The following is a 57,298-nucleotide window of genomic DNA, read 5'->3' as shown; positions in this document are numbered from 1 at the left end:
AAGTGCGTACTTACACTCCGCAACTATGGTTAAGGCGGGTATTTTCTTGCTGGCTCGCTTCCACCCGGTTATGGGCGGCACCGAGCTATGGCTGACCATTGTTACCATTGTCGGCCTGATTACAATGTTAGTCGGCGCTTACTTTGCACTGCTCAAAAATGACCTGAAAGGACTACTGGCGTTCTCGACAGTCAGTCATTTGGGATTGATTTGTATGCTCCTCGGTATCGGCAGCGAGGGCGCCGTTATCGCGGCTCTGTTTCACATCATCAACCACGCCTGCTTTAAAGCCGGGTTGTTCATGACCGCCGGTATTATCGACCACGAAAGCGGCACGCGCGATATGCGTAAGTTACAAGGACTTATGGGGCTGATGCCGGTCACCGCAACACTCGCCATGATCGTTGCCGCGTCTATGGCAGGCATTCCGCCGTTCAATGGCTTTATGTCCAAGGAGCTGTTCCTCGATCAGGCTGTACAACAGCATTTGTTCGGAGGCCTATCCTGGTTTGTCCCAATTTTAGCGACGGTGGGCGCTGCACTATCGGTAGCCTACTCAATTCGTTTTATTCACGATGTGTTCTTTAACGGAGAATACAAGCCGTTACCCAAGAAGCCTCATGATCCGCCGCGCATGATGTCGGCACCGGTTGCCCTGCTAGCGGTGTTCTGTATCGCCATTGGCTTAGCGCCAATGACTATGGTATCCGGCATCCTCGACAGTGCGTCAAGTGCCGTGCTTGCGCAAAGTGTGGCGGTTAAGCTATCGCTGTGGCATGGCTTTAATCTGCCATTGTTGATGAGTTTTGTTGCCGTTGTAGCGGGGATTCTTATCTACGCCGCCCGTGATCAGTTGTTTACGTTCAATCGCCAATTTGACGGCCAGGATGCGAAACATAACTTTGAACGCATTGTGCAACGTGTCAGTGATGCGGCCAGCCGTTTATTTGATCGTCTCGACACCGGGTCGTTGCAGCGTTACATCGCCTTTGTGCTGATTAGTGTCATTGTTGTGATGCTGCCGTCGCTGGTCGATATCAGTATGTTGACCGGCAGCAAAGCTCAACAACCCATCGACATGGTTTCTATGGTGGGCGCGATGGTGCTGATCATTGCCGCTTTTGCAACCGCAACGATGCACCGCAACCGCTTTGTTATGCTGATGATGCTGTCGGTGGTCGGGTTGATGGTATCGCTTTCGTTTGCGCACTTCTCAGCACCGGATCTGGCCATGACACAGCTGGTGGTGGAAGTGGTTAGCATCATCCTGATGATTCTGGCGCTGTTCTTTATGCCTCAGAAAACCGCGCGAGCCTCCAGTGGACACCGGGTATTTCGCGATATTATCATCGCCAGCTTCATCGGTGGCATCGTCGCCACGCTGAATTTTGCCATCTTAACGTCGCCGGCAGAAACCATCTCTGACTTCTTTATTGCTAACGCCAAAACCGGCGGTGGCGGCACGAACGTCGTCAACGTCATTCTGGTCGACTTCCGGGGTTTTGATACGTTAGGAGAAATCACGGTATTGGCGATTGCAGCAGCGGGTATCCATAAGCTGCTGAACAAACTGAAACCCTTTATGCCGTCCAGTGATGTTGATGGGCGTCCATGGCACCGCATTAAGCATCCGCTGATGCTCACGAATGTCGCCAATTTGGTGTTGCCAATGGCAATGATGGTTGCGGTGTATATTTTCCTGCGTGGCCATAACCTGCCGGGTGGCGGCTTTATTGCCGGGCTTATCGCTGCGTCAGCAATGATCCTGCAATACATCGCAAACGGTGTCGACTGGGTTAAGGATCGCTTCAACGTGAATTATCAGTCACTGATGTCAATTGGTGTGATGATCGCGGCATTGACCGGGGTCGGCAGTTGGCTATTCAGTAAACCGTTCCTGACCAGTTGGTTCACCTATCTTAAATGGCCGTTGGTGGGTAAATGGGAGTTTGCTACCGCCTTATTGTTCGACCTGGGGGTATTCCTCACCGTGATTGGTGCGACCATGATGATTTTAAGTAACTTTGGCAAGATGACCACTCGCCACCGTCCAACGTACGAGGGCAATTAATGGAAACTTTATATTCGGTAACTGTTGGCATTTTAACTGCCTGTAGTGTGTTTTTAATTTTACGCGGCCGTTCTTTCCCGGTCGTGGTAGGTATTACGATGCTATCTTATGCCGTCAACCTGTTCCTGTTCTCCACCGGGCGGCTCACCATTGACGGTGCGCCCATCCTTGGTACAAACGACAGTTATGCCGATCCACTGCCACAGGCATTGGTATTGACCGCTATTGTCATCGGTTTTGCCATGACCGCTTACTCGATCATTCTGGCGGTCCGTACACGTGGCGAAGTCGGTACGGATGAGGTCAGCGACACGGACAGCGATGCGGAGGGTAAACGCTGATGTTACAGCAACACTTAGCCATTTTACCGATATTGATTCCGCTGTTTACGGCATTACTGCAGCTTTTGCCCTGGGGTAGTCGACCACAGCCTAAGCGCCGTGCTATCGGTTTAATAGCCAGCATACTCACCCTGGTCAGCACCGTATTTTTACTGATCGATGTTAATCAGCAGGAAATGCTGGTTTATCTGCTCGGCAACTGGGAAGCGCCCTTTGGTATCGTCCTTATGGTCGATCGCCTCAGTGCGTTAATGATGTTGCTGACGGCGGTTCTCGCGTTACCGGTATTGGTCTACGGCTGCTATGCAGAAGACAACCTGGGTTCGCACTTCCAGGCCCTGTTCCAGTTTCAAATTATGGGCATTATGGGCGCCTTTGCGACCGGCGATATTTTTAACCTGTTCGTCTTCTTCGAAGTCTTGCTGATTTCATCCTATGCACTGATGATGCATGGTGGCGGTAAGTTCCGCGTGCGCGCAACCTTGCACTATGTATTACTTAACCTGCTGGGTTCCGCCCTATTCCTGATCAGTATCGGCACGCTTTATGGGGTCACCGGCACCCTCAACATGGCCGATATGGCCGTTAAAATACAGTCGTTAAGCGGTGATGAAGCCATTCTCGCGAAGGCCGGCTCATTGATGTTACTGATTGTTTTTGGCCTGAAAGCCGCCATTCTGCCGTTGCATTTTTGGTTACCACAGGCTTACTCAACCACCACCGGTGTGGTTGCTGCGTTGTTTGCCATTATGACCAAAGTCGGCGTCTATTCCATCATTCGGGTTTACTCACTGATTTTTGGCGCCGATGCCAATGAACTTGCGCTGGTAGCGCACGATTGGCTGTGGGTCATGGGGCTGCTGACGTTATTGGCGGGTGCCATCGGTATTCTCGCCGCCCGTGATTTACGCTTGATGGTGGCGTATTTGGTGGTGATTTCAGTGGGTACGCTGGTCGCTGCCTACAGCCTGTCTTCGACCGCCACTACGGGTGCAACGCTGTTCTACCTGGTGCACTCAACCTTCATCACTGCGGCGCTGTTCCTGCTTGCCGACCTGATGGCTTACGAACGCGGTAAAACAGCGTCACGAATTGTGTCCGGTAAAAAGATGGCGAACCATTCAACCTACGCCACTTTCTTTTTAATCGGAGCCATTGCAATTATAGGCTTACCCCCGTTATCCGGGTTTGTCAGTAAACTGATGATTCTGGAGTCTGCAGCGGCCAACGGCCATAACTTCTGGCTCTGGGCCGCCATCATCGGCGCAACCTTTATTATGTTGGTCGCCGTGACTCGTGCCGGTAGCAAAATGATCTGGCACACGTTATCAGGCAAACCCTCAGAGCATTCAGCGCCGCTCGGTAAACGGCTGGCGTTAGCAAGCCTGCTATCGTTGTCACTGCTGATCACGCTGTTTGCCCAGCCGATTCGCGATTACACCGATGCCACGGCTGAGCAGCTACGTGATGTCGACAGTTATCCTTACCATGTTTTGCCTAAAGCGGGAGGCAACAATGAGTAAACTCTTTCCGGCGCCCTATTTAAGTTTATTTTTGTTACTGATTTGGTTGTTGTTGTTTAACTCAATCGCGGCCGGTGTGGTATTGCTTGGGATCATCTTTTCGCTGTTGATTCCCATCGTTTTTCGTAACGCCTGGCCTGCCTTTGCGCGGGTTAAAAAACCGCATTTGGCGGCTGTTTATTTTTGTATTTTGCTGTTCGATATCATCGTCGCTAACTTTAAAGTCGCGGCGCTGATACTGGGCAGACGGAAGTCAATTAAACCGGCGTTGCTGGTTTACCCGCTGAATATGACGGAAGAGCTTCCGGTAACCATCCTGGCCAGTACCATTACCTTAACGCCCGGCACGGTTTCCTGTGAAATCACTCGTGGCCGCAAAGGAATATTAATCCATGCGTTTTCTGAAGATGATCCGGAACAGGTAATCAACACCATCAGAAATCGCTATGAGCGCCGCTTAAAGGAGATTTTTGAATGTTAGGCATCATCTTACAGGTCGCTTTTTTATTATTCAGCCTGTCGATTCTGATGAACTTCTGGCGACTGATTAAGGGGCCGGATCTACCTGACCGGATCCTGGCACTGGACACCGTCTACATTAACTCATTGGCTCTGCTGCTGTTACTTGGTATGTATCAAAATACCCAAACGTATTTCGAAGCAGCCTTATTGATCGCCATGTTTGGCTTTGTTGGCACCATTGCAGCAGGTAAATTTCTGTTGCGCGGTGACCTTATCGAATAGGGGTATAATAATGGACGTACTTAATGAACTTCCGCTCTGGAGCCAGTACCTTATCGGATTCTTTATCTTACTGGGTTCTATCTTTGCGTTTATCGGATCGTTGGGTCTGGCGGTTCTACCGGACTTTTTTACTCGTCTGCACGCGCCCACCAAAAATACCACCCTGGGTATTGGCGGCATTGTCATCGCTTCGATTATTGCGACATCAGTACAAGGCAGTGTTACGTTGAGTGAGTTGTTGATTGCCATCTTTTTGTTTTTAACAGCGCCTATTAGCGCCCACATTATGGCAAAAGCAGCACTGCATACAGAACTGAAGATGTTTCATCGCACCCGGGATTATCGACAAGAAGGTGACGCTTACGAGCACAAAAAAGCCGACTCTTGAGGTCGGCTTTTTTAATGCTGCTATTAACCGGGTGGTTAGAAGTAGTAACCAAAGTTAATGTTAAAGCGGTCATTAACCTCACCACCGTCGGTGGCAATATTACCGCCGATGAATGGCTGGTTTTTAGCGCGTACGTAATCGACGTAGGTGTAGAAACCGCCACCGGCCGCTACCGCAACACCCAGTACGTTCATCCAGGTATCGTCTTGATAACCCGCTTTATCGGTAATGATGCTATGGTCATTATAGAAGGTTAAGCTGGTGATAGGGCCAATCTCTACAGGCAATGTATAGGCGACGTTACCGGTGTAGATTTTCGCTTCCGTAGGAATCGCATCGTAATAGGCATAAGCGCCCATATAAACGCCGCGGTTTTCTACCTCAAGATCATACTCATAATCAGCATACTGTAACTGCACGTTCCACGGACCGTTGTTATAGTTAGCATGAGCGCCCCAAGCAAAACGGTTACCAACGTTTTGGTCATTGTACTGAGCGTACTGCTCAAAACCTTCCGCGACCGTGCCTGAGTAGTAGTTATTACCCTGCGCAGACAAGCCGACTTCCAGGTTGTGGTCATCCGCGAACGTGAACACTCGTGCACCACGGACAGCATAGCTGTTGCTCTCGCCCACAGCTAACCCTGGGGTATCGTAAGCGCCCTGTCCAGGCAAACGAATACCCACGGTGTCGTAGTTGTAACGAGCCGTGCGATCGCTGGTAGAGCCGTCTACACCACCCTGTTCATCGGATTTGTGATAGGCAATATCAAACTGCCATTGATCGTCGCGATACAATAACCGGATGCCGTTGTCGTGCTCGTCCTCTAAACCGACATAGAAGGTCGAGTTAAAGAAGTAACTGTGCGAGTTATAAGGCATGTTACCGAATGGAACTTTGACGACACCTACCTGACCTTGCCAGTTATCGGTGAAGTTATACCCAAACCAAGCGTGTTTAACGGTGTCCATGTAATGGAACCAACGGTATTCCGCCGACAAGATGACATCGCCAATTTCGCCGTCGAAGTTAAGACGGAAAATATCAAAGTCTAGGTCACCGGTGCGGTTTTCATTGCCCGAGTTGTAATTATTGTATTCATACTGAAAACGTACGGCACCATGGACTTTAATGGGCCAATTTTCGTTTTCTTCGGTTTTTTCTTCGAGTTTCGCTAAGCGAGCCTGAACGCCTGAGTCTGCTGCCGCTTCATCAGTTGCGCGGGTTCGCTTTTTAGCACCTTTTTTGTAGTCTTTACGCGTCATCATTTCTTCATGACGCTGCTGCATTTGTTCCTTTTTCTGTTCCTGCTCTGCTAATCGCTGCTCAAGTTCAGCCAGTTTCTGCTTCAGCATCTCGATTTCGGATTGCACACTCTGCTCGTCCTGTGGTGCCGCATGCGCGAGCACCGGAGAAGCTGCCAATACCGAGGCTGCTAGTATCCATCCTTTTGCCATAAAGAACTCCTTTGTTGGGCGCTAGTTTTAAACCTGTCAGTATAACGAAAGATTTGATTTATATTTTAGTATAACTTCCTGACTATTACCGACATTTTTAACGTTTAGATCAAAAAAGGCCTCCACAAGGGAGGCCTTTTGTCGTTCAAACGTTATCTGCTATTAGACAACGGTAGCACGCTCAACAACTTCAAGCAGTGTCCAAGATTTGTTCTTAGACAATGGGCGTGATTCGCGAACGATCACGACGTCACCCATTTTGCACTGATTGTCTTCATCGTGTGCATGTACCTTAGTTGTACGCGAGATGTATTTGCCGTAGACCGGGTGCTTAACACGACGCTCAACAGCTACAGTGATGGTCTTATCCATCTTATCGCTGACAACTTTGCCTTGCAGAGTACGAATACGTTTTTCTTCAGCCATTACGCACCTGCCTTCTCGTTTAAGATGGTTTTGATACGTGCGATATCGCGACGTACTTGCTTCATCATGTGAGTCTGATTCAGCTGACCGGTTGCCGCTTGCATGCGCAGGTTAAACTGCTCACGACGCAAGTTCAGCAATTCTTCTTGCAGCTGCTCAACGGTTTTTTCTTTCAATTCACTTGCTTTCATCACATTACCGTCCGAGTCACAAAAGTGGTTTTGAATGGCAGTTTACGAGCCGCAAGACGGAACGCTTCACGTGCCAGTTCTTCAGAAACACCGTCCATTTCGTACAGTACGCGACCTGGCTGAATCTGAGCAACCCAGTATTCGACGTTACCTTTACCTTTACCCATACGAACTTCTAATGGCTTCTTGGTAATTGGCTTGTCTGGGAATACACGGATCCAGATTTTACCTTGACGCTTAACGTGACGAGTCATAGCACGACGGCCAGCTTCAATTTGACGCGCGGTCATACGACCACGGTCAGTCGCCTTCAAACCGAAGGTTCCGAAGCTGACTTTGTTACCAGACTGCGCCAGACCACGGTTGCGGCCTGTGTGAACCTTACGGAATTTTGTACGCTTAGGTTGTAACATTATCGTCTCTCCTTACTTACGGTTTTTGCCGCGCTTAGGAGCTGGCTTTTCTTCTGTTGGCAAGCCACCTAAGACTTCGCCACGGAAAATCCAGACCTTCACACCAATGATACCGTAAGTGGTGTTCGCTTCTGACGTCGAGTAGTCGATGTCCGCACGCAACGTGTGCAGAGGTACACGACCTTCACGGTACCACTCAGTACGTGCGATTTCAGCACCGCCCAAACGGCCACTAACTTCAACCTTGATGCCTTTGGCACCCAGGCGAATGGCGTTTTGAACAGCACGCTTCATCGCGCGACGGAACATAACACGACGTTCCAACTGACCGGCAATGTTGTCAGCAACAAGCTGAGAGTCCAGCTCAGGCTTACGTACTTCAGAAATGTTGATTTGCGACGGAGCGCCAGTCAACTTCTGAACCTGCTTGCGCAGTTTTTCTACGTCTTCGCCTTTTTTACCGATAACAACGCCTGGACGTGCAGTGTGAATGGTCACACGAACACTTTTAGCAGGGCGCTCGATAACGATACGCGACACTGATGCATTGCGCAGTTCCTTTGTCAGGAACTTACGTACCTGATGGTCACTGTGCAGGTTATCAGCGAATTCGTTTGTATTCGCATACCAGGTTGCATTCCATGGTCTGGAGATACCTAGGCGAATACCATTAGGATGTACTTTCTGACCCATAATTTATCTCCTAGCTATCCGACACGACCACAGTAATGTGGCTGGTGCGCTTAAAGATACGATCGGCACGGCCTTTCGCACGTGGCTTGATGCGCTTCATCGTAGGACCTTCGTCTAAGAAGATCTTAGCGACTTTCAGCTCATCAATGTCCGCACCTTCGTTGTGTTCCGCGTTAGCGATAGCTGATTCAAGAACTTTCTTGATCAAGCCAGCTGCTGCTTTCGGGCTGTACGCAAGGATGTCCAGTGCTTTCTCTACTGGCAAACCGCGAATTTGGTCTGCGACCAAACGGCCCTTCTGAGCAGAAACGCGGGCAAATTGGTGTTTAGCAATTGCTTCCATCACTCTCTACCTCTTACCGTTTCTTCGCTTTCTTATCAGCAGCGTGGCCGCGATAAGTACGGGTTGGTGCGAATTCACCCAGTTTATGACCGATCATTTCGTCAGAAACGAAAACTGGAACGTGTTGACGGCCGTTGTGAACAGCGATCGTCAAACCGATCATATCTGGAATAATCATTGAACGACGGGACCAAGTTTTAATTGGCTTCTTATCCCCGGCTTCCAACGCTTTCTCCACCTTATTTAGCAGGTGAAGGTCAATAAATGGACCTTTTTTAAGAGAACGTGGCATGTTTAATCCTCAACTCTTATTTGTTGCGACGGCGTACGATGAACTTATCAGTACGCTTGTTTTTACGGGTTTTGTAGCCCTTGGTCGGCGTGCCCCAAGGTGTCACTGGGTGACGACCACCAGAGGTACGGCCTTCACCACCACCGTGCGGGTGATCAACTGGGTTCATCGCCACACCACGAACGGTAGGACGAACACCGCGCCAACGTTTGGCACCAGCTTTACCCAATTGACGAAGCATATGCTCTGCATTGCCCACTTCGCCGATAGTTGCACGACCTTCAGACTGCACACGGCGCATCTCGCCAGAACGCAAACGGATGGTGACATAAGCACCGTCACGGGCAACGATCTGTGCGTAAGCACCTGCTGAACGAGCCAGCTGTGCGCCTTTACCTGGTTGCATTTCCAAAGCGTGAACAACAGTACCCACTGGGATGTTGCGCATCGGTAATGCATTACCTGGTTTGATAGGTGCATCAGAGCCTGACTGAATGCGGTCGCCCACGTTCAGGTTCTTAGGCGCAAGAATGTAACGACGTTCGCCGTCTGCATACAGTACCAAAGCGATGTTCGCTGAACGGTTTGGATCGTATTCGATACGCTCAACCTTACCAGGGATACCATCTTTGTTACGTTTAAAGTCGATAATACGGTAATGGTGCTTATGACCACCGCCGATGTGGCGAACCGTAATACGACCGTTGTTGTTACGACCACCAGACTTGCTGTTTTTCTCTAGCAAGGGGGCGTAAGGCTTGCCTTTGTACAGGTCCTGACCGACGACTTTAACGACGTGGCGTTGACCCGGAGACGTAGGCTTACTTTTAACTACAGCCATGATTATTCCTCCTGTTACTCAGCGCCGCCAACGAAGTCGATGTCAGCACCCTCTTTCAGGGCTACGTACGCTTTTTTCCAATCGTTGCGTTTACCGAAACGGAAACCGGTACGCTTGGTTTTACCCTTCACGTTCACGGTGCGTACGTTCTTAACTTCAACTTCAAAAAGTTTTTCGACAGCTGCTTTAATTTCGGATTTGGTCGCATCTTTAGCTACTTTGAAAACAACCGTGTTGTTGCCTTCAGCAGTCATGGTGCTTTTTTCCGAAACGTGAGGTGCTAGGATCACATTAAGCAAACGTTCTTCGCGCATCATGATAACACCTCCTCAAGCTGCTTGACTGCGTCGGCAGTCATCAGGACGTTTTCGAAAGCGATTAAGCTAACAGGGTCGATACCTTGAACGTCGCGTACGTCAACTTTGTGCAAGTTGCGAGAGGCTAAGAACAGGTTCTCGTCCACATCTTTAGTCACGATCAAAACGTCGTTCAGGTTCAAACCTTTCAGTTTTTCAACCAATTGCTTAGTCTTCGGTGCGTCAACACTGAAGTTTTCAACAACGGTTAAACGATCCTGACGAATCAGTTCTGACACGATGCTTTTGATCGCACCGCGGTACATCTTTTTATTTACTTTTTGGGCATGACTTTGCGGTTTAGCCGCAAATGTCGTACCACCTGAGCGCCAGATCGGACTGCGGATAGTACCCGCACGTGCACGACCGGTGCCTTTTTGACGCCATGGCTTCTTGCCGCCGCCTGCAACTTCAGAACGAGTCTTCTGTGCTTTAGTACCCTGACGGGCACCGGCTGCGTAAGCAACGACTACCTGGTGGACAAGTGCTTCGTTAAACTCACGTCCAAAGGTAGCTTCGGAAACCTCAAGAGCGCCTTTTGCGTCTTTCAATGTTAATTCCATCACCATTCTCCTCAGACGTTACGCCTTGACCGCAGGTTTAACGATAACATCACCACCGGTAGCTCCAGGGACCGCACCTTTGATCAACAACAGGTTGCGTTCTGCATCTACACGGACCAACTCAAGTGATTGAGTAGTGACGCGTTCGTTACCCATTTGACCAGCCATTTTCTTGCCTTTAAATACTTTACCAGGCGACTGGTTTTGACCGATTGAACCCGGTGCACGGTGTGACAATGAGTTACCGTGGGTAGCGTCCTGAGTGCGGAAGTTCCAGCGCTTCACGGTACCGGCAAAGCCTTTACCTTTAGAAGTTCCGGTAACATCCACTTTCTTTACTTCTGCAAATACTTCAACAGTCAGTTCAGAACCAACTGTGTAGTCTTCGCCTTCGCCATCTGCAAGGCGGAATTCCCAAAGACCGCGACCAGCCTCTGTACCAGCTTTAGCAAAGTGACCTGCTAAAGGCTTGGTGACACGGCTTGCTTTCTTCTCGCCTGTGGTCACTTGAAGCGCGCGATATCCGTCAGTGTCGTCAGATTTAACCTGAGTCACACGGTTCGCCAACACTTCGATCACAGTAACAGGAACAGAAGCGCCGTCTTCCTGGAAGACACGCGTCATTCCTACTTTACGACCGACTAGACCTATAGCCATTGTTAAAACCTCTCGTGTGTAATCCTATTACTGCCCACTTAACCCAAGCTGATCTGTACATCAACACCAGCTGCCAAATCTAAACGCATCAGAGCGTCTACGGTTTTGTCAGTTGGGTCCATGATATCGATCAGACGCTTGTGGGTGCGGATTTCGTACTGGTCACGCGCATCTTTGTTTACGTGTGGAGAAATCAGCACGGTGAAGCGTTCTTTCCGTGTTGGCAGTGGAATTGGACCACGTACCTGAGCACCAGTGCGCTTAGCAGTATCTACGATCTCTGCCGTTGACTGGTCGATCAGACGGTGATCGAACGCTTTCAAACGAATCCGAATTCTTTGATTAGCCATAAAAAATCAAAGCCTCAATTAAAGAGCATTTAAAAAAGAGCACAGACAAACGCAAACCTCCCTGGCACATACCGGGGGTGCGATCATCTACGTCAACCATTCAGTCCCCTATCGGGACTGTTGTGGAACATCAATTATGTAAGTCAGTCGACTTAGGGAAAATTGACGTGGTCGCGAATTATACAGCTTCGCGACCGTATGTCAACATTTAGCAGTAAGTAGGTCGCGCCTATGGCGCGACTTCATGGTATGACTTGCGCCACAGGCGCAAGTTACTTCGCGAGGTCTTCCACCTGCTGCCAGACACGCATAAAGTTGCCCCCCAGAATCATTTCGATTTCTTTCTCTGAATAGCCGCGGTCTAACAACCCTTGTACCAGGTTTGGATAGGTCGATACATCTTTCAAACCAACCGGCAAAGAGTCACCCACGCCGTCGTAGTCTGAACCAATACCGATGTGTTCAACACCGATCAATTCTTTAACGTAGTCGATATGGTCGAGTACCTGATCGAGTGTTGCGTAGGGATATGGGTTATTGGCTTCGATCTCCGCTACGCGGCGTTTTGCTTCATCACTTTCCTTGCCAAACTGCTCATACACCGCTGCAATGCGCTTTTTCATCATATCGCGATAACGGTTGGCTTGCTGAGCAACAAAGGAGGAGCCAAAGTTGATTTGAACGACACCGCCGTTTTCCGCCAGTTTCTTCAGCATATCGTCGCTCATGTTACGCTCAAAGCCGGGCGTAAACTGACGTAAAGACGAATGCGAGGCGATAACCGGCGCTTTGGTTGTTTCGATAACATCATAAAAGGCGTCGTCAGAGATATGTGATACGTCGATCATCATGCCAATGTCATTACAGGCTTTGACTAAATCGAACCCGAACTCACTCAGACCGTTCCACTGTTTACGGATGTCATAAGAAGAGTCGGAAATGTGGTTGGTTTGCGAATGGGCAAACGAAATGTAACGGACACCGCGCTCATAGAACATCTCAAGATTCGCCAGGTCGCCTTCCATCGGCGTACCGTTCTCCATCCCCATGGCTATCGACATCAGTCCATTGTTCATATTTTCGCGAGCTTCGGCCGGCGAGTAAGCCAACGCAAATTTATCCGGAGCGCGACCGACCAGTGCTTCCATACTGTCGATCAAATCATGCGCTAACTCGATACTGCCGCCGGTTTGCTCATACTCCGCAGGAATATAAATTGCCATAAAGGGCACATTAAGACCGCCGGCAACGGCGCGCGGATAATCGAAATCGCCATCGGCTGTTGCCACCGAGACATCTTCCCAGCGGTTATGAATGCGATACGGAACATCAATATGTGTATCGGCAATTAAATACTTCTTCGCCAGTTGTTGTGCTTTTTCACTCGCTTGATATTCGCCGTTGGCGCTATTGTCCTGGGCGACCGCGTAAAATGTGGCACAGGCTCCCATTACCGCCAGCAATGACGCTTTTATCGTTGTTTTTAACATGCTCAGTCCTCGGTAATACAACAGTTGTTCTTGTGACCAAGCAGGTTAGCAAATCTTTAACTGTGGCGCATCATTGATGCGCCAAACATGATAAAAGCGCCGATGACTAACGTTCCGATAACTAAGGTTCCTAGCACCGGCGCAATAAGCCAGGCAAGCCACCATTCATTGATAAACATGGTTAACCTCCACTTACTACAGAATTAGTGAGATTGAGGTTGGCTGGCTTTTTCGTCGACCGTTTCATTAGCCGCGACGGTTTGCTCGCTCTCAGACATCAGCAACTCATCGCCCCAGGCTGATAAAGTTTCAATAACAGTCGCTTTTGTGACGTTAAACAGTTCTACCGACACGTTGGCAACCTGCTCACTGATGAAGGATGTGGATTCTTCTTCTGCCTGTTGAGCGGAAGCGGTACTTGACAGCATAAGGGCTGTTACAGCTACGGAAGTTAATACAAGCTTTTTCATGATGTTCTCCTTTGTATTCGCCATTTTGTTCGACTTATCAGTTAAGTCGTAGGTACTAATACAAAGGTTGTGCCAACTTCCAAATATGTCTTAACTCATTGATTTTTATTGTTTTATTTTTTAGCAACACAGCGAGTGGATGACAGCCCTTAGAGTGGGCAATAACTTTTTAGCAAATTTGACCAACTAGCTGGTCAAATCCGCTAATTTGGTCTCGCGACTTTCCCGAAAAGCCAATGCTCCCTCGATCAGTGCGCGCGCGTCATCCGCTTTAGGACCTTTAATGCTCAGGTACTGACGCCATTTCTTGCCACCCGGCTGACCCTGGAAAAGCCCCAGCATATGGCGTACCACATGCCACGCACGTCCACCGCCACGGATATGTTGATCGATATAGTCGATCATCTGCACGGCAACGGCTTCACGGTGTGATGGTATGGTTGACGCTTCGTCGATGGTCGCAAGCTCGGTCAGCAACCAAGGGTTCTGGTAGGCCTCTCGACCAATCATAACCGACTCTACATAGGTGAGGTGATGATAAACCTCGGTCAACGTTGTTATTCCCCCATTGATACTCATTGGCACACTCGGGTAGCGCTGTTTGGCACGATAAACACGGTCGTATTGCAACGGCGGGATCTCTCGGTTTTGCTTTGGACTCAAGCCACTTAACCAGGCTTTACGAGCGTGTAACGTCAGTTGATCCACGCCCGCAGCAACCACTGCATCCAGAAACCGATACAGAAATTCATCAGAGTCCTGTTCGTCAATGCCGAGGCGGGTTTTCACGGTTACCGGAATATCCGTCACTTGCTTCATCGCCGCGACGCATTCAGCAACGGTTTCGGGCTGAGCCATCAAGCAGGCACCAAAACTGCCGTTCTGAACCCGGTCGGACGGACACCCCACATTAATGTTGACTTCATCGTAACCTCGTTGTTGAGCCAATGCCGCGCAACGCGCCATCGCCTCAGGGTCACTCCCGCCTAATTGCAACGCGACCGGATGTTCAGCCTCGTTATAGGCAAGAAAGTCCTGTTGCCCGAACAGTATTGCGCCGGTTGTCACCATTTCCGTATAAAGTAGTGTCTGCGGTGACAATAGCCGATGAAAATACCGGCAATGGCGATCCGTCCAATCCAGCATCGGGGCGACTGAGGTTTTGTAAGGGTAAGACGACATAAGGCTGCAAAAACCCGGGAAACGTTTGATGATTGTGGCGATTATACCCAATAATTGGCTAACTCTCATCCGCCATTGTCAGAAAAGCGGTTGCCTGCCCCTTAAAAGGGATTACAATAGGACTTCAATATTGAGAAATGAAACGCTATGACGAAGTCAGAAACCGAACGTCTTGTTCGCAAGGCAGAAAAACTGTGCCAGAAACGAGGCGCCCGTATGACGCCAACACGTAAGGAAGTGTTCACTATCCTTGCGATGCAATCTGGCTCGATTGGCGCTTACGATCTTCTGGAACAGTTAAAAGCAGCGGTTCCTAATGCCAAGCCGCCAACCATTTACCGCGCTCTGGATTTCTTACAAGAGCAGGGGTTCGTGCACAAAATCACTTCATCGAACAGTTTCGTGCTTTGCTCTCATTTCGATCATCACCACCCGGTGCAAATGTTAATCTGCGAATCCTGCGGCAATGTCCAGGAAATACAATCCGAAGGTGTGTACGAAGAGCTTCAGCATCAGGCTGAAGATCAAGGCTTCCTGGTCCAAGAGCAGACCATTGAGGCGCATGGTTTATGCGCTAACTGCCACTAACTAAAAATAACGAAAAACAACAAGTAGGATGTCCCATGAAACTACCTTACCTGCTGGGAATTACCGTTGCCAGCATTGGCTTTACAACCCTTGCCAACGGGCAAGCCTTTGACGACAAATTCCGCCAGTTAAATGACGATAAATTCAGAACCCCTAATGTTTATCGCACCGCATCCGGCGCACCGGGTCACGAATACTGGCAACAGGAAGTCGACTACGACATTCGCGTTACACTGAACGATGACAACCAGAGTGTCAGTGCACGCAGCACCATCACCTACACCAACAACTCACCGGACACCTTGCGTTATTTGTGGGTTCAACTGGATCAAAACCGTTTTAAGAAAGACTCTATCGGGCCACAATCCAGAGCAACTTCAGCAGACAGCCTAGAGCGTGTCAGTTTCTCACGCATGGAGAGCATGCTCACCCAGGAAGAGTTTCCGGCGGGCTACACCATTACCGATGTCAGTGATACACGTGGCGAGCCGATGGATTACACCATCAATGATACCATGATGCGCATTGACCTCGACGAAGCACTGGCGTCCGGCGACAGTGTCACCTTTAATATCGGTTGGCAGAACAACATTATCGAAGCCGATGTCTTAGGGGGTCGTGGTGGTTACGAGTATTTTGAAGACGACGGTAACTATCTGTATGAAATGGCTCAGTGGTTTCCGCGCATGGCCGCTTATTACGACGTTGAAGGCTGGCAGAACAAACAGTTTATCGGCAATGGCGAGTTTGCGCTCGAGTTTGGCGATTACACCGTTGCTATTACAGTACCGGCCGATCACATTGTAGCGTCCACCGGCGAATTGCAAAATGCCGACGAGGTTCTAACCGACGTCCAGCTTGAGCGTCTGGAACAAGCCAAGTCAGCGGATAAGCCGGTTAAAATTGTGACCGAAGAAGAAGCCTTAGAGAACGAGAAAGAAGGTACCGACGAGACCAAAACCTGGGTCTTCAAAGCGGAACAAGTTCGTGATTTCGCCTGGGCTTCATCGCGTAAGTTTATTTGGGATGCACAACGCTATCAAAAAGGTGAAACCGACGTGATGGCGATGTCATTTTATCCCGAAGAAGGCAACCCACTGTGGGAGCGTTATTCAACGGCGTCAATTATTCATACCATTGACGTGTATAACGATTACAGCTTTGACTACCCCTACCCTGTTGCCATTTCGGTAAACGGCCCGGTCGGTGGCATGGAGTACCCCATGATCACCTTTAACGGTCCGCGCCCATACCTGGATGAAGACAGCGGTAAAAAATATTACTCCAAGCGCACCAAATACGGTTTAATTACCGTCATTATCCACGAAATCGGTCATATTTATTTTCCGATGATCGTTAACTCTGACGAACGTCAGTGGACCTGGATGGATGAAGGCATCAACACCTACCTGCAGTTCCTGGCAGAACAGGAGTGGGAGCCGGATTACCCGTCCTGGCGTGGTGATGCGCGTAATATCGTGACCTACATGGCAAGTGATAATCAAATGCCGATCATGACCAACTCCGAGTCTATTCTGCAGTTTGGCAACAACGCCTACGGTAAACCGGCAACGGCGCTGAACATTCTGCGTGAAACCATTGTCGGTCGCGAGCTGTTTGATTTTGCGTTCCGTGAATACGCCAATCGCTGGAAGTTTAAACGCCCGACACCTGAGGACTTGTTCCGCACGTTGGAGGATGCCAGCGGTGTCGATTTGGACTGGTTCTTCCGCGGTTGGTTTTACACCACGGACCATGTTGATATCAGCCTCGACCAGGTAAACCTGCTGACCGTCAGTACGCAGGACCCGGAAGTTGAAGCGGCATGGCGCAAGCAGGTTGATGAGCAGGATCCCGAAACCATCACCGCCATTCGTAACCAGGACGTGATGTACAAAATCCATCAACAAGAGCAGTTGCAGGACTTTTATAACGAACACGACGAATACACCGTGACCAACGCTGATCGCAACAAGTACAAGCAGCTACTGGATGGTCTGAACGACGAGCAAAAAGAGATGCTGAACAACGGCAGTAACTTTTATGTCTTAGACTTCAGCAATCTGGGCGGTCTGGTCATGCCTATCCTGCTGGACCTGCACTACGAGGACGGCAGCAAAGAACACGTCCGGATTCCGGCAGAAATCTGGCGCCGCTCTCCAGAGCAAGTCAGCAAACTGCTTATCCGCGACAAGACCATCAAAGAAATCGTGCTGGACCCATACTGGGAAACGGCTGATGTTGATACCACCAACAACTATTGGCCAGCCCGTCCGGTACCGTCACGCATCGAGCTGTTTAAGCGTGGTGACCGCGACAACAGCATGATGGAAGATTACGATGAAGAACTGAAAACCGATGAACCAAAAACCGACGATGAGAACTAAATTCGCCGCTGTTTTTGGCGTTATCATGAGTATTGCGCTGCTGCCCACGGCAGCAGCGCATAAATACTTTTTTGGTCTGACTGAAGTCAGTCATAACGCCCGAACGGAACACCTTGAAGTGGTTCACCAATACACCCTTCATGACGTTCAGCGGGCACTCAAATTAAACTATGGCGACGACTTTCAGATCGACGATTCCGGTGCGGAAGAAAAAATAAAAGCATGGCTTGAAAACCATTTCGAGCTGTTTGACAGTAAAGGTAATAGGCTTAAATTAAACTGGGTCGGCTTTGAAGCCGATTTCCAGAACATTTGGCTGTACCAGGAATACGCGGCAGACACAGCAGAATTTTGTGACTGGCGTGTTAGTAACACGATGTTAATGGATGTCTTTTCGGCACAGGTCAATACCATTAATTTTGTAACTCCGGCAGCAACCCATGGGGTGACGCTGACCAAAGGACGTAGTTTAAAGTCCGTTAGTTGTAACTGATTACAAAAAAAGGGACGAGATTGCATGAATGCTGAATTCGTAAATCCATTTCTGCAGGCATTGCAAAATGTATTGTCAATGATGGCGCAAATGGAGTTGAAACCCGGCAAACCTCAAATCAAGAAAGATGAATATGCGCGCGGTGATGTCTCCGGCATTATCGGTATGGTGGGACCACAAATAAAAGGCTCATTTTCTATCTCTTTTGAGGAGAATCTGGCGTGTGAAATAATGCACAAAATGCTCGGTGAAATGCCAGAATCAGTCGATGATGAAGTCTGTGACATGGTCGGCGAGATCACCAATATGGTTACCGGTGGTGCAAAGAAGACGCTCGGCGAAAAAGGCTATGAATTTGATATGGCCACACCTATCGTCGTGTCCGGTCGCGACCATACCATTTCTCACCGCTCAGAAGGGCCGAGAATCATCATGCCCTTCAGCCATATCGCCGGTAAAGCGTATATCGAAATTTGTTTCGATAAAATCAGTTAATTAATAATGGTCATCGTCTGCGGCGCGGGCAAAGTTGTCGAACCGTGACAGATGACCATGAAATTTCAGCTCAATTTTACCAATCGGGCCGTTCCGCTGCTTACCGATAATAATTTCGGCCAGGCCTTTCTCAGCGCTGTCAGGGTGGTAAACCTCATCACGATAGATGAACATGATAACGTCGGCGTCCTGCTCGATAGAGCCCGATTCACGTAAATCTGAGTTAACCGGCCGTTTGTCAGAGCGTTGCTCCAGTGAGCGATTCAATTGCGACAGCGCAACCACCGGTACATTTAACTCTTTCGCCAGTGATTTAAGTGACCGCGATATCTCGGCAATTTCCAGGGTGCGGTTTTCTGACATCCCCGGCACCGTCATCAATTGCAGGTAATCCACCATAATCATGGCTAAGCCACCGTGATCGCGGGCAATACGACGCGAGCGCGAGCGCACTTCGGTGGGGGTTAACCCCGACGCATCATCGATGTACAAGTTATTCTTTTCATTGAGAATGTTCATGACCGAAGCAATTCGGGCCCAGTCATCGTCTTCGAGTTTACCGGTACGGACTTTGTTTTGATCCACCCGACTCAGAGACGCCAGCATACGCATCATGATCTGTTCCGCCGGCATCTCGAGACTGAATACGAGCACCGGTTTTTCTTCATTCATGGCGATGTTTTCAGCCAGGTTCATGGCGAACGTGGTCTTACCCATAGATGGACGTGCGGCAACGATGATTAAATCGGAGGGTTGCAGCCCAGCCGTCATTTGGTCGAGGTCATGGAATCCACTGGAGACGCCGGTAACGCCATTGTGATTCTTAATTTTGCTGAGCGCATCAATACGTTCGATGGTTTTCGCCAGAATGTCACTGACACCCTTTGGTCCTTCGGTCGCACTGGTGCGTTTTTCCGCAATTCGAAAGACTTTGCTCTCGGCTTCGTCGAGAAGCTCCTGACTGGTACGGCCCTGGGTATCATAGCCGGACTCGGCAATATCGTTAGCAGCGGCAATCATCTCGCGTAATACCGCGCGCTCTCGAACGATGTTTGCATACGCCAGAATGTTGGCAGCACTGGGTGTGTTTTTTGAGATTTCGCCAAGGTAAGCGAAGCCCCCCACTTTTTCCAGTTCACCGGCCGCTTCAAGCGTTTCTGATACGGTCACTAAATCCATCGGTTGGCTGTTATCAGCCAACTTCTGCATCGCCTGAAATATCAGTCGGTGGCCCCGATGATAAAAGTCCTGCGCAATAATGCTTCCGGCAACTTTGTCCCAGGCATCATTATCTAACATCAGACCGCCAAGCACCGACTGCTCTGCTTCGATCGAGTGAGGCGCTGATCGCAGCGCCTCGATAGATTTATCCGTTTTTTTAGCGGGTTCAGCCATGCAAAGTTATTCTCATTGGTTAGCGTCAAACAACCCGCTTACTATAGCGTTAATCGCGTTTGATTTCGATACTTCCTGATACGGTGCTCACTTTTACCTGAGCCGCTCCCGAACCTGCACTGAACTGCAGTGAGGAAGCCGTACCCCAGCGTGACTCTTCGGCTTTGTCAGCGGTCAACTCATTAATGATGTCACCGCCGGCATTGGCTTTAAGGTTAAAACTGGCATTAACGTCGTCGCTAAAGCGGAATAACAAGTCGCCACTGACGGAGGACGCATCCAAAGTAGCGGTATCACTCAAACCCAAGTGCAACTCGACATCACCGCTGACATTTTTGACCTGACCGTCATCAATGGTCGGTAATTTCATCCGCACATCGCCCGAAACATTCTGCAATTCAAAGCGACGTAACGCATTGGAGCGTACTTCAAGGTCGCCACTAACGGCCTGATACTTAGCCCGGTTGGCATTATTCTCAACATCTTTGATATCGCCACTCACCGTTTCCAGTACCACTTCACCGGCCAACTGGCTGGCATCGATATCACCGGATACCGTTTTTAATAACACATTTTGTGACGCGTTAGTGAGTTTAATATCACCACTAACCAAGGTGATATCGGTACCGCCGCTCAGATCCGATGCATTGACATCCATCGACACCCCTTCAACTTTCAAAGGGCTACTTTCCGGCATATATAAGGTCAGTTCGGAACCGTCTTCATCATTATAGCTCCAACCATTTTGCTCCGGTGTACGCACCTCTATCCGAACGCCATTACCGCGCAATTCGAAAATGAGGTCTTCGGCCCGTTTATCCAGCGTACCGACTAAACGGACTTGGTCTTTATCGTGGGTAATCACTTCCAGCTCACCGCGCTCATTGTTCAGATACACACGGGTACCGGCACTCACATCGAGGGTTTTGTCCACCGACTGCTGTGCGAAGGCCATAAAGCTGGCACTGGCTAATAACGCGCTTGCGAGTAATGATACTGTTTTCATAACGTTTCTCCTGGTCTAAATTTCTTCCAACACGGGCTGTTGCTGATACGCGTGTTTCAGTAGTTGAATTTCTTGCTCATTGATCCAGCGCAGCATGTCGATCATCTGCGCGTCACCGCCGTTTTCCTGCATCGACAGCAGTAGCTGTTGCTTGGCGTTACGCAAGCTGGCTAATGACTCAATGTAATTGTTTTGCGTCATTTCGTAGCCGGCTAACTGGTAACCACTGGCCATAGCGTCAACCTGCTGATGCTGGGCCTGATTCATTTGTTGGGCCAGTAAGTACCATTCGCTGACATCCGGCTGCTTGGTAACCGGACTTTGCAGGCCAACAATAACGGCTACCGTCATCAAACTGGCAGCTACCGCTGACAGACCGCCTGCAAACCACCATTTTGTTGCGATTGGAGTGGCTGTTTGTTGTACTGGACGCTCTTCCAGTCGCGACTCAATGCCGGCCCACAAGTCCGCCGGTGGGGTTACTCCTGAGTCCTGCTGCTGATGTTCATGAATCATCGCATCAAGTTGCTGTTTTTTGTCTTTCATAACCACTCCTGCATAAGGTTACGAGCCCGGTGAAACTGAGATTTACTGGTTCCCTCGGCAATTCCCAACAAATCGGCAATTTGTTGATGAGAATAATTATTCAATGCGTGTAACACGAAAACTTGTCGGGTCTGCTCCGGCAGTTTTATCACTAACTGATCCAGCGCGCCCAAGTCGATGCCATCCTCTAAATCGGCGCAGCGATGAGGGTCCTCTTGCTCCGCCGCCCGCTGATTGCGTTTAAACCAACGCGTTTGTTTTCGTAGTTCCGTAATGGCGACGTTGTTCGCCAAGCTGTAGAGCCAGGTTGAAAACTTTGAGCGCTGGTCAAATTTCGGCAGGCTGCGCCATACCTGGACAAAAATTTCCTGCACCAAATCATCCGTTAATGACGCATCCGCTGTAAGCCGCAACACCTGTCCATAGACATTCCTTATGTGTCGATCATAAAGTCGTTTGAATGCAGCCTTGTCGCCTTTTGCAGCCAGTGCTATGTCGGTGGTTTCGGACACCGCGTTCTCCCTGTCTACGTGATTTGTTATTGAATTTGGTAATAAGTCGCTGTCGGTTGTAGCAGGGTTTACAAGGGAGGTAAAATTTTTCAAAAAAAAAAGCTACCCGAAGGCAGCTTTTTCGCTATTGCTTTTGCTCACTGCTTAGTCAGCAGCAACAACTTTCAATTTCACGTTAGCAAACACGTCCGCGTGTAAGTGTAATTCCAGCTCGTATTCGCCAGTTTCACGGATGGTACCATGAGGCATTAATACTTCTGCTTTCTTCACTTCTACGCCGGCAGCAGTGATCGCGTCAGCGATATCACGAGTACCGATTGAACCGAACAGTTTACCTTCGTCGCCAGCTTTCGATGCAATTTCAATCGTATCCAGTGCATTGATTTTTTCAGCACGAGCTTCAGCCGCTGCCAACTGGTCAGCAAGCTTCGCTTCGTACTCAGCGCGACGCTGTTCGAACAATTCGATGTTTGATTTGGTTGCCGGAACTGCTTTGCCCTGAGGGAACAAGAAGTTACGAGCGTAACCAGCTTTAACGCTAACTTGGTCGCCAAGGCCACCCAGGTTAGCAATTTTATCTAATAAGATGATGTTCATTTTTCGCTACCCCTAATCTTGGTATTCGAACCGATGCTATCTTACTGATGTGAATCAGTGTAAGGCAGCAGTGACAAATAACGCGCACGTTTGATAGCACGAGCTAACTGGCGCTGATATTTTGCAGAGGTTCCAGTAATACGGCTAGGAACGATTTTACCCGATTCGGTAATGTAGTTCTTAAGCGTAGCGATGTCTTTGTAATCAATCTCTTTAACGCCTTCTGCCTTAAAACGGCAAAACTTACGGCGACGGAAAAAACGAGCCATGATGGTCTCCTTAAATCTGTTCTAGATGCTGAGCATGAAGTACTAATCGCGCGAGTCCATTTTTGTCCTCGTGGCGATGCAGAAAACCTTCTGCATGAACTTCACTACCCACCGTCAATTTTTGTAACCAGTGTTGTAACCCTTCACCGCTCATAACAAGCTGCAGCTTTACGTATGACTGTCTACTCATGCCGGCTTCCGGCTGCATTGAACGATGCTCAATGGTCACCATTAAATGTTCGATGCCTGAAGGACTGGTTTCCAGCTTCACTGGCTTACAAACGGTTCCGGTAATGTGCAGTCGATTCATACGTCTCTCTGTGAAGGTACAGCCTTACTCACTATGAGTTATGCGGCTTCACTGTCACCTTTACGATCTTCCTTCGGCTTAGTCAGCGGCGAAGGTTCAACGATCGCTTCTTTTTTGCGCATGATCATGTTGCGCAATACTGCATCGTTAAAACGGAATGCAGTTTCCAGCTCTTCCACAACTTCTGCAGACGCTTCGATGTTCAACAGAACATAGTGTGCTTTGTGCAGTTTGTTGATTGGGTAAGCCAGTTGACGACGGCCCCAGTCTTCTAAACGATGGATTTGACCACCACCTTGCTTGATCGTTTCGCTGTAGCGCTCGATCATGCCAGGTACTTGCTCGCTCTGGTCCGGGTGGACCATAAATACGATTTCGTAATGACGCATTACAGTGTCCTTTTGGTTCATATAGCCTCAGTTCAGCTCAGCCGCACTGACATAGAAGCAAGGAACTCAACTAGTAGTTTATACAATGGCTGATTTAAGCCGCGCGATACTAACGCAAAATGACGATGATTGCAATCACCACCTAATCAGGCGATGTGCTTTGTTGAGCGTGGTCGGACTCGATGCGGTCCGTGAGCAGCCTTACCAGACGGTCGGCCAGCTCGTTCTTTACCTCACTTTCACCGCGCACGACAATGTGTTCAAAGCGCTCGTCGTTACGATAAAGCGTAGCATCTAGTTGTACCGCGGAGCCTGACTCGATCAGTTGTATCACCACATCGTACTGCGCTTCACGTTCGCTCACTTTATGCCACTCGTGGCGGACATCGAGCCGATTATCAACATCTTCGGCAACGTCACGCAGTAACTGCGTCGGCGACGGCTCAAACTGATAGTCAAACGAAACGTAAGGTTTGGTCGAGCGAAGGAATTCACCGGACTCCCAGTTAGGAGTCCAACTGACAAATAACATGGCGATCAAAAAAAGTGCAATGCCGATCGGGAACAGGCGACGTTTAAGATCCATGGCGCTGTCTCACCACCTCAAACAAACAAATACCGCTGGCAACCGAAACATTCAGGCTACTCACACTACCGGCAAGGGGAATGGCAACCAGTTCATCACACGTCTCACGCGTCAAGCGGCGCATGCCCTTACCTTCAGCCCCCATCACCAATGCTGTGGCACCGCGATAATCAACATCGTATAGCGACTGCGTCGCTTCTCCGGCCGTGCCGGTCACCCACACGTTCAATTGCTGCAGATCTCGTAACGCGCGGGCTAAATTAGTCACCACCACCAGCGGAACCACTTCAGCAGCCCCACAAGCGACCTTTCTGACCGTTGGCGTTACTTGAGCCGATTTATCTTTTGGCACAATTACTGCCGTAACGCCGGCAGCATCTGCGGTGCGCAGGCACGCTCCTAAATTATGCGGGTCGGTAACACCGTCCAACACCAAAAACAACGGCGCGCCGTCACTTTGTTCTACCAGCCGCGTAAGGTCGTGCTCATTGAGCGTCGGCAAGGACGTCACCGTCGCAACCACGCCCTGATGATTACCGCCTTCGGCACGTTTATCCAGCGCCGGTTTCGGTACCCACTGCGGGCGAATGCCTAAGCCATGAGCCTGTTGCACTATTCCGTTAACCGCATCGTCCTGCCTCTCTTTCGAGACATACAGTTCAACCAGACGGTCCGGATGGTTGTCCATTATTGAGCGGACCGCATGCAAGCCAAATACCGTTACTTTTTGACTCATGAGGGGTTATTACCTTTGTTTTTACTGCCTTTACGCGGTTTATTCCGGTTGGAACCCTTACCCCGTGACGACTTACCCTGTGATTTTTTCCGTTGTGTTTTGCCCGAATTACGTTTGCGTTGCTTACCCGTCGGGCTTTCAGCCCCCAGTAACGTCAGGTCAATTTTACGCTCATCCAGATCTACCGTTTTCACTGACACTTTGACTTTATCGCCGAGACGATAAATGGTGCGGGTATTCTCACCAATCAACATGCCTTTCTGATTGTCATACTGGTAATAGTCATCACCCAGGTTACTGATGTGTACCAACCCGTCGATTTGGTATTCATCCAGGCGTACAAACAACCCGAAGTTGGTCACCGAGGACACCACACCGGTAAACTCCATACCAATATGATCCAGCATGAACTCACACTTGAGCCACTCATCCACCTGTCGTGTTGCGTCATCCGCACGTCTTTCGGTCATCGAGCAGTGCACGCCTAAATCATCCAACTCCTTCTCGCTGTAGCTCCAGGCGCCGGTTAACGACTGCTCAGTACCTTCACGTTTACGCAGTATTGCCTTGATTGCCCGATGCAAAATCAAGTCAGGATAACGCCGAATGGGCGAGGTGAAGTGAGAGTAGGACTTCAAGGCCAGACCAAAGTGCCCCTCATTCTCCGGCTGATAGACGGCCTGCTGCATGGATCTCAGCATCATGGTTTCAATTAACTCATGATCCGGACGGTCTTTAACCTCTTCCAGCAGTTTGCCATAATCCGTCGGTGTCGGTTTATCACCACCACCAAGGTTTAATCCCAGTTCAGCTAAGAAGGCGCGGAAGCTGGTCAGGCGTTCATCGGCAGGCGCTTCATGCACACGAAACAGCGCATTAATGTCCTCATCATCTTCAACCAGCCTTGCTGATGCGACATTGGCTGCAATCATACATTCTTCAATGATCTTGTGCGCGACATGACGCTTAACCGGCTCAATACGTTCAATTTTACGATGCGCATTAAAAATGAAACGCGTTTCTTGCGTATCAAACTCAATGGCGGAACGCTGCTTGCGAACGGTTGCCAGAGCTTTGTACACATTATGCAACTCTTCAATATTGCTGAGTACGTCTTTGTACTGTTCGCGCAACTCAACATCGCCGTCGAGAATTTGTTTCACTTTGTTGTAGGTCAAGCGGGCATGACTGTTCATGACCGCGGGATAAAAACGCGACTGTTTTAATTTTCCGCGCGGACCTATCTCCATTTCGGCAACCATACACAAACGGTCGACGTTGGGATTAAGGGAACACAAGCCATTGGAGAGCTTTTCCGGCAACATCGGAATCACATTGTTCGGGAAGTACACCGAGTTACCCCGGTTCACCGCTTCGTCATCCAGTAATGTGCCAGGGCGCACGTAATAGGAGACATCGGCAATCGCCACCCACAGGCGCCAGCCTTTGTCTTCCGGCAACGCACAAACCGCATCGTCAAAATCACGCGAGTCTTCACCGTCGATGGTAATCAGTGGCAGCTCTCGCAAGTCAATGCGGCCTTCATAGGCCTCTTTAGGCACTTCTTCGTCGTATTTCGCAAGTTCACGGTCAAGACCGTCGGGCCACTCATTCGGGATATCATGCTCCCGCATCGCAATTTCAATTTCCATGCCGGGCGCCATATGGTCACCAAGCACTTCTGAGATTTTGCCAATCGGGCTAGTGCGACGATTGGGGCGGCGGGTAATGGTGACAACCACTAACTGACCGTGACGGGCGCCGGCATTATCCGCGTGCGGAATTAAGATGTCCTGGCTGATGCGTGAATCGTCAGGGACGACGATGCCGATATCGTTCTCAACAAAGTAACGTCCGACAATATCACTGTCTCGCGGTTCGACCACCCGCACCACACGTCCCTCGGGACGGCCGCGGTTATCGGTTCCGGCCGGTTTTATCAGCACGATATCGCCGTGCAGCACCGAATACATCTGATGATGTGGAATAAAAATGTCTTTGCCGCCATCGTCTGGTTTACAAAAACCAAATCCGTCACGGTGTCCGATAATGCGGCCACGAATCAATTGCATCCGATCCGGCAGGCCATAGCAGTTCGCTCTGGTATAAACCAACTGGCCATCTCGTTCCATCGCCCGCAGGCGGCGTTTTAACCCCACCAGCTGACGCTCATCATCGAGTTTAAAATGACTGATGAAATCGTCAATATGCACAGGTTTCAGTCGCTCGTCGACCAGCGCCAGCAGCGCTTCCCGAGAGGGGATTTCGACTTCGTATTGTGGTGCATTTTCGTTGCTGTCGGTCATAGAATCCTTTTAATTTGCTACCAATAAATGTTTTGGCTTTGGCACAGTATACGCCTCTCTGTCGGCAATGTCAGTTAATGAAAAATGACAACCAAAAAGCCCCCGACTGAGCGGGGGCTTTTTAGTGCTTATCTCCGTCTATTCATTGTCTTGGCTAAGACTCAACTGACGAACGGTATTGGCCTCAATGTCACTGTTGTTAAACCAAATTGAACGCAATTGTGGTTGCTGTGAATACAGCAAGGTTTGATCAATGTAATGATCAGACAGCACATTGCGTGATTGCGAATAACTCAGCAAGCCCTGGGCAGAAGGCCCTTGTTCAGTGAACTCCATGGTGAACATCCAGCTTGAGCCGTAACTGATGTGGTAGCCAAGCCCCGCTTCGGTCAAATTCGAGCCATCCACTTGCGGATAAATCAAACGCGGATAAATCGTACCGTCCGAGCCTGTATTAGCGCGGAACACGTTAAAGCCACCTTCAATGTTATTGGCGCCCCCCCAAGTTAGGCGTTGTCCTGAAGGCTGACCGTCGGGCAACGCCCGTTCGACAAACTGTACCTCGCCTAATGGCGCGTCGATGTCTAGTCCAAGCGACTGGATACGAACCATGGCGTTACCCAAATCGGTCAGTACGGATACGTTATTAACCAGGTCACGCGGAGTGTTTAACGGGTCAGTCGGATCAAAGTCCACCTGCCACTTCGGATCACGATTAAACTCCGTTGCAAACTCGCGGAACAGCATGGCTCCGACGCTGTCTTTGTTCATGGTTCCGTCCCACTGTGCCAACGTATCGCAGGCCGGTTTGATACTCTGGTTACCGGCGACCGTGGCAACAGGTTGTTCACCCTGACGCGAGCACAATGACAACAAGTCATCCAGCACCGCTTCAGCCAGATAGCTACGGTTGCTGAGCAATTTTTCAGCAATATCTTCGCGGGTAAATTTACCGTCAGCTGAACCACCCTCGGCTAACATCTTCTGACCCAATCGTGAACGCCATGACTGTTCATTACCGACAGGCCCCCACAATGGCGCCACGTCGTCAATCGGTTGCTCCGGATTGGTCAGCCAGAAACTGTCGTTGGAGTTCTGCACAAAGTCAGTGCGCAGTAACGAAGGTGCGCGACTAAACGGCATCTTGCCATCGGCTTTAAATAACGCTGAATTGCCCGGCATTACCGGAAAACCAGCCGACTGGCTGATACCCTGCAACAACGTATTCTGCTGCCAGGCCGCGAGTGCTTCTTCACTGATATTCGGTACCGACGAACCATCGGTAAAGAAGGCATCACCATCGTCGTCCACCGACATCGCGTTATTGAATACGGTTCCGGTGTAATCGATAAAGCTCTGCCGATACTCCTCAATATTACGGGAGCGGTTCATCGCCAACCAGTGGTCAAGAATTTCATAATTCGGCAGGTTGGCATCGTAAATCGCATAAGCAACATCTTTACCGAAGTCATCGACACCCCAGGTGAGCGGCGAATTCGGTACTTTTATAATGGTACCGAAGTCACTGTGATAACTGGTTTTCTGCAAGGTGATGCTCTGTCCGCCGCCAACATTGACCTGGATCTGATGGGTTTTGGTGGTCATTTCGACCGGTTCCCCGTCGACCAGATAAGTTGTTCCTGTTTCATCTTCAGGATCCAGCTCGAGCTGATGCACCACGAAGCGATTTGCGGTTGAAAACGTATGGGTCCATGCCACATTCTCGTTAAATCCGATGTTTACCACGCCCGGCATACCGGATAACGAGCCGCCTGCGACTTTCAATTCGCCGGGAATTTCAATACCAAACTGCCAGAAGCGCTGATTACCGGTGTGCGGGAAATGCGGATTTGCCAATAACATCCCCTGCCCTGTAGCACTCAAATCGCGCCCAATCGCCCAGCCATTTGAGCCCATCTCCGTCGGATTGGGTTCAGGCATATGAACGCTGACTTTTGAAAAGTCTAGGCTGGCGGTCTCCTGCGCCGGCATTACCGGTTGCGGGGTATAGTCCTGACCCGGAGGAGCGGCGACGAAAACCGCGCCGGTAAAGTTACTGGCACCAGGCAGCAACGCAACACCCTGTGCGTACGTTAGCATGTCAATCGGCGTGATTTCACGAACAAAAGGCTGGCCGGCACACTGCGGATCGATATTAGCGACGCCGGTATCGTTTAAATATCGGTTATAACCTGCGGCATATCCCTGCAATAGCGCCTTGGATTCATCGCTTAGGTTAGCAAAACCTTGCTCGGCATTGTCACGAATTCCCAAGGCCAGAAAACCAAAATCATCAATCACATTCTGACTGTTACCTGAACCAATAGGATTGTCAGGCCCGAAAAACATCGAACGTTGAGAGTTAAACTTAACGATCTGATCGGCAAGAATACAGATATTATCCTGCGCGAAGGCATAGCCCACGCCAAATGCCATACTTTCAAGATTATCAGCGGTAATATACGGCACGCCATAGGTGGTCCAGGCAATATCTGCCTGCAACTGACCATCCTCGTCAAATGTAGAAAGCGGCTCCTGCTCCGGAAGCGGGCTGCTGTAGTCCGGTTCTTCTGTCGCTGGGGGCGCCTGATATTCAGGGACTTCGTTGTCAAACTCACACCCCGCGAGCGCAACGGCCCCCGCTAAGATCATCCCTTGATAGATCCGACTTGTTTTTGGCAAATTCATCGCTTTGTCCTTTGTTATTGTATTTTGCAAACGATACTGCCTAATTCGTTTAACTGCTGAGTATGTAACCAAGTGGTCTAACCTGCAAGCAGTAAGCCGCCTTTTGCTTACAGATTTATCGTGCCAATAAGGTAATCCACCGCACGCCCGTAGAGCTGTACCCGTTCGCCCTTGACCACACAGCGAATAGTGCCGCCGCGCGCCGATAATTGACGGGCATTAAGTTCTGACTTTTGCAGTTGCTCAGCCCAGTATGGTGCCAATTGACAGTGCGCCGAACCGGTCACGGGGTCCTCCGGAACGTTGAGTTTTGGGTAAAAGCAGCGGCTGACACAATCGTATTGGTCACCGGCTGCGGTAACCACGACACCACGCGAATCCAATTGGCGTAGCGGCGTCAAGTCGATTACCAATGACTGCACTTGCTGCTCATTATCCAACACCACAATGTGATCATAACCCAGCAATACGTGGTTGGGCTCGAACCCAAGTGCTTCGGTAATGGCAGTCGGCGTTGCCACCGGGGTCGGTCGGGTTGCCGGAAAATCCATCATCAGTCCGCCTTCGGACCGATGCACGATAAGCTCACCACTGCGACTGCTGAAACGCACTTCATCCTGGTCAAAGCCCAGATGCGAAAATACCACATGAGCCGCTGCCAGGGTCGCGTGACCACAAAGGTCAACTTCCGCAGCCGGAGTAAACCAACGTAACTCGTAACCCGCGGCTGACTTAACCAGAAACGCGGTTTCAGAAAGGTTATTTTCCTCGGCAATGCGTAACAATAAGTCATCATCCAGCCATTGTGGCAACGGCACCACCGCTGCTGGATTGCCCTCGAACACGCGCTCTGCAAACGCATCAACCTGAAATAATTTTAGTTTCACCGGAACTTACCCCTTGCGGTTATTTCTAATTGGCTATACATAGTAATGTATGAAAACGATGCTGATAAAGACACTTAACCTATTACTCCTGCTAACGAGCGCAATCTCTTTTGCGTACGTTGAACAAGTGTGGGCGGACTCCGGTACTGGCGAAGCCCGCCAGTTTGTCCATCAGGCATCCGATTTTCAGCGTCATACCGAGCGTTGCAACGAAAACTGCCAAACCCATTGCAATGAAAAGGACTCCCAGGACACCAGCGCCCTAACCGGTTTTGCGCAGCTTACGCTTAACGCTGTTAAGCACTCAAGCTCAGTCGCTGATGAGCCGGCGGGGTTTGCTCACACTCGCCACCAACACCCGCAAACGCGCGCACCCCCAGTCACTTCTTAACACAACGACTACCCTCGCTCTACCGCGTTGCAGAGCGCACTTTGTTGTAATTAAGGAGTACTAAAATGACACCATTTAAAGCCCTTCAGTCTGCGCCATCGAGCACGGAACTGAATACTCTGGCCGATATTGAGCCGCCGGAAAAATTGAGCTGGAACGACGCAGCTTTGCAGGTATTTGATGACTTTCAACGCCACGACCCCATCATGGTCAGTGCGAATAGCACGCTGGCAGCCACAGAAAAACTGCTGACCAGTAGCGGACAGCGCTATGCCTGCGTTACCAATGCACAGCACAAAATCATTGGTATTGTTGCATTACGAGAGTTTTACGGTCGCCGGGCCATGCAACTTGGCTTACAAGCGCAGATACCTCGTCAGGACGTCGCTGTTAAAGACTTGATGACGCCACTAATGCAACTGCCGCAAGTGGAATACCGTCAGTTGCTATCAGCACGAATTGGCGACGCTGCAGCCACCTTAAAAATGAAAGGTCACGACTTTATTGTGATAAAAACCGGTGACGTTATCCGCGGTGTTGTTTCCTCTCTGCGTATCGCCCAGCGTACCGGAGAGTCCGTTAATATTTACCATTCGGCATCGACGTTTGCGGAAATCATGACGGCGGTCAGCCATAAAGAACTGACGGATTAAAATAACCCTGACCGTGGTAGCCGATCCCTCCGGGACGGCTACCGTCGGTCAAAGTAAGACATTGCCAACAAGGTATCATGAACGCCTTTGATGTTTAGCGGAAGCCACTCCTCATACATCGCCAAATCCCGATAATCGTCGAGCTTGATCTCGGCCTGCAATTCCGCCAATGATTTACCGTCCAACATTCCCTCGACAACCGCAAGGTAAAGATCCTGAAGGTAATTTAAATACCGTTGCACATCATGCCGGGTTCCCATTTCAGCATGTCCGCCCACAAAAACATCGAACGCCGGTTGCCTTAAAATTTCTTGAGTTGAATGAATCATGCCGTGAATGTCATAACCGGGCAGATCTTTATAGGGCATCCGACCAATGACGATCCAGTCGACCACATACAGCACATTAGCCGGCATAAAGCGCATACTGACGGAACCACGTCCATTGTTAGGCCCGTGATAATTGAGTTGAACAGAACTGTCCCCCAGCTTGACCGTCATCCCGTCCGCAAAGGTCTGCGTTGGCAGCACAGTAGGCGTTTGGGTCCACTCCAGATCTTCGGCCGCGTACTCATGCGCGAGTATTTCCACCTCAGCATCAGCCAGTTGTTCACCTCCCAGCGTATGATCAATATGATTGTGACTGTATGCCATATAGCGGATGGGTTGATTAAACCGTTGTTTAATTTGTTGTTTTAAGTAGGCCGCCGCCTTTGGATTAATGGGATCAGTAACAAACACACCACTTTGCGTCACCATGAACACGGAATGGTAATGCCCGGCACTGAATCGATAGACGTTTTCTTTCACTCGCTCGATGCGATAGTCCGCGGCCGATAAACAACCGCTGTAAACCAACAAACTGATGAATAACATTCTTAGCCACATATTGATCACTCCGCCTTATCTTAGCTGCCTCTCGCCGTCGCTGGCATTAAGCTCTACTAACTAAAGCCAACTTATGCAAGACTGGCAAAAAAACATAACGAGAACGACTTATGACTTATCGTATCGCCACCCTCATTGCCGCTGGTTTATTCGCACTCACGTCGGCGCAGGCAGACGCTCTGCAAGCTCAAGGACGTGTTATCGAATCAGCCGACCAGTTTCAGGTTGTTGCTCACCGTGACCGCATCGAACCGATGAACGCCATAACCAATCATCGCCTTGATACGTTACTTCCAACGTTAATGGATGCCGCTGATCTTGATATGTGGCTGGTTATTAACCGCGAGTACGCTGAAGATCCGGTCTACTTTTCCCTCGTGCCGCAGCCTACCTTTGCTGCCCGGCGCACCACGATGCTTATTTTTAACCGACATGAGGATGGTCATGTCGAAAAACTGTCGGTCAACACCTACCCATTTGGCAAGCCCTATGAGTCCGTCTGGTCCGGCGGTGATCTGGATGAACAATGGCAGGCTTTGGCAACCCTGATCGCTGACAAAGACCCGCAACGCATTGGTATCAACGTATCAAAGGACTGGCCAGTAGCAGATGGCCTCACGCAAGGTTTACACAAACGCTTGCTTGAGGTGTTACCGCAGCACTATCAACAACGATTGGTTTCCGCTGAGGACCTCGTCGTGCGCTGGGTAGAAACCCGTACGGAGCGGGAAGTCAGCATCCTCAGTAGCGCAGTTGCTGTTGCTCGAGGCGTTATCGCTGAAGCATTCAGCAATAAAACCATCACCCCCGATGTAACCACCACCGACGATGTGGCCTGGTACATTCGCGAGCGCTTTGAGAAGCTGGGGCTGGAACCTTGGTTTATGCCTTACGTGACCTTCCAGCGGCAAGGTCATCGATGCGACGACAATATGCCGTTCTGTAGCACCGGTAATGGGATCATTAAGCGTGGTGACGTGCTACATACCGACGTAGGCATTTGTTATCTGGCGATGTGCACCGACACTCAGGAAATGGCCTACGTGCTTAAGCACGATGAAAATGAAGCGCCACAAGGACTAACCGACGCGCTGGCGACCGGCAATCGCTGGCAGGATATATTAACCACTGAATTTGTCGCTGGTCGCAGCGGTAACCAGATACTGGCGGCTACGATAAAAGCGAGCCAAGCGGCTGGCATTAACAGCAGCACCTATACACACCCCATTGGTTTTTACGGCCATGCCCCAGGCCCAACGATCGGTATGTGGGACAATCAAGGCCCAACACCTGTCCGTGGCGATTGGCCTTTACACGCCAATACCGCTTATGCAATTGAAGGTAATATCAAACAATCGGTGCCGGAATGGGATGGCCAGATGATTCAGATTATGCTTGAACAAACCACCTTTTTCGATGGCGACAAGGTACTCTACAGTGCCGGGCGTCAAACGCAGTGGCATTTAATCCGCTAGTCTGCTTGTGGGAATTACTGATTGGTGTTAGTTACGAGTGTTATTGGTGCCGAGGGGGGGACTTGAACCCCCACGCTGTTACCAGCGGCGGATTTTGAATCCGCTGCGTCTACCAATTCCGCCACCTCGGCATAAAGATGGGATGTCATTGTTGGCGACGGATGGGATTATACCCGTGCGAAAGTGCTAATCAAGCACTTATTGCAGAATTTTTTCAGCATTGCGTTTGATTGCTGATTAGTTGAGCAATTCGGTCTCTTTTGCGGTGACTGCCGCTGCCTAAACCAACGTGTTATGATAACAGCGCCGTTTAACTAGACTGAAAAACTCTATGGTTTCCAACGCTCAAAAATTACACGCCAGTTTTCCAAGTGCGGGCTTTCCCCGTCGTCTGGCAGCCTGGATATATGACTTACTGGTTGCCGTTGCCATCATTATGCTGGCTTCTGCACTGGCACTTGCTTTTGCCGGCATACTTTCTGCCAGTGGTATGATAACCCTGACCGAAGACTTCGATCACGCAGCCTGGCTGGCTCAAGGGCCTTGGTACAGCATCTATCTTGTCGCCGTGCTCGCGCTGTTTTTTGGTTATTTCTGGAAAACCTCCGGCCAAACCGTCGGTATGCGCGCGTGGCGTTTGAAACTGCAAAACCGCGATGGCAGCAAACTCAGCGTCCGCCAAACCTTAGTGCGGTTGCTCACCTGTTTTGCCGGACTCGGCACCTTGTGGGTGCTGGTGGACTTTAAAAACCGCCGCGCACTGCAGGATTACGCGGCCGGCACCGAGTTAGTGGTACTGTCGAAGGAGGCCAACCAGTTGTTCTACTGGCATGAACTTTAAGCATGGTTTTTCTGCATAAAGTAAACCGCCAGGCCGGCAAACACCACACTGGGTAAAATCGCTCCTAACACCGCTGGTATCTGGTACACCTGTGCCAGCGGACCAAATATTTCATTGGTCACGTGGAAACCGAAGCCAGTCACCACGCCCAGCAAGATTCTCGCCCCCATACTGGTTGAACGCAAGGGTCCAAAGATAAATGACATGGCCACCAGCAACATCACCGCGACCGTCAGCGGCGCAAGCACTTTCCGCCACAGCGCCAGCTCATAACGTTGCGAAGACTGCTGATTACTCTCGAGATAGTTCAAGTAATCCACCAATCCTGTTATCGACAATGACTCCGGTTTTACCGTGACGACGCCCAGTTTATCGGGTGTCAATGAGGACTGCCAGGTCATTGAAGGTAGTTGCCGCTCAACAATCTTCCAGTCCTGAATTTCGGTCACCACCACTTGATTGAGACGCCATTTACTGTCCGCAAACAAGGCTGAGCGAGCGTAGGTAACCTGTTGCAATTGCTGTTGTTGATCAAATTCGTAGATCAAAACGCTGTTCAATTGACCGGTATCCTGCACCTCACCGATATTGATGAAGTTTGTGCCGTCTTTGGCCCACACTCCCCGTTGCGCAGAAATCAGGCTACCGCCGGAGATTTCCTGGGCGCGAATTAAGCGACCTTTGGCTTCCATGGGTGGCGCTACCCACTCACCAATCGCCATCACTGCCACCATCATGATAATGGCGGTTTTCATCACCGCAGCGGCTATATTCAGGCGCGAACGGCCTGCCGCCATCATCACCACCAGCTCTGAATTACTGGCCAGCATACCCATGCCGATCAAACCGCCGAGCAAGGCCGCCATCGGAAAAAACACTTCGACATCTCGGGGCAGGCTGTAAAACACAAACAGTGCAGCATCAACCACTTCATAACTGCCACGCCCCACCGCCTTTAATTGTTCGACAAAACGGATCAGCGCCGACAATCCGGTGAGTACGGCTAAACTGAGCAAAGACGTACGCAGTACGGTCATGCCGATATAACGTTCTAATATCGATAGCATCAGCTACGCCTCCACTTTAAGCTCGCTAGCATTTTTAAGCCGACCGGCCGACCTTTGCCAATCAAAATCATACCAAACACCAATAACCCGACATGAATCCACCATAATCCGATTGCCGCCGGTATAACACCGTCACGTACAGCCGACTTGGCCGCCATAAGGAGCAGAAAATAGCCCAGATAAATGAGCAGTGCCGGAGCCATCCGGGCAAACTTGCCCTGTCTCGGATTAACGCGGCTTAACGGTACCGCAATCAGCGTCAGCAACGGCATCGCCAGCGGTATCGCGATACGCCACTGAAATTCAGCGACTGCGGCATTACCGGGCTCGTTCAATAATTCCAACGTGGTATAAGCTTCTAACTTGCGCAGTTGTTCATTGACCGGTTGCTCTTTGATTTGCAGTCGGTAGCTTTCAAACTGCATTAATTGGTAGCTGTTACGATCCCCGGCAAAGCGTTTGCCCGCGGTCAGTTCGAGCCACTGCTCACCGCCCGGTTCAGTGATCACCCGGCCACCGTCCGCCATCACCACACTGCCGCCCTGCAACTCGCCCTGCTCGTGTTGATGCTGGGCAACAAACACGTTATCCAACTGACCGTCGTCGCCCTGCGCTTCGATAAAAATAACCGCTTTCTGGTTACTCGCCTGCTGAAAGCGGCCGGGCATCAACGCGGTGAGGCCACTGTCGGCACGTGCTTTATCCTCAATTTGCTGCTCTTGATCCAGCGCCCAGGGCACAGCCCACAAGGTCAGCACGGCCGTTACCGCAGCTAACACCAGTGACAACACCAGCGTAACCCGGGTTACGTACCACTCACTGACGCCGCAGGCGTGCAACACCGTCATCTCGTTGTCGGCATAGATGCGGCCGTGCGCCAGCAAAATGCCTAAAAACAAACTGAGGGGTAAAATCAGCGATAACAACGCTGGCAAGTTCAGTGACAGCAACTGAAAAATAATGGTCCCGGGTATGTCACCTTCAGAAGCGTCGGAAAGCACGCGAACAAACTTTTGGCTGACAAAAATTGTCATCAAAATGAATAAAACCGCGAGTTGTGACTTAAAGGTCTCGCTGATTAAATATTTAAATATGCGCACTGACTTTCGCTCTTAACATGGGTTTTTACTGGAATAGCTGAGATTTTTAAGTAAACTTGTTATTTTAACAACAAATTTATGCTTTGGGTAAACTATAGCAGGCCTTTAGCCCTACCGAAACAGGAGCCTTTTCATGGAGTTCAGCGTAAAAAGTGGCAACCCGGAAAAACAACGCTCTGCTTGTATCGTCGTTGGTGTGTTTGAACCCCGTCGATTGTCAGGCGTAGCCGAACAACTCGACAACGTCAGTGAGGGGTATCTGAGTAACTTATTGAGACGCGGAGATCTCGAAGGCAAATCGGGCCAGGTGTTATTGCTGCATCATGTACCCAATGTGCTGGCGGAGCGAGTATTACTGGTTGGTTGCGGTAAAGAGCGGGAACTGGACGAACGTCAGTACAAACAAATCATCGCTAAAACCATCAATACCCTGAACGAAACCGGCTCGATGGAAGCCGTCTGTTTCTTGAGTGAACTGCATGTTAAAGGGCGCGATACCTACTGGAAAGTTCGTCAGGCCGTTGAGGCCGCACGCAGCACCATTTACAGCTTTAACCAACTGAAAACGAAAAAAGAAGAGCCCCGTCGGCCACTGCGTAAACTGGTCTTTAATGTGCCAAGCCGCAAAGAACTTGGCATTGGTGAGCAGGCGGTACAGCATGGCCTGGGCGTTGCCGCGGGCATGGATCGTTGCCGCGATGTCGCCAACATGCCACCTAACATCTGTACACCTCGCTACCTCGCCGAACAAGCGCAGGAAATTGCCAGTCAGTACGACAACTTAAGCGTAACGACCGTCGAAGAGAAAGAGATGGAAGCGCTGGGTATGAACGCATACCTTGCGGTAGGCCGGGGTTCGGAGCATGAGTCAGTACTTACGTTAATGCATTACCGCGGCGCGGCTGATGATCAGGCACCGATTGTGCTCGTCGGTAAAGGCCTTACCTTTGACTCCGGCGGTATCTCCATCAAGCCTTCCGCCAACATGGATGAAATGAAATACGACATGGGCGGCGCTGCCGGCGTTATTGGTGCCATGCAGGCACTGGCTGAACTGCAGCTGCCGATTAATGTCATTGGCGTTATGGCTGGCTGTGAAAACATGCCCGACGGCAAAGCCTATCGCCCCGGTGATATTCTCACCACCATGAGCGGACAAACGGTAGAGGTGTTGAATACCGACGCAGAAGGGCGTCTGGTCCTATGCGATACGCTGACTTATGTTGAGCGTTTTGAGCCTGAGCTCGTCATTGATCTGGCAACTCTGACCGGTGCCTGTGTTGTGGCGCTGGGCGCGCACGCTTCCGCGGTGCTTAGCCAACATAACCCGCTGGCCAGCGAAATCCTTAATGCCGCTGCGCAAAGTGGTGATAAAGCCTGGCGCCTGCCGCTGTGGGACGAATATCAGTCACAACTTGATAGCCCATTTGCCGACATGCAGAACATCGGTGGCAAAGAAGCCGGCACCATTACGGCTGCCTGTTTCCTATCACGCTTTACCAAAAAGTACACCTGGGCGCACATGGACATCGCCGGCACGGCCTGGCAAGGCGGTGCCAATAAAGGATCAACCGGACGCCCGGTGCCGTTATTGACCCAATTTTTGATCAACCGCTGCAGCAATGCAGAAAGCGCCGAGTAAGATGCCGAAGGTTACTTTCCTGCTGTTACCGGACGTACCGGAAGACGAGCAAAATCGGTTGATTTGCGATAAAATCGCGGATCTTTTTCGGCACTATCGTAAAGTGCGGGTTTGCGCGTCATCGCAAACCCAGGCCGAGGCCTTAGACGAACTGCTGTGGCAGCGGCCTGCCGATGGCTTTATCCCGCACAATTTGCACGGCGAGGGCCCGGCCAACGGCGTACCGGTAGAAATTATCTGGCCACAGGCCGAAAACGTTAGCCGGCGACCCGGCTACGTTTTATTTAACCTGGCGGAGCAAGTACCGGCGCAGGCACAACAAAGCCAGACACTATTCGATATCGTTCCGCCGGCCGAGGCACAGAAAGCACTCGCACGGGAACGCTACAAACATTATCGGGCCAATGGGTGTGAACTGAACACTCAGCCCTTGAATCCAGCTTAACAGAAAGGTCATTATGGATAAGACGTATTCCCCAAAAGACATCGAAGAAAACCTCTACCAACAGTGGGAAGAAAAAGGCTATTTTAAACCCAGCGGTGAGGGTCAGCCCTACTCCATTATGATTCCGCCACCAAACGTTACGGGTAGCCTGCATATGGGTCATGCGTTTCAGCATACCATTATGGATACGCTGACCCGCTACCAGCGTATGGATGGCAAAAATACACTATGGCAGGTAGGCTCGGACCATGCCGGCATCGCCACCCAGATGGTCGTTGAGCGCCAGCTCGCCGCACAGGGTCAAAGTCGTCAGGACCTTGGTCGGGACGCCTTTATCGACAAAGTGTGGGAGTGGAAAGAGCAGTCCGGTGGCACTATCACTTCACAAATGCGCCGCTTAGGTGACTCCGTCGATTGGGACCGAGAACGCTTCACCATGGACGAAGGCTTGTCCAAAGCCGTGTTAGAAGTGTTTGTGCAACTTTACAAAGAGGGATTAATTTACCGCGGCAAGCGACTGGTAAATTGGGACCCTAAGTTACAAACCGCCATTTCTGACCTGGAAGTTGAAAATAAAGAACAGCAAGGCTTTATATGGCATTTGCGCTATCCGCTGGCGGACGGTGCAAAAACCAATGATGGCAAGGACTATCTGGTGGTTGCCACGACGCGTCCAGAAACCATGCTGGGCGATGTTTGTGTTGCGGTGCACCCGGACGACGAGCGCTATCAGCATTTGGTCGGTAAAGACGTTGTGCTGCCAATCGTTAACCGCCGTGTGCCCATCATCGCCGATGACTACGTTGACGCCGAGTTCGGTACCGGTTGCGTAAAAATCACGCCGGCTCACGACTTCAACGATTACGAGGTCGGTAAGCGCAATCAACTGGGTATGATCGCGGTATTTGATAATACCGCTAAGGTGCTCGCTAAAGCCGGTCTTTACACCAGCACTGGTGAAGAGCTGGATGAGCTGAATGGCTTTACCGGCGAGTTGCCTGAGCATTACGCCGGCCTCGACCGTTTTGATGCACGCAAGCAACTGATCGCTGAATTTGAACAGCAGGAACTACTTGAGAAAACCGAAAAACACACCAACAAAGTTCCATACGGCGATCGCGGTGGCGTGCCGATTGAGCCTCATCTAACGGATCAGTGGTACGTGCGCGCAGCACCATTGGCCGAGCAGGCGACTCAGGCGGTCGAAGACGGTCGTATCGAGTTTGTACCAAAGCAATACGAAAATATGTACTTCAGTTGGATGCGTGACATTCAGGATTGGTGTATCTCGCGGCAGCTATGGTGGGGACACCGGATCCCGGCCTGGTACGATAAACAGGGTAACGTTTATGTCGGCCGTAACGAAGATGAAGTGCGCGCCGAATACAACCTGGGCGACATCGAACTGCATCAGGATGACGATGTCCTCGATACCTGGTTCTCATCGGCGCTTTGGACCTTCTCCACGCTGGGTTGGCCAGAACAAACCGACGATCTTAAAACCTTCCATCCGACCGATGTGCTGGTCACTGGTTTTGACATCATCTTCTTCTGGGTTGCGCGCATGATCATGATGACCATGCACTTTATGAAAGATGAGCAGGGTCAGCCTCAGGTTCCGTTTAAGAAAGTGTACGTCACCGGCCTTATTCGCGATGAAGAAGGCCAGAAAATGTCCAAGTCAAAAGGTAATGTGCTGGATCCTCTGGACATGATTGACGGTATCAGTGCCGATGAGCTGGTTGCTAAGCGCACCGCCAATCTGATGCAGCCTAAGATGCGGGAAAAAATCGAGAAAGCTACGCGCAAACAGTTTCCTGAGGGCATCGCCGCACACGGCACCGACGCGTTGCGGTTTACCTTAACCGCATTAGCCTCAACCGGCCGCGACATCAACTGGGACATGAAGCGCCTGGAGGGGTACCGCAACTTCTGTAATAAGCTGTGGAACGCCAGCCGTTTTGTACTGATGAATACCGAAGACCATGATTGCGGGGCTAACGGCGGTGAGCTGAAGTTATCACTGGCCGACCAATGGATCCTGGCACGCTTTAACGCGACCGTTAAAGAATTCCGCCAGGCGCTGGATAGCTACCGTTTTGATATGGCCGCGTCGATTGCCTATGAATTCACCTGGAACCAGTTCTGCGACTGGTACCTGGAGCTAACCAAGCCGGTATTGCATAACGGTTCTGAGCATGAACAACGCGGTACGCGTCACACCTTGGTACACATACTGGAGCAATTACTGCGCCTGTTGCATCCGATCATGCCATACATCACCGAAACCATCTGGCAACGCGTTAAACCACTTGCCGGTGTTGAAGGCGATACCATCATGCTGCAGCCTTTCCCACAAGTATCCAGTGATACCGATGTACAAGCGATGCAGGACATGGAATGGTTAAAGCGGGTGATCGTTGCGATCCGTAATATTCGCGGTGAAATGGACTTGTCACCGAGCAAGCCACTGCCGTTGCTGTTATCTCACGCCGATGAAATGGCGCGAGCCAGAATCGAGCAGAACCAGAACTTCCTAAGCAGCCTGGCAAAACTGGAATCCATCGAGTTTCTTGCAGAGTCGGACGAAGCACCGGCCAGCATGACCGCGTTAGTTGATAACCTGCAACTGCACATTCCGATGGCCGGATTAATCGATAAAGACGCCGAACTGAAGCGTCTGAATAAGGCGATTGAGAAAGCCGAGAAAGATCTACAGCGCGTCAGCGCCAAGCTCAGTAACGAAAACTTTGTCAGTAAAGCGCCAGAAGCGGTGATTGCCAAAGAGCGTGAAAAGCAGGCGGAAGCTCAGGAGCTGGTTGATCAATTGCGTGAGCAGCTGAAAAAAATAGAGGCTCTGTAACAGAGCCTCTGGCAACATTCGGAACTCACTTGCTCAGTGCCAGTGAGTTCTATTCTTCTTCCCCGAAATCCTCGTCAGCGAAGTCTTCGTCGTCATCCAGCAGAGCACCCCAGCCGTCATACTCAACACCGCACTCATCAGCGATGGTTGCGATTTCACGAATTTGACGAGCTAGCACCGACTCGTCCAGTTCAACATCAACCGATGCAGCAAAGGCAAACCAACGTTCGCCCTGTTCATCTTCAAACTCGTCGGCGTCATCGACGTGGTAGCCCTCTTTTACCAACTCAACGGCCGCTTTTTCCAGCTTAGTAAAGTCCTGGCTGGCTAAGTGATGGTCGATTTCGTAAGGCAGGCTGGGATCCGCACCATCTTCGATCATCGCGGCAATGGTGTCACGGCTCTGCTCCAGCAAAACGTTTACATCCACGGTCATGGGTTATCCTTTTGTTGTTCCAATGTGTTATTCAGCGCAACGATCTTGTCGTTCATCAACTGGTGGCAATGCTTACTCAGCTCTCGCAGCGTTTCCTTGCGATAATTCGCGATATGGATGGGCGCTAAAAACTCGACCAGCAACTCGCCATTATTCCAGCGGTTCATATGGATTTTACCATGTAAATTTGACACGCACACCGGCACAATATCAACACCCGCTTGATACGCCGTATGGAAAGCACCGCTTTTAAACGGCAACAGCCCGCGGCCATAACTGCGGGTGCCCTCAGGAAACATCCACACCGAAATGTCACGTTTTTTGATGGCTGCCGCAGTCTGTGCAATTGTTCCGTGGGCCCGGCCTTTATTGTTACGGTCGATAAGGATGTTACCGGCAAGCCAGTACAACCAACCAAAAAAAGGAATCCATTTTAAGCTTTTTTTGCCGAGTGTTACGGTATTTGGTGGCAACGTGGCCGCTACGGTAAAAATTTCCCAACTGTTCTGATGATTACAGACATAAACATAAGGTCCGTTTGTGGGAACATCCGGATGCACTTTTAGCTTAAGTTTTACGCCCAGAATCCGCGTTGCAGAACCAAACACCCGCGCCCACAGGTAGGTGTTATTGCGGTGAAACGGCCTTAATATACAGAACAAGCAGCCGATAATACCTATCAATACGACAAATACAGCCAATATGAACCAGCGAACCGCAGCTAACATCATTTCTCCTTGTTGTTTTGCCTCGCTAGTATAACCTCTTTAATGAAGAGTAAACGTCCGATCAGTGACGACAGGAACAAACTACGATGACGATTTTTGAACGACCGATGATAGAGCCTGAAGTATATCAGGAGTTGCTCGATGAAATCCGCGAGTTACATCAACAAGCGGAAAACAGCTTGATTGCTCTTGAGCATGACGCAAATAATGAACAACATCAACACAGTGTCTATCGAGCGATTCATACCATCAAGGGTGACTTAGGCATTATCGGGCTAAGCCCGATGGTTCCGCTTATTGGCGCTATCGAAGATCTGCTCGATCTGATCCGACGGGGGCAGATGACCTACAATTCCGTATTCAGCGACATTGTGTTGAGTTTAATTGATCAAGTTACCCAATTCGTTGAGCAATGCCAGCACCAGGCCAGTATGGATATCCCACAGCAACGTTATCAACGCATCATTGATCTATCGGCCGATATTGTTGCCAGCCCGGATTCCCGACGGCCCCCGCTATTAAGCCGCTTACTGGCACTACTGTCGCCTGAACTGGTGCTGGATGCCGACATCCAGCCCGAGCACCATTATCGGCCACCTCATACGGAAGATGATTGGGATTATGATCTGCGCTTTTTCCGGCGGCTGATGGCTGAGGTCGAAAAACGCTCAAGTTACTGGCATGACCGTGCCGATCGCCAATTGAAAATTGCACTGATGATCAACCGTTATGCCGGTAGTCCGGTCGATGAGCGGCAGCTAACAGCGGCCTGTTACGTGCACGACTTTGGCATGGGGTTTATGCCGTTGAAGCTGTTACATCAGACCGCAACGCTAACCAGCGAACAGCACAAAACCATTCAGAACCACGTCTATCTGTCGGCAAAATTGCTGGAGAATCTCGACTACTGGAAGAGTGCTAAGCTGATGGTGTTGCAGCATCATGAACAAGCCGATGGTAACGGTTATCCACTGGGGCTGAAAGATGCCGAAATCAGCGACGGCGCAAAAATACTGGCACTGGTGGATACCTTCGATGCCATGACCCACGAGCGGGCACATCAGCATCACCTGAAACGCCCCATCAGCCGCGCCGTTGCCGAAATCAACCGGTTGGCCGGCACCCAGTTAAGTCCTTACTGGGTGACGGTATTTAACGAAGCGATGAACAATTTAGTCAAGAGTTGGCGCTAAGTGCCAGCCTCTTCCCTGTCGCTAGCCTCGGCGTTTTGCGGCAACTCGACCGTGACGCCGTCCACGCGTTGTAAGCCACGCGGTAATTTGTTACCGCGACGACCACGCTCACCACGGTAATGATCCAGATCCGCCGGTTTCAGTGTTAATTTACGCTTGCCGGCTTGTAGCGTGAGCGTAGCCCCCGCAGGGATCGTGGCCAGCGCCACCACGTACTCTTCTCTCGACTGAGCACGCAATGCCGGAATGCTCAGGATCTTGTTACCCTTACCCTTGCTCAACTGAGGTAAATCCGCTACCGGGAATACCAACATGCGTCCTTCATTGGAAATCGCCACCACGCTTTCACTGCTGACGTCATTCACCGCAACCGGATTCAGTACCTTGGCACCGGTCGGCAACGTCAGTATCGCTTTACCGTTTTTATTGCGGCTGACCAGGTCTTTAAACTGACAGACAAAGCCATAGCCGGCATCCGAGGCCAATAGATAATACTGTTGTTCTTTGCCCATGATGACCTGTTCGATCGACTCACCGGCGACAATGTTAAAGCGCCCGGTAAGTGGCTCGCCCTGCGATCGGGCTGACGGCAGCAGGTGCGCCTCACAGGAGTAACTGCGCCCTGACGAGTCGAAAAATACCACCGGCTGATTGCTCTTACCTTCTGCCGCGGCCAAGAAACTGTCACCGGATTTATAACTCAGTTTAGCGCCATCAATATCGTGCCCTTTGGCACTGCGTACCCAGCCTTTTTTCGATAACACCACGGTTACCGCTTCGGCCGGCGTCAGCTCGCGCTCGCTCAGCGCTTTTGCTTCCTTACGTTCCACCAGGGGTGAGCGTCGTTCGTCCCCATAGGTTTCCGCGTCAGCCAATAACTCCTTCTTGATCAACGTCTTCATACGACGTTCGGAGCCGAGTAATTTTTCCAGTTGTTGGCGCTCTTTTTCCAACTCGCTCTGCTCGCCCTTGAGCTTCATTTCTTCCAGCTTCGCCAAATGCCGTAATTTCAGCTCCAGAATGGCTTCCGCCTGCTTGTCACTCAGCCCAAAGCGCTTAATCAATTCCTCTTTCGGCTTATCCTCATAGCGGATAATTTCGATCACTTCATCAATGTTCAAGTAAGCGATCAACAAGCCTTCCAACAGGTGTAAACGCGCCAGCACTTTGTCCAGCCGGAACTGCAAGCGACGGGTTACGGTCTGCAACCGGAATTGCAACCACTCACTCAAAATACCCACCAGCGGCTTCACTTTCGGACGTCCGTCAAGCCCCAGGATATTCAGGTTAACGCGGTATTGCTTTTCTAAATCAGTGGTAGCGAATAAATGCGCCATCAGCTGTTCGGTATCGACCCGATTAGAACGCGGCACAACCACCAGTCGGGTCGGATTTTCATGGTCCGACTCGTCACGTAAATCCGACACCAGCGGCAATTTCTTGGCTTGCATCTGCGCCGCAATTTGTTCAAGAATTTTCGCCCCGGACGCTTGATGCGGTAACGCCGTAATCACGATTTCGCCGTCTTCGAGTGCGTATTTGGCACGCATTTTTATGGCGCCACGGCCGCTTTCATAGATCTTCTTAATGTCTTCCGCGGGCGTGATGATCTCGGCGTCGGTCGGGTAATCCGGCCCCTTCAGGTGCGCCATTATCTCATCAAGAGACGCGTTTGGTTTATCCAGCAACAGCGCACAGGCATTGGCCGCTTCGCGAGCATTGTGTGGCGGAATATCGGTGGCCATCCCCACGGCAATACCGGTAACGCCGTTCAGCAGTATGTGCGGTAACCGCGACGGCAGCACCTTCGGTTCTTTCATGGTGCCGTCAAAATTAGGAATCCAGTCCGCCGTACCCTGACCCAATTCGCTCAATAGCACTTCACTGAATTTGGACAGTTTGGCTTCGGTGTAACGCATCGCCGCAAACGACTTAGGATCATCCGGCGAGCCCCAGTTCCCCTGTCCGTCAACCAGCGGGTAGCGGTAGGAAAACGGTTGCGCCATCAGCACCATCGCTTCGTAGCAGGCACTGTCACCGTGAGGGTGGAACTTACCCAGCACATCACCGACGGTACGCGCCGATTTTTTGTATTTTGCCAGTGCCGATAACCCAAGTTCCGACATCGCATAAACGATACGTCGCTGCACCGGTTTCAAACCATCGCCAATATGCGGCAAAGCGCGATCCATGATGACGTACATGGAGTAGTTAAGGTAAGCCTCTTCGGTAAAACGGCTTAACGGTGTCTGTTCACTTACTTCCATCGACATGAGTGGTCTCCGTTATAGCTCAGCCAGATCGGCCATGTTGCCTTTGCTTTCCAGCCAGGCACGACGATCCGCGGCACGTTTCTTGGCCAACAGCATATCCATCAGTTCTTCCATTTGTTCCGCATCTTCTATCGTCAGTTGCACTAATCGACGGGTATTTGGATCCATGGTGGTTTCACGTAACGTCAGCGGATTCATTTCGCCCAACCCTTTAAAGCGTTGCACGTTCACTTTACCTTTGCGTTTTTCCGCGTCGATACGTTCTAAAATGCCGCGTTTTTCATCCTCGTCCAACGCATAAAACACGTCTTTTCCTACATCGATACGATACAACGGCGGCATCGCCACAAAAATGTGGCCGTGCTCAACCAATGGCCGGAAATGTTTCACAAACAAGGCACAAAGCAAGGTTGCGATGTGCAAGCCGTCCGAGTCGGCATCGGCAAGGATACAAATTTTGTGATAGCGCAACTTGTCCAGATCAACGGAGTTTGGATCAACCCCGACGGCAACGGAGATATCGTGGATTTCCTGTGAGGCAAGGATCTGATCCGGTTCAACCTCCCAGGTGTTCAAGATTTTTCCACGCAATGGCATCACCGCCTGAAAGTCACGATCGCGAGCCTGTTTTGCCGACCCTCCGGCGGAGTCACCCTCGACCAGAAACAGCTCGCTACGAGATGGTTCCTGTGAGCTACAGTCAGTTAGCTTACCCGGCAAGGCCGGACCAGAAGTGACTTTTTTCCGCACCACCTTCTTACTGGCCCGCAATCGCCGCTGCGCATTGCTAATACACAATTCTGCCAACGCTTCGGCCTGTTCCGTGTGTTCGTTCAGCCACAGACTGAACGCATCTTTAACGACTCCGGAAATAAAGCTGGCCGATTGACGTGACGACAATCGTTCTTTGGTCTGACCGGCAAACTGCGGGTCCTGCATTTTCGTGGAGAGAATGTAACAACAACGATCCCAAACGTCTTCAGGGGTCAGTTTAACGCCCCGCGGCAGAAGGTTACGGAACTCACAGAATTCCCGCATGGCTTCGAGCAAGCCTTGTCGCAGACCGTTAACATGAGTCCCTCCCAGCGCGGTTGGAATCAGGTTAACGTAGCTTTCACTGACGCCCTCGCCGCCTTCAGGTAACCAGGTAACCGCCCAGTCAACGCCTTCTGTCTGCCCGGAAAAACTGCCGTTAAAAGGTTCTTCCGGCAACGTCGGCAAATCACTGACCGCTTCCACCAGATAATCCGTCAAACCATCCTGATAAAACCAACTGTCCTCGCTACCCTCCAGCTTGTTTTTAAACTGGATGGTCAGGCCGGGACACAGTACCGCTTTGGCGCGCAGCAAATGGCGCAGTTTGGTGACGGAAAACTTGGCCGAATCAAAGTATTTCGGATCCGGCCAAAAATGCACCCGGGTTCCGGTATTGCGCTTACCACAGCTGCCGGTGACTTCGAGCTCGCTGACTTTATCACCATTCTCATAGGCCATCTCGTAGACATTACCGTCACGCCGGATGGTCAGCTCAACCCGCGTTGACAGGGCGTTAACAACTGAAATACCAACACCGTGCAGCCCCCCCGAAAACTGGTAGTTTTTATTCGAAAACTTACCACCGGCATGCAGTTTGCTCATGATCAATTCGACCCCGGGGACTTTCTCCTCAGGGTGAATATCAACCGGCATGCCGCGCCCGTCATCAATCACTTCCAACGACTGATCCTGGTGTAAAATGACGGTAACGGTTTTAGCGTGACCGGCCAGCGCTTCATCAACGCTGTTATCGATGACTTCCTGGCCTAAATGATTGGGGCGGGATGTATCAGTATACATCCCCGGACGGCGCTGAACGGGTTCTAGGCCATTGAGCACCTCAATTGAATCGGACTTATAATCTGTCATGAGTTTTCGTCGTTATCGCTTAGCGCTTGTAGTTATGGGAGTCGACGTAATCCAACCGACTGATGTTTCGCTGTTGTCTTTGTTGTGTAACATGTCGTCAGTGACGACGTTAATAACAACAATGTACCGCTAAGCTACGCTTATTTGAAGCCGTGCGGAAGAAATTTGTCGGCAACACCCGGTTTTACCTGTCCTTGTTCCCGGCATAACCACAGCCAGTCCGCCAAAAATTGATTGACCTGGTGCTTTTCGTCACGGTGACGCATGGCCGGATTGGGTTGCTGGTAATGCACGGCCAGTCGCCGCACGCCCTGACTGGCCATGACTTCGGCCATACGCACGTCGTGATAAAGGCGCACTTCGAGCTTCGCGCGTAGATAGTCGGCTGCCCAATGCCCGGGTTGCTGGGTAATTTCGATATCCGTGGTGTAACGTGATTCTGACGTGATACGCAGATCAAAACTCAGGTAATTACCCGTTACTATGGTGGTGATCGCCGACGTTTCCGGCAACAGGTTGACCAACCCGGCGTAATTACGCTCATGCAATCGATGCAAAGCGGCAACATCGACCTGATACTGCTGTTGATGCGACACGGGTTACTCCTGAGTCTTAAATAAGCGTGATTTATTAAGCTGTATCCATTGTAACCCAATGACACTGGCGGCGTTGTTAAATTTTCCCTGAGCCAACATCTGCACTGCATCTGCAAAACCGATGGTCGATACCCGAATGTCTTCGTGTTCTTCGGCCAATCCACCGAATTCTGCGGCCTGGTTGGCGTCCACTTCGGCAATATAAATACTGATGCGTTCGTTGGTGCCGCCGGGGCTTGAGTAATACGTTAATGCCTCGTGCAGCCGTTTCGCCGTCAAGCCCGCTTCTTCCATCAACTCGCGCTCGGCGACTTCCTGAGCGGACTCGTCGCCATCAAACATGCCGGCTACAAACTCAAATAACCAAGGCCCCTGCTCGTTGTTCATGGCGCCTACCCGAAACTGCTCCAATACCACCAGCTCATCGGTCACCGGATCGTATGGCAATACCACCACGGCGTCACCACGATCCATCAACTCACGGTCAATTTCTTCACTCCAGCCACCCGCAAACAACCGGTGTCGCAAGCGATACTTATAGATCGATAAAAAGCCTTCATATTGCGGCTGGATATCCGTAATCTTCACATCGTGTTGGGTAAATTTAGGCTCCACAGTCATCCTTATTGTCTTAATTCTCGTTCAATTCATCGATTAACATACATTCTGTTACACTTAGGCGTGATCTGAAACCATCTTTAGCTTAAAGTTAGAACAAACTCAGGTTAAACTAGTATTCATTCAACGCTGTATGTAAACTATTCGGCCATTGGTGGCGACTACTGTTAAAGTAACATCATCAATCGCTCACATTTAAGCTACGGGACATTACGAACGATGAAAAAGCATTTACTGTCCGCAACTGTTGGTTTAGCGCTTTCCGCAGTTACTTTTACGTCAAGCGCTGACGATTTGGCTCAAATTTATCAGCTGGCTGTACAAAATGACCCAGCGCTATTGCGCGCTGCCGCCGAGCGCGATGCCGCGCAGAAGCAGGTCGACATTGCTGAATCGGCATTTTGGCCGCAGCTAACCGGTCAAGCGGGTTATACCGAAAGTACCCGGGAATCCTATAATTTTGATGACAGCTCACAAAGCTACTATCTTGCCGATTCAAACACTGATGGTTGGGATGCCAGCATTACCCTCAATCAAAGTATCTTTGACTGGAGTACCTGGAAACAAGCGGATATCGCAGAAAAACAAGCCTATCAGGCGGAAGTAGCTTATCGCGATGCAGCTCAGAGCTTAATGTTACGGGTTGTTAATGCCTATTTTGGCGCGCTTCAGGCACAGGACGATCTAGCCTTTGCAGAAGCTGAAAAACGCGCGATTGAACGTCAGTTAGAGCAAACTAAACAGCGTTTTTCAGTCGGCTTGACCGCCATCACCGATGTCCATGAAGCTCAAGCTCAGTACGACAGTGCGGTTGCCGCTGAAATTCAGGCACAAAATGCGGTTGATATTGCCTTCGAAAACATCCGTGAAATAACCGGTCAATACCCTAACCAACTTGCTGGTTTGCAAACTCAGTCATTTGACCCCAGCAAACCGACACCGGAAGATGTGCGTCAGTGGGTTACGAAAGCCGAAAACAACAACCTCAGCTTGATGCAGAGTATGGTTGCCGTTGATATCGCCGAACAGCGCATCAAAGTTGAGCAGTCAGGTCACTATCCAACGGTCGGGCTACAAGCGTCTTATTCTACCGGCGACTCAGAGACAGAAGCTGAGATACCCGGGTTTGGTACACGAACGTCAAACCCGCCAAGACTCGACAATAAATCGATTGGCATTAGTGTTAACGTCCCTATTTTCTCAGGCTACCGCACCACCGCGCTGACCGAGCAGGCGCGTGACAACTATGTGGCCACGAGCCAGACCATGGTGGAAACTCGTCGTACCGTCGAGCGTGAAACCCGTAATGCCTTCTATGATGTCACCGCATCGCTGTCGAGCATTCGAGCCTTCGAACAAGCGGTTACTTCCGCAGAGAGTGCTTTAAAGGCAACCGAAGCCGGCTTTGAAGTCGGAACTCGTACCATTGTTGACGTGTTGAACAGCACCCGTAACTTGTTTAACGCCCGCCGTAACTTGGCCGAAGCGCGCTATGGTTATATTCGTCAGCGGCTGGCACTGGAGCAAGCGGTTGGCGATCTGACACCGGAAGACCTACAAGGTATTAACGCAGCCCTGTCAGAGCAGGCTGACGGCACCGCTGCCGACTAAGTCAACGCGGTCAGACAGCGACAAAGGCATCGTGGAGGTCGGTTCACGGTGCCTTTTGTTTTTGTGCTACTATGCGCAAAAATTCGTTCGGTAAATAAAAGACCATCACAGTGATCGAGAAACCCAAGTTTAAACTGTATTTTCTGCACCCCAAATTTTGGCTTACCTGGCTTGGTGTCCTGTTTTTGTACCTGGTATCGTGGCTGCCCTATCGACTGCAGCTGTGGCTGGGCAAAGGTCTGGGGCGATTGTTTAAAAAGGCGATGCCGCGCAGGGTTAATATCGCCCGTCGTAATCTGCAATTGTGCTTTCCTGATTACAGCGACGAACAAATCGAGCAACTGGTGACCAAAAACCTGGAAAATACCGGCATTGCCTATTTTGAAATCGGTATCGCCTGGTGGTGGCCCGATTGGCGTATCAAGCGCAAGTTGCATGTGCATGGTAAAGAAAACCTGGAGCAGGCTCAGGCTGGTGGCAAAGGCGTGCTGATGCTGCTGTTTCACTTCTTGAGCCTGGAAGTTCATGCCCGTCTGCACGGTTTTGTAAAGCCGGCGGTTGGACTTTATCGTCCACATAACAACGCGGTTATGGAGTTTTTACAAACCCGTGGTCGTGGTCGCTCAAACAAGTACATGATCCAACGACGCGATGTAAAAGGGATGCTTAAAGCCATCAGCAATGGTGAAATTGCCGGCTACCTGCCGGATCAGGATTATGGCCGCCGCCGCGTCGAGTTTGTGCCATTTTTTAATGTTCCGGACGCATCCACAACCACAGGCACTACGCTGTTTGCCCAACACAAAAATTGTAACGTGCTGGTCAGCCGTTGCGTTCGTCGCGAAGATGGCAGCGGTTACGACGTTTACTACGAACCGATGCTGCGGGACTTCCCAAGCGGTGATGATAAAGCCGATGCGGCGCGAATCAACACGTTAGTCGAGCAGGCCATTGAGCAAGCACCGGATCAATACCTTTGGGTTCACCGGCGCTTTAAAACCAGACCCACGGAGGATATGCCGAGCTACTATAACTAGTCAGGCTCGGCAAACACACGGTTCCAACAGTCAATAACGGCGTCACGTTCGCTACTTAAATCGTGCGTCACTAATGCCTGTTCGCCCTGCAAAGCCAGGGCATGACTCTCACAGCGCAGTATTTGGTAAGCATTAATCAGGTTCTGCGCGTCCAGCTCACTGATAATATGCCGTTGTTGCGCCGCCGTCAGCACGCGGATGTTGTCGCTGTAACGACACAACGACGGATGCTCATGCGAGTACGCCAACACCAGGTATTGAGTAATAAACTCAATATCAGCAATACCACCGGCGTCCTGTTTTATATCAAAGGCCTGAGTCGTATCTGAGCGGCTTAGGTGCTGACGCATTTTGGCCCGCATCTCAAGAATGTCTTGCTTTAACTGAGCCTTATCCCGTTGCCGTGCCAGCATCGAGCGGCGAATGTCTTCCAGTTGGCTGCATAAGTGCTCGCTGCCATACACACAACGTGCTCGCACCAAGGCCTGCATCTCCCAGGTCCAGGCGTCCTCGCGCAAGTAACGCACAAAAGAATCAACCTGAGTGACCAGTAGCCCGGCCTGCCCTGAGGGTCGCAAGCGCAAATCCACATCATAGAGGATGCCGGCCACGGTGCGGGTCGTGAACAGATGCAGAATACGCTGTGCCAAGCGCAGATAAAACTGCTGCACCTCGATCGGCTTGGCACCGTCGGTTTGCTCGCTGTAGTCCGCATCGCAGACGAACACCAGATCCAGATCGGAGCCATAGCCCAGTTCCAACCCACCCAGTTTGCCATAGGCCAGAACCGCAAACCCGGTATCGCTGGCTGAGCGACCCGGCGGCGTTCCATGTTTTTGTGCCAACTGCTGCCACGCCATCACGACCACTTCGGCAATCACAGCCTGGGCCAGATAACTTAAATGATCACTGACTTTCATTAATTCCAGTGCACCGCTGATATCTGCCGCAGCGATTTTCAACTGTAATGCTTGTTTAGCCTGTCTCAACGCGTCCATCTGCCGTTCCAGATCCTGTTCCGGAATACGCATCAGGTATTCCCGCAGCAGCGCAGGGTACTCTTCCAAATCGGCCAGTTGATACAATTGTTGCGGATCGATGAGTTCATCCAGCAACACCGGGTGTAAAGCCAGTTGTTCTGACACCCATGGGCTCGCCGCGCAAAGCTTACACAACTGCTCACGTGCGCCCGGATTTTCCGTCAACAACTCGATATAAGCAGTGCGGCTCATGATGGCGCGGATAACCGATAGCACGCGCTCCAGCAACTGCACCGGATGCTGCTGTTGCAAGATCTGTCGTAACAATACTGGCATCAGTCGCGTCAATGCCGCGCGCCCGCGCGGCCCCGAACTGCGTTTGCGCGTTTCCTGCCGAAAGGTCTTAATTTGCTGCCACAGTTCGGCAGCATCCACTTCGGTTTCCTGTTGCAAAATTTCAACCGCAGCGTCATCTTCCAGCATGTCCTGCCACAACACCTGCAGCCCATGCTCCTCTTCATCATCCTCTGACTGCGAGCCGATGACCTGGCGAAACTCCTGGTGGATACGCTGCATAACGTCATCGACACGTTGCTGTAACTGTTGCCACTCGGCATCGCCCATCATGTAACAGAGCTGCTGACGCAACCGCTCATCTTCAGGTAACTGTTGGGTTTGTTCGTCGTTAAGCTGTTGCAGACGATGTTCGAGTTCGCGCAGGTACTCGTAATCCTGCATCAATTGGTTGACGGTCGCTGACGCCATAAGTCCGAGTCGCTCGATTTGTGAAAACGCCTGATAGAGCGATTGTGTTTGCAGCGCTTTTTCCTGGCCACCACGAATCAATTGATGCACCTGCGCAATAAATTCAACCTCCCGAATACCGCCGGCACCGAGTTTTATATTGTTCTTTACGCCCTGACGCCGAGTTTCCTGGGTGATCAATAACTTCATCTTGCGCAGCGCTTCAATGGCACTGAAGTCAATATAGCGACGATAAACAAACGGCCGGATCAGCGACTGAAATAACTGGTTGTAATCCTCGTTCTGATTAATCACCCGCGCTTTGACCATGGCGTAACGTTCCCAGTCCCGCCCCTGCTCCTGATAGTAATGCTCAAGTGCGTTATAACTGGTCACTAACGGACCGGAGCTGCCAAACGGACGCAGCCGCATATCCACTCGAAACACCTGCCCGTCAGCGGTCGACTCATCCAACGCCGCGATCAAGGCCTGTGCCAGCCGGGTAAAATAAACATTATGCTCAAGTGAGCGGCGCCCGCCGCTGGTTTCCCCCTGCTCCGGATAAAAAAAGATCAGATCGATATCGGACGAAAAGTTAAGTTCGCGACCGCCGAGTTTGCCCATCCCCAACACCACCAACGACTGCTCGTCGCCGCTAGCGGTATAGGCGCTCCCGTAACGGGCTTTAAAATCCGTTTGCAACCATTGCAGAGCTTGCTGTATACAGGCATCAGCGATGGCACTGTAATGCGCCAGCGACGTTGACAGCGATACGTCACCGCGCAGTTCACGCCACAGCAGGATCGCCATTTGTGTGTGCCGGAAGCAGCGTAACTGCCGTTTTAACTGTTGTTCAGTGCTGCATTGCTGCAAGGCTTGTTGCAAGCGGTTCGCATAGTCCTGCTCGGCACAGGGCTGCGCCATACCGCTCAACAGCTTATCGCCATAACGTTCCAGTACTCGTGCGAAAAAATCACTGCTGGCGACCAGATTCCGACATTCGTCGTTTTCCTTTGCGGCGGGGTGGAGCTCTACGATGTGCTCCCAGATCCCGGCAGACTGCTGCAGTAACGATTTTGGCGGTAGTGTACTTAAATGATTCTGCATAACGTCCTTACAACTGCCAGTATGGCTCCCGTTTCAACGCGGCTTTACGTGAATACTCCAACGCCGTTAACAAGGATTCACGCTGCATACGCTGCCAATCAATCAGCTTTTCGTCATTGAAATCATCACTGTTTTTTACCGTTTCGTGCAAAATATGCAACGCGGTAATTTCACGGATACCCCGCGCCAAATCCTGCCACGGGGCGCGGAAACTGTCCCGGAGATTGGCGTCGAACAGTTGCCCAAAACAAATACCGAGCATCAGACTGTGCTGTAACTTTGGCAACAGCTTCAGGTAGCGTTCTTCACTCATGTCCTCCACCTGCTCAAACTCCTGTTGCACGTCGCGCCAGTCATCTCGTAACAGTGCCGTCGCCCATTGTTCACAGGGTTGTTGCATGTCGTCGGTTTGCTGACGTTCAATCATTAACCGTGATAAATCCAGCAACAGCAATTGGTAGTCCGACGAGCGCACCAGCTCCAGTAATTGAGTTAACTGAACCACCTGCTGCTGGCTATCCTGTAACGCTTCATAAAGACTGTTGTAGCGCTTCAGCGCACGATGGTAAGCGCCGTCTTCGGCGGTCAATTCAGCCAGTCCTTCAAATCGCTTCAGCCAACCGAAATGGGACAACATGGTGCTGATGCGATCGACCAACCCGGTACATTCGATGCCTTGGTTTGCCAGCAACTCCAGTACTGATTTGCATAAGTAAATGCCGTCAGCCATTCCCTGTGCCGCACGCACGTTGGCATGCCGTTCGAGACAGGATTCATTATGCTGCCAATGTTTTAAGCCATATTCCAACGCCCGGTAAAGCGCTTCGCCGAGACTGTGTTCGGCTTTGGTGCTGACAAAGTGGGTTTGTACAAAAGGTTCAAGCACGCTGCGGCCCGCCAACAGATAACCGCGCGCGGCTTTGCTGAGTGACCCCATGCGCGCGTTGAGCTGCTCTACCAACTGCTGGCCCAGGCGATAAACATCATTGATGTCGCCACCTTGCAACTCCAATTCAATTTCGGCAATGCGCTCAGAGGACTCCTGCGCCAGCACCTGACCCAGATCCAGCACCATTTCGATGACCCCATCACCGCTTTTCAGCAACCAGCGATGGCGTTTAAAATCGGTCACAAACAATTGCTGCAGATCGCGTTGGACGTCATAAACCGGAAAATCGTCGGGCCAAATGTCTTCATCAAATAACGTCAGATCCGGCACCATATCCGCTATCGGAACATTGTATTCCGGGCGTTCATGCATCCCGCCGAGTACTCTTCCCGCCAGCTTGATGGTTTGTTCAAGTTGATCTCCTGAGCGTCTGATACGTAATCCCATATCGAACTGGCGTAAACGCAAGTCGCTCGTGTCGAAGTAGGCATTTTCGAGTTCAAGCTGCTGATAGTCAGCCGCAGTAGCAAAGGTTTCAGCCAGCTGCTGACAAACCGTCAGCGCATTGTCCCGCTGACTGGGTTCGATGACCAGTTTTAGCTCGAGCTCTTGCGACGTATTTTGCGACATACAATTATGGATTCCAGTGCTGTAAGGTGTGCTGCTAAAGGTATCGGCTTGCGCAGTCCGGGTCAACATAAAGCACGTTGACACTGGCTTGACAGCCCTCGTGAAAAGTTGCACCGTGGGCGAGCAAAAAGAACTCTTTACCGGGGCAAAAAGTCATTTATACTTGCGCCCGATTCCCAGCGTTGGGGAAGCACGCCGAGCTTCGG

59 protein-coding genes and 1 tRNA gene (1 of these 60 running past the window's edge) are annotated in these 57,298 nt (G+C 50.8%); 19 read left to right on the top strand and 41 right to left on the bottom strand.

The genetic code is table 11. The features are described 5' to 3' along the window. The 6 genes in view from CWE23_RS13680 to CWE23_RS13655 are tightly spaced (at most 10 nt apart) and all read left to right on the top strand, a layout consistent with a single transcriptional unit that may run on beyond the window. Positions 1-2,071, top strand: the 3' portion of a protein-coding gene (locus CWE23_RS13680; RefSeq protein ID WP_126820527.1) for a monovalent cation/H+ antiporter subunit A. It extends 719 nt beyond the left edge of the window; only the last 2,071 of its 2,790 coding nucleotides appear in the window; the start codon falls outside the window, past its left edge; its stop codon occupies positions 2,069-2,071. Then, on the top strand, positions 2,071-2,412 hold the full coding sequence (locus CWE23_RS13675; RefSeq protein WP_126820526.1) for a Na+/H+ antiporter subunit C: 342 nt from the start codon (positions 2,071-2,073) through the stop codon (positions 2,410-2,412). Before CWE23_RS13680 ends, CWE23_RS13675 begins: the two co-directional genes overlap by 1 nt. Then, positions 2,412-3,935, top strand: coding sequence for a monovalent cation/H+ antiporter subunit D (locus CWE23_RS13670; protein WP_105306952.1), 1,524 nt, complete (start codon positions 2,412-2,414; stop codon positions 3,933-3,935). The genes CWE23_RS13675 and CWE23_RS13670 overlap by 1 nt, the downstream gene beginning before the upstream one ends. Beyond that, positions 3,928-4,416 (top strand): Na+/H+ antiporter subunit E, encoded by a 489-nt coding sequence (locus CWE23_RS13665; RefSeq protein WP_105306953.1) that lies wholly within the window; start codon positions 3,928-3,930, stop codon positions 4,414-4,416. Before CWE23_RS13670 ends, CWE23_RS13665 begins: the two co-directional genes overlap by 8 nt. After that, the gene (locus CWE23_RS13660) at positions 4,410-4,679 is read left to right on the top strand and encodes a K+/H+ antiporter subunit F (protein WP_105306954.1); all 270 of its coding nucleotides are present in this window, start codon (positions 4,410-4,412) and stop codon (positions 4,677-4,679) included. Before CWE23_RS13665 ends, CWE23_RS13660 begins: the two co-directional genes overlap by 7 nt. A 10-nt stretch (positions 4,680-4,689) precedes the next feature. Next, positions 4,690-5,067: a Na+/H+ antiporter subunit G gene (locus tag CWE23_RS13655; protein ID WP_126820525.1), complete on the top strand. Its 378-nt coding sequence runs from the start codon at positions 4,690-4,692 to the stop codon at positions 5,065-5,067. Positions 5,068-5,102: 35 nt separating this feature from the next. On the opposite strand, the gene CWE23_RS13650 is transcribed toward CWE23_RS13655, so the two are convergent. The 16 genes from CWE23_RS13650 to dusA all read right to left on the bottom strand — a co-directional run bounded on the left by CWE23_RS13650 (position 5,103) and on the right by dusA (position 14,791). Next, positions 5,103-6,524 (bottom strand): hypothetical protein, encoded by a 1,422-nt coding sequence (locus CWE23_RS13650; protein ID WP_105306956.1) that lies wholly within the window; start codon positions 6,522-6,524, stop codon positions 5,103-5,105. Between the two features lie 162 nt (positions 6,525-6,686). Next, positions 6,687-6,950 carry a 30S ribosomal protein S17 gene (rpsQ, locus tag CWE23_RS13645; protein ID WP_105306957.1) on the bottom strand — a complete coding sequence of 88 codons (264 nt, stop codon included), beginning with the start codon at positions 6,948-6,950 and terminating at the stop codon, positions 6,687-6,689. Continuing rightward, a complete protein-coding gene (gene rpmC / locus CWE23_RS13640; protein ID WP_006956453.1) occupies positions 6,950-7,141 on the bottom strand; it encodes a 50S ribosomal protein L29 in 192 nt (63 codons plus the stop codon). The genes rpsQ and rpmC overlap by 1 nt, the downstream gene beginning before the upstream one ends. Next, entirely contained in the window at positions 7,141-7,554 is a 414-nt protein-coding gene (gene rplP, locus CWE23_RS13635; RefSeq protein WP_105306958.1) for a 50S ribosomal protein L16, read from the bottom strand. Before rplP ends, rpmC begins: the two co-directional genes overlap by 1 nt. 12 nt (positions 7,555-7,566) lie before the next feature. Continuing rightward, positions 7,567-8,247, bottom strand: coding sequence for a 30S ribosomal protein S3 (gene rpsC, locus CWE23_RS13630; protein ID WP_105306959.1), 681 nt, complete (start codon positions 8,245-8,247; stop codon positions 7,567-7,569). Positions 8,248-8,257: 10 nt separating this feature from the next. Continuing rightward, positions 8,258-8,590, bottom strand: a complete 333-nt coding sequence (gene rplV, locus CWE23_RS13625; RefSeq protein ID WP_053954203.1) for a 50S ribosomal protein L22 — start codon at positions 8,588-8,590, stop codon at positions 8,258-8,260. 13 nt (positions 8,591-8,603) lie between these two features. Continuing rightward, the gene (gene rpsS, locus CWE23_RS13620) at positions 8,604-8,882 is read right to left on the bottom strand and encodes a 30S ribosomal protein S19 (protein WP_026860408.1); all 279 of its coding nucleotides are present in this window, start codon (positions 8,880-8,882) and stop codon (positions 8,604-8,606) included. A 16-nt stretch (positions 8,883-8,898) separates the two neighbouring features. After that, positions 8,899-9,723, bottom strand: coding sequence for a 50S ribosomal protein L2 (gene rplB / locus CWE23_RS13615; RefSeq protein ID WP_105306960.1), 825 nt, complete (start codon positions 9,721-9,723; stop codon positions 8,899-8,901). Between the two features lie 14 nt (positions 9,724-9,737). Next, entirely contained in the window at positions 9,738-10,040 is a 303-nt protein-coding gene (rplW, locus tag CWE23_RS13610) for a 50S ribosomal protein L23 (protein WP_105306961.1), read from the bottom strand. Continuing rightward, positions 10,037-10,642, bottom strand: a complete 606-nt coding sequence (gene rplD, locus CWE23_RS13605; protein ID WP_105306962.1) for a 50S ribosomal protein L4 — start codon at positions 10,640-10,642, stop codon at positions 10,037-10,039. Before rplD ends, rplW begins: the two co-directional genes overlap by 4 nt. Positions 10,643-10,660: 18 nt before the next feature. Then, on the bottom strand, positions 10,661-11,299 hold the full coding sequence (gene rplC / locus CWE23_RS13600) for a 50S ribosomal protein L3 (RefSeq protein WP_105306963.1): 639 nt from the start codon (positions 11,297-11,299) through the stop codon (positions 10,661-10,663). Between the two features lie 38 nt (positions 11,300-11,337). After that, positions 11,338-11,649 carry a 30S ribosomal protein S10 gene (rpsJ, locus tag CWE23_RS13595; protein ID WP_006956423.1) on the bottom strand — a complete coding sequence of 104 codons (312 nt, stop codon included), beginning with the start codon at positions 11,647-11,649 and terminating at the stop codon, positions 11,338-11,340. A 272-nt stretch (positions 11,650-11,921) separates the two neighbouring features. Next, the gene (locus CWE23_RS13590) at positions 11,922-13,139 is read right to left on the bottom strand and encodes a dipeptidase (protein ID WP_126820524.1); all 1,218 of its coding nucleotides are present in this window, start codon (positions 13,137-13,139) and stop codon (positions 11,922-11,924) included. Between the two features lie 56 nt (positions 13,140-13,195). Beyond that, a complete protein-coding gene (locus tag CWE23_RS13965; RefSeq protein WP_262339856.1) occupies positions 13,196-13,318 on the bottom strand; it encodes a hypothetical protein in 123 nt (40 codons plus the stop codon). A 24-nt stretch (positions 13,319-13,342) separates the two neighbouring features. Beyond that, positions 13,343-13,609 carry a hypothetical protein gene (locus tag CWE23_RS13585; RefSeq protein ID WP_126820523.1) on the bottom strand — a complete coding sequence of 89 codons (267 nt, stop codon included), beginning with the start codon at positions 13,607-13,609 and terminating at the stop codon, positions 13,343-13,345. 186 nt (positions 13,610-13,795) lie between these two features. Then, a complete protein-coding gene (dusA, locus tag CWE23_RS13580; RefSeq protein ID WP_105306966.1) occupies positions 13,796-14,791 on the bottom strand; it encodes a tRNA dihydrouridine(20/20a) synthase DusA in 996 nt (331 codons plus the stop codon). 147 nt (positions 14,792-14,938) lie between these two features. On the opposite strand from dusA, the gene zur reads away from it, so the two are divergent. From zur to CWE23_RS13560, 4 genes are read left to right on the top strand one after another with little or no spacing between them, the layout of a single operon-like run. Continuing rightward, positions 14,939-15,379 carry a zinc uptake transcriptional repressor Zur gene (gene zur / locus CWE23_RS13575; protein ID WP_105306967.1) on the top strand — a complete coding sequence of 147 codons (441 nt, stop codon included), beginning with the start codon at positions 14,939-14,941 and terminating at the stop codon, positions 15,377-15,379. Between the two features lie 35 nt (positions 15,380-15,414). Further along, entirely contained in the window at positions 15,415-17,766 is a 2,352-nt protein-coding gene (locus CWE23_RS13570) for a M1 family metallopeptidase (RefSeq protein ID WP_126820522.1), read from the top strand. 25 nt (positions 17,767-17,791) lie between these two features. After that, positions 17,792-18,259 (top strand): DUF6702 family protein, encoded by a 468-nt coding sequence (locus CWE23_RS13565; RefSeq protein WP_126820521.1) that lies wholly within the window; start codon positions 17,792-17,794, stop codon positions 18,257-18,259. Positions 18,260-18,283: 24 nt separating this feature from the next. Further along, positions 18,284-18,754, top strand: a complete 471-nt coding sequence (locus tag CWE23_RS13560) for a chemotaxis protein CheX (RefSeq protein ID WP_126820520.1) — start codon at positions 18,284-18,286, stop codon at positions 18,752-18,754. On the opposite strand, the gene dnaB is transcribed toward CWE23_RS13560, so the two are convergent. The 13 genes from dnaB to CWE23_RS13495 form a co-directional block, all read right to left on the bottom strand. Then, positions 18,755-20,149, bottom strand: coding sequence for a replicative DNA helicase (gene dnaB, locus CWE23_RS13555; protein WP_105306970.1), 1,395 nt, complete (start codon positions 20,147-20,149; stop codon positions 18,755-18,757). A gap of 49 nt (positions 20,150-20,198) precedes the next feature. After that, complete coding sequence (locus CWE23_RS13550; RefSeq protein ID WP_105306971.1) at positions 20,199-21,155, bottom strand: DUF4097 family beta strand repeat-containing protein; 957 nt, start codon at positions 21,153-21,155, stop codon at positions 20,199-20,201. A gap of 15 nt (positions 21,156-21,170) precedes the next feature. Then, positions 21,171-21,701: an anti-sigma factor gene (locus CWE23_RS13545; RefSeq protein ID WP_105306972.1), complete on the bottom strand. Its 531-nt coding sequence runs from the start codon at positions 21,699-21,701 to the stop codon at positions 21,171-21,173. After that, on the bottom strand, positions 21,698-22,213 hold the full coding sequence (locus tag CWE23_RS13540) for an RNA polymerase sigma factor (protein WP_126820519.1): 516 nt from the start codon (positions 22,211-22,213) through the stop codon (positions 21,698-21,700). Before CWE23_RS13540 ends, CWE23_RS13545 begins: the two co-directional genes overlap by 4 nt. A 144-nt stretch (positions 22,214-22,357) precedes the next feature. Next, the gene (gene rplI, locus CWE23_RS13535; protein WP_105306974.1) at positions 22,358-22,810 is read right to left on the bottom strand and encodes a 50S ribosomal protein L9; all 453 of its coding nucleotides are present in this window, start codon (positions 22,808-22,810) and stop codon (positions 22,358-22,360) included. A 41-nt stretch (positions 22,811-22,851) separates the two neighbouring features. Continuing rightward, positions 22,852-23,079 carry a 30S ribosomal protein S18 gene (gene rpsR, locus CWE23_RS13530; RefSeq protein WP_006956988.1) on the bottom strand — a complete coding sequence of 76 codons (228 nt, stop codon included), beginning with the start codon at positions 23,077-23,079 and terminating at the stop codon, positions 22,852-22,854. A 10-nt stretch (positions 23,080-23,089) separates the two neighbouring features. After that, the gene (priB, locus tag CWE23_RS13525) at positions 23,090-23,389 is read right to left on the bottom strand and encodes a primosomal replication protein N (RefSeq protein ID WP_105306975.1); all 300 of its coding nucleotides are present in this window, start codon (positions 23,387-23,389) and stop codon (positions 23,090-23,092) included. Positions 23,390-23,427: 38 nt separating this feature from the next. Next, entirely contained in the window at positions 23,428-23,778 is a 351-nt protein-coding gene (gene rpsF, locus CWE23_RS13520; protein WP_105306976.1) for a 30S ribosomal protein S6, read from the bottom strand. A gap of 142 nt (positions 23,779-23,920) precedes the next feature. After that, a complete protein-coding gene (locus CWE23_RS13515; protein WP_105306977.1) occupies positions 23,921-24,364 on the bottom strand; it encodes a signaling protein in 444 nt (147 codons plus the stop codon). Continuing rightward, positions 24,354-25,100 carry a 23S rRNA (guanosine(2251)-2'-O)-methyltransferase RlmB gene (gene rlmB, locus CWE23_RS13510; protein WP_105306978.1) on the bottom strand — a complete coding sequence of 249 codons (747 nt, stop codon included), beginning with the start codon at positions 25,098-25,100 and terminating at the stop codon, positions 24,354-24,356. The genes CWE23_RS13515 and rlmB overlap by 11 nt, the downstream gene beginning before the upstream one ends. After that, on the bottom strand, positions 25,097-27,406 hold the full coding sequence (gene rnr, locus CWE23_RS13505; protein ID WP_126820518.1) for a ribonuclease R: 2,310 nt from the start codon (positions 27,404-27,406) through the stop codon (positions 25,097-25,099). Before rnr ends, rlmB begins: the two co-directional genes overlap by 4 nt. 138 nt (positions 27,407-27,544) lie before the next feature. Beyond that, positions 27,545-30,094, bottom strand: a complete 2,550-nt coding sequence (locus CWE23_RS13500) for an acylase (protein WP_126820517.1) — start codon at positions 30,092-30,094, stop codon at positions 27,545-27,547. Between the two features lie 107 nt (positions 30,095-30,201). After that, entirely contained in the window at positions 30,202-30,981 is a 780-nt protein-coding gene (locus CWE23_RS13495) for a PhzF family phenazine biosynthesis protein (protein WP_105306981.1), read from the bottom strand. A 456-nt stretch (positions 30,982-31,437) separates the two neighbouring features. Here CWE23_RS13495 and CWE23_RS13490 point away from each other — a divergent pair, with 456 nt between their 5' ends. Next, complete coding sequence (locus CWE23_RS13490) at positions 31,438-32,025, top strand: CBS domain-containing protein (RefSeq protein ID WP_105306983.1); 588 nt, start codon at positions 31,438-31,440, stop codon at positions 32,023-32,025. A gap of 38 nt (positions 32,026-32,063) precedes the next feature. Here the strand turns inward: CWE23_RS13490 and CWE23_RS13485 are convergent, their stop codons facing one another. Continuing rightward, complete coding sequence (locus tag CWE23_RS13485; RefSeq protein WP_241970655.1) at positions 32,064-32,912, bottom strand: MBL fold metallo-hydrolase; 849 nt, start codon at positions 32,910-32,912, stop codon at positions 32,064-32,066. 110 nt (positions 32,913-33,022) lie between these two features. Between CWE23_RS13485 and CWE23_RS13480 the strand changes: the two genes are divergently transcribed. Then, on the top strand, positions 33,023-34,387 hold the full coding sequence (locus CWE23_RS13480) for a M24 family metallopeptidase (RefSeq protein ID WP_126820516.1): 1,365 nt from the start codon (positions 33,023-33,025) through the stop codon (positions 34,385-34,387). A gap of 44 nt (positions 34,388-34,431) precedes the next feature. On the opposite strand, the gene CWE23_RS13475 is transcribed toward CWE23_RS13480, so the two are convergent. Continuing rightward, positions 34,432-34,518 (bottom strand) — tRNA-Leu (locus CWE23_RS13475). Between the two features lie 200 nt (positions 34,519-34,718). On the opposite strand from CWE23_RS13475, the gene CWE23_RS13470 reads away from it, so the two are divergent. Next, a complete protein-coding gene (locus CWE23_RS13470; RefSeq protein ID WP_105306986.1) occupies positions 34,719-35,228 on the top strand; it encodes an RDD family protein in 510 nt (169 codons plus the stop codon). Here CWE23_RS13470 and lptG read toward each other — a convergent pair. Both lptG and lptF read right to left on the bottom strand, forming a co-directional pair. Next, positions 35,225-36,295 carry an LPS export ABC transporter permease LptG gene (gene lptG, locus CWE23_RS13465; RefSeq protein ID WP_105306987.1) on the bottom strand — a complete coding sequence of 357 codons (1,071 nt, stop codon included), beginning with the start codon at positions 36,293-36,295 and terminating at the stop codon, positions 35,225-35,227. The two genes, CWE23_RS13470 and lptG, sit on opposite strands and share 4 nt — an antisense overlap. Further along, positions 36,295-37,395 (bottom strand): LPS export ABC transporter permease LptF, encoded by a 1,101-nt coding sequence (lptF, locus tag CWE23_RS13460; RefSeq protein ID WP_105306988.1) that lies wholly within the window; start codon positions 37,393-37,395, stop codon positions 36,295-36,297. Before lptF ends, lptG begins: the two co-directional genes overlap by 1 nt. Positions 37,396-37,528: 133 nt before the next feature. On the opposite strand from lptF, the gene pepA reads away from it, so the two are divergent. The 3 genes from pepA to CWE23_RS13445 are packed head-to-tail and all read left to right on the top strand — an operon-like array spanning position 37,529 to position 42,345. Then, complete coding sequence (gene pepA, locus CWE23_RS13455; RefSeq protein WP_105306989.1) at positions 37,529-39,037, top strand: leucyl aminopeptidase; 1,509 nt, start codon at positions 37,529-37,531, stop codon at positions 39,035-39,037. 1 nt (position 39,038) lies between these two features. Beyond that, the gene (locus tag CWE23_RS13450) at positions 39,039-39,482 is read left to right on the top strand and encodes a DNA polymerase III subunit chi (protein ID WP_105307782.1); all 444 of its coding nucleotides are present in this window, start codon (positions 39,039-39,041) and stop codon (positions 39,480-39,482) included. A gap of 13 nt (positions 39,483-39,495) precedes the next feature. Beyond that, entirely contained in the window at positions 39,496-42,345 is a 2,850-nt protein-coding gene (locus CWE23_RS13445) for a valine--tRNA ligase (protein ID WP_105306990.1), read from the top strand. 49 nt (positions 42,346-42,394) lie between these two features. On the opposite strand, the gene rraB is transcribed toward CWE23_RS13445, so the two are convergent. After that, a complete protein-coding gene (gene rraB / locus CWE23_RS13440) occupies positions 42,395-42,781 on the bottom strand; it encodes a ribonuclease E inhibitor RraB (protein ID WP_105306991.1) in 387 nt (128 codons plus the stop codon). After that, positions 42,778-43,509: a 1-acylglycerol-3-phosphate O-acyltransferase gene (locus tag CWE23_RS13435; protein WP_105307783.1), complete on the bottom strand. Its 732-nt coding sequence runs from the start codon at positions 43,507-43,509 to the stop codon at positions 42,778-42,780. Before CWE23_RS13435 ends, rraB begins: the two co-directional genes overlap by 4 nt. 86 nt (positions 43,510-43,595) lie before the next feature. On the opposite strand from CWE23_RS13435, the gene CWE23_RS13430 reads away from it, so the two are divergent. Then, positions 43,596-44,702, top strand: a complete 1,107-nt coding sequence (locus CWE23_RS13430) for an HD-GYP domain-containing protein (protein WP_105306992.1) — start codon at positions 43,596-43,598, stop codon at positions 44,700-44,702. Here CWE23_RS13430 and parC read toward each other — a convergent pair. From parC to CWE23_RS13410, 4 genes are all read right to left on the bottom strand, one after another. After that, positions 44,699-46,975: a DNA topoisomerase IV subunit A gene (gene parC / locus CWE23_RS13425; RefSeq protein ID WP_126820515.1), complete on the bottom strand. Its 2,277-nt coding sequence runs from the start codon at positions 46,973-46,975 to the stop codon at positions 44,699-44,701. The genes CWE23_RS13430 and parC overlap by 4 nt on opposite strands. Positions 46,976-46,987: 12 nt before the next feature. After that, positions 46,988-48,880, bottom strand: coding sequence for a DNA topoisomerase IV subunit B (gene parE, locus CWE23_RS13420; RefSeq protein ID WP_105306994.1), 1,893 nt, complete (start codon positions 48,878-48,880; stop codon positions 46,988-46,990). A 140-nt stretch (positions 48,881-49,020) separates the two neighbouring features. After that, positions 49,021-49,476 (bottom strand): DUF1249 domain-containing protein, encoded by a 456-nt coding sequence (locus CWE23_RS13415; RefSeq protein ID WP_126820514.1) that lies wholly within the window; start codon positions 49,474-49,476, stop codon positions 49,021-49,023. 3 nt (positions 49,477-49,479) lie between these two features. Continuing rightward, a complete protein-coding gene (locus tag CWE23_RS13410) occupies positions 49,480-50,097 on the bottom strand; it encodes an NUDIX domain-containing protein (protein ID WP_126820513.1) in 618 nt (205 codons plus the stop codon). A 216-nt stretch (positions 50,098-50,313) separates the two neighbouring features. Between CWE23_RS13410 and tolC the strand changes: the two genes are divergently transcribed. Both tolC and lpxL read left to right on the top strand, forming a co-directional pair. Beyond that, positions 50,314-51,705, top strand: a complete 1,392-nt coding sequence (tolC, locus tag CWE23_RS13405) for an outer membrane channel protein TolC (RefSeq protein ID WP_126820512.1) — start codon at positions 50,314-50,316, stop codon at positions 51,703-51,705. Positions 51,706-51,815: 110 nt separating this feature from the next. Then, on the top strand, positions 51,816-52,742 hold the full coding sequence (lpxL, locus tag CWE23_RS13400) for an LpxL/LpxP family Kdo(2)-lipid IV(A) lauroyl/palmitoleoyl acyltransferase (protein ID WP_105306998.1): 927 nt from the start codon (positions 51,816-51,818) through the stop codon (positions 52,740-52,742). Here lpxL and glnE read toward each other — a convergent pair. Continuing rightward, complete coding sequence (gene glnE, locus CWE23_RS13395; RefSeq protein WP_126820511.1) at positions 52,739-55,573, bottom strand: bifunctional [glutamate--ammonia ligase]-adenylyl-L-tyrosine phosphorylase/[glutamate--ammonia-ligase] adenylyltransferase; 2,835 nt, start codon at positions 55,571-55,573, stop codon at positions 52,739-52,741. The genes lpxL and glnE overlap by 4 nt on opposite strands. A 7-nt stretch (positions 55,574-55,580) precedes the next feature. After that, positions 55,581-57,092 (bottom strand): CYTH domain-containing protein, encoded by a 1,512-nt coding sequence (locus CWE23_RS13390; protein WP_105307000.1) that lies wholly within the window; start codon positions 57,090-57,092, stop codon positions 55,581-55,583. Between the last annotated feature and the right edge of the window lie 206 nt (positions 57,093-57,298).

The organism is Idiomarina aquatica (assembly GCF_003987185.1).
GTDB classification, from domain to species: domain Bacteria; phylum Pseudomonadota; class Gammaproteobacteria; order Enterobacterales; family Alteromonadaceae; genus Idiomarina; species Idiomarina aquatica.
Note: the sequence above shows the minus strand (reverse complement) of the source record. Positions and strands in the feature narration are given on the sequence as shown.

Excerpts from the sequence above, each read along its gene's own strand:
- CWE23_RS13675 (WP_126820526.1), top strand. The coding sequence starts at position 2,071 with ATGGAAACTTTATATTCGGTAACTGTTGGCATTTTAACTGCCTGTAGT.
- CWE23_RS13670 (WP_105306952.1), top strand. The coding sequence starts at position 2,412 with ATGTTACAGCAACACTTAGCCATTTTACCGATATTGATTCCGCTGTTT.
- CWE23_RS13665 (WP_105306953.1), top strand. The coding sequence starts at position 3,928 with ATGAGTAAACTCTTTCCGGCGCCCTATTTAAGTTTATTTTTGTTACTG.
- CWE23_RS13660 (WP_105306954.1), top strand. The coding sequence starts at position 4,410 with ATGTTAGGCATCATCTTACAGGTCGCTTTTTTATTATTCAGCCTGTCG.
- CWE23_RS13655 (WP_126820525.1), top strand. The coding sequence starts at position 4,690 with ATGGACGTACTTAATGAACTTCCGCTCTGGAGCCAGTACCTTATCGGA.
- CWE23_RS13650 (WP_105306956.1), bottom strand. The coding sequence starts at position 6,524 with ATGGCAAAAGGATGGATACTAGCAGCCTCGGTATTGGCAGCTTCTCCG.
- rpsQ (WP_105306957.1), bottom strand. The coding sequence starts at position 6,950 with ATGGCTGAAGAAAAACGTATTCGTACTCTGCAAGGCAAAGTTGTCAGC.
- rpmC (WP_006956453.1), bottom strand. The coding sequence starts at position 7,141 with ATGAAAGCAAGTGAATTGAAAGAAAAAACCGTTGAGCAGCTGCAAGAA.
- rplP (WP_105306958.1), bottom strand. The coding sequence starts at position 7,554 with ATGTTACAACCTAAGCGTACAAAATTCCGTAAGGTTCACACAGGCCGC.
- rpsC (WP_105306959.1), bottom strand. The coding sequence starts at position 8,247 with ATGGGTCAGAAAGTACATCCTAATGGTATTCGCCTAGGTATCTCCAGA.
- rplV (WP_053954203.1), bottom strand. The coding sequence starts at position 8,590 with ATGGAAGCAATTGCTAAACACCAATTTGCCCGCGTTTCTGCTCAGAAG.
- rpsS (WP_026860408.1), bottom strand. The coding sequence starts at position 8,882 with ATGCCACGTTCTCTTAAAAAAGGTCCATTTATTGACCTTCACCTGCTA.
- rplB (WP_105306960.1), bottom strand. The coding sequence starts at position 9,723 with ATGGCTGTAGTTAAAAGTAAGCCTACGTCTCCGGGTCAACGCCACGTC.
- rplW (WP_105306961.1), bottom strand. The coding sequence starts at position 10,040 with ATGATGCGCGAAGAACGTTTGCTTAATGTGATCCTAGCACCTCACGTT.
- rplD (WP_105306962.1), bottom strand. The coding sequence starts at position 10,642 with ATGGAATTAACATTGAAAGACGCAAAAGGCGCTCTTGAGGTTTCCGAA.
- rplC (WP_105306963.1), bottom strand. The coding sequence starts at position 11,299 with ATGGCTATAGGTCTAGTCGGTCGTAAAGTAGGAATGACGCGTGTCTTC.
- rpsJ (WP_006956423.1), bottom strand. The coding sequence starts at position 11,649 with ATGGCTAATCAAAGAATTCGGATTCGTTTGAAAGCGTTCGATCACCGT.
- CWE23_RS13590 (WP_126820524.1), bottom strand. The coding sequence starts at position 13,139 with ATGTTAAAAACAACGATAAAAGCGTCATTGCTGGCGGTAATGGGAGCC.
- CWE23_RS13965 (WP_262339856.1), bottom strand. The coding sequence starts at position 13,318 with ATGTTTATCAATGAATGGTGGCTTGCCTGGCTTATTGCGCCGGTGCTA.
- CWE23_RS13585 (WP_126820523.1), bottom strand. The coding sequence starts at position 13,609 with ATGAAAAAGCTTGTATTAACTTCCGTAGCTGTAACAGCCCTTATGCTG.
- dusA (WP_105306966.1), bottom strand. The coding sequence starts at position 14,791 with ATGTCGTCTTACCCTTACAAAACCTCAGTCGCCCCGATGCTGGATTGG.
- zur (WP_105306967.1), top strand. The coding sequence starts at position 14,939 with ATGACGAAGTCAGAAACCGAACGTCTTGTTCGCAAGGCAGAAAAACTG.
- CWE23_RS13570 (WP_126820522.1), top strand. The coding sequence starts at position 15,415 with ATGAAACTACCTTACCTGCTGGGAATTACCGTTGCCAGCATTGGCTTT.
- CWE23_RS13565 (WP_126820521.1), top strand. The coding sequence starts at position 17,792 with ATGAGTATTGCGCTGCTGCCCACGGCAGCAGCGCATAAATACTTTTTT.
- CWE23_RS13560 (WP_126820520.1), top strand. The coding sequence starts at position 18,284 with ATGAATGCTGAATTCGTAAATCCATTTCTGCAGGCATTGCAAAATGTA.
- dnaB (WP_105306970.1), bottom strand. The coding sequence starts at position 20,149 with ATGGCTGAACCCGCTAAAAAAACGGATAAATCTATCGAGGCGCTGCGA.
- CWE23_RS13550 (WP_105306971.1), bottom strand. The coding sequence starts at position 21,155 with ATGAAAACAGTATCATTACTCGCAAGCGCGTTATTAGCCAGTGCCAGC.
- CWE23_RS13545 (WP_105306972.1), bottom strand. The coding sequence starts at position 21,701 with ATGAAAGACAAAAAACAGCAACTTGATGCGATGATTCATGAACATCAG.
- rplI (WP_105306974.1), bottom strand. The coding sequence starts at position 22,810 with ATGAACATCATCTTATTAGATAAAATTGCTAACCTGGGTGGCCTTGGC.
- rpsR (WP_006956988.1), bottom strand. The coding sequence starts at position 23,079 with ATGGCTCGTTTTTTCCGTCGCCGTAAGTTTTGCCGTTTTAAGGCAGAA.
- priB (WP_105306975.1), bottom strand. The coding sequence starts at position 23,389 with ATGAATCGACTGCACATTACCGGAACCGTTTGTAAGCCAGTGAAGCTG.
- rpsF (WP_105306976.1), bottom strand. The coding sequence starts at position 23,778 with ATGCGTCATTACGAAATCGTATTTATGGTCCACCCGGACCAGAGCGAG.
- CWE23_RS13515 (WP_105306977.1), bottom strand. The coding sequence starts at position 24,364 with ATGGATCTTAAACGTCGCCTGTTCCCGATCGGCATTGCACTTTTTTTG.
- rlmB (WP_105306978.1), bottom strand. The coding sequence starts at position 25,100 with ATGAGTCAAAAAGTAACGGTATTTGGCTTGCATGCGGTCCGCTCAATA.
- rnr (WP_126820518.1), bottom strand. The coding sequence starts at position 27,406 with ATGACCGACAGCAACGAAAATGCACCACAATACGAAGTCGAAATCCCC.
- CWE23_RS13500 (WP_126820517.1), bottom strand. The coding sequence starts at position 30,094 with ATGAATTTGCCAAAAACAAGTCGGATCTATCAAGGGATGATCTTAGCG.
- CWE23_RS13490 (WP_105306983.1), top strand. The coding sequence starts at position 31,438 with ATGACACCATTTAAAGCCCTTCAGTCTGCGCCATCGAGCACGGAACTG.
- CWE23_RS13485 (WP_241970655.1), bottom strand. The coding sequence starts at position 32,912 with ATGTGGCTAAGAATGTTATTCATCAGTTTGTTGGTTTACAGCGGTTGT.
- CWE23_RS13480 (WP_126820516.1), top strand. The coding sequence starts at position 33,023 with ATGACTTATCGTATCGCCACCCTCATTGCCGCTGGTTTATTCGCACTC.
- CWE23_RS13470 (WP_105306986.1), top strand. The coding sequence starts at position 34,719 with ATGGTTTCCAACGCTCAAAAATTACACGCCAGTTTTCCAAGTGCGGGC.
- lptG (WP_105306987.1), bottom strand. The coding sequence starts at position 36,295 with ATGCTATCGATATTAGAACGTTATATCGGCATGACCGTACTGCGTACG.
- pepA (WP_105306989.1), top strand. The coding sequence starts at position 37,529 with ATGGAGTTCAGCGTAAAAAGTGGCAACCCGGAAAAACAACGCTCTGCT.
- CWE23_RS13450 (WP_105307782.1), top strand. The coding sequence starts at position 39,039 with ATGCCGAAGGTTACTTTCCTGCTGTTACCGGACGTACCGGAAGACGAG.
- CWE23_RS13445 (WP_105306990.1), top strand. The coding sequence starts at position 39,496 with ATGGATAAGACGTATTCCCCAAAAGACATCGAAGAAAACCTCTACCAA.
- rraB (WP_105306991.1), bottom strand. The coding sequence starts at position 42,781 with ATGACCGTGGATGTAAACGTTTTGCTGGAGCAGAGCCGTGACACCATT.
- CWE23_RS13435 (WP_105307783.1), bottom strand. The coding sequence starts at position 43,509 with ATGTTAGCTGCGGTTCGCTGGTTCATATTGGCTGTATTTGTCGTATTG.
- CWE23_RS13430 (WP_105306992.1), top strand. The coding sequence starts at position 43,596 with ATGACGATTTTTGAACGACCGATGATAGAGCCTGAAGTATATCAGGAG.
- parC (WP_126820515.1), bottom strand. The coding sequence starts at position 46,975 with ATGTCGATGGAAGTAAGTGAACAGACACCGTTAAGCCGTTTTACCGAA.
- parE (WP_105306994.1), bottom strand. The coding sequence starts at position 48,880 with ATGACAGATTATAAGTCCGATTCAATTGAGGTGCTCAATGGCCTAGAA.
- CWE23_RS13410 (WP_126820513.1), bottom strand. The coding sequence starts at position 50,097 with ATGACTGTGGAGCCTAAATTTACCCAACACGATGTGAAGATTACGGAT.
- tolC (WP_126820512.1), top strand. The coding sequence starts at position 50,314 with ATGAAAAAGCATTTACTGTCCGCAACTGTTGGTTTAGCGCTTTCCGCA.
- glnE (WP_126820511.1), bottom strand. The coding sequence starts at position 55,573 with ATGCAGAATCATTTAAGTACACTACCGCCAAAATCGTTACTGCAGCAG.
- CWE23_RS13390 (WP_105307000.1), bottom strand. The coding sequence starts at position 57,092 with ATGTCGCAAAATACGTCGCAAGAGCTCGAGCTAAAACTGGTCATCGAA.